This window comes from Antrihabitans cavernicola, from assembly GCF_008297975.1.
In the GTDB taxonomy this organism is placed as follows: Bacteria; Actinomycetota; Actinomycetes; order Mycobacteriales; family Mycobacteriaceae; genus Antrihabitans; species Antrihabitans cavernicola.
The window spans coordinates 169,090-225,347 of record NZ_VLNY01000007.1 but is presented as its reverse complement, the minus strand read 5'-3'; the positions used below and the strand labels follow the sequence as shown (position 1 = coordinate 225,347).

Genomic DNA, 56,258 nt, shown 5'->3' with positions numbered 1-56,258 from the left:
CACCGTCGATCCGCTGCGCAATTCGGCTTCGGTCGCGATCACGGTTGCGGCGAATTTCGGGTCCGCCGGATCGATCAGCCCGCTCAGACCGATGTGCAGGGTCGCCGCATCGAGGTCGGTGCCGTCGTAGGCAGCGGTGAACGACTGCACCTCGTCGTTCCAACCCTTGTTCAAGACCTCGTCGGAGATGGTGTCGCGCAACGATGCCCACTCCGCGTCGGGAGTTCGGCCGAACCTCTCGGCGAGGGTGAGAGCGCGATCGACCGTCATCCAGCCCATCACCTTCGAATACACGTGATGGCGCGGGTTGCCGCGAATCTCCCAGATGCCGTGATCGGGTTCCATCCAGCGGCGCTGCACGGCGGAAACCATGGCGCACACCAGGTCCCAGTCCAGATCGGGAAGCACCTCGGTCGGTTCGACGATGCCCTTCTTCTCCCGCGCGTGCGCGAGTGATGCGATCAAGTCCACGATCGGACCGAACACGTCCAGCTGCACCTGCATGTTCGCGGCGTTGCCGACGCGAACCGGCCGCGAGCCCGCATAGCCTGGCAGCGAATCGATTACGGCCTCTGGTGGGAGTCCGGTGCCGTAGAGCGTGTAGAGCGGGTGCAGACGTTCCGGGCCTGGCAGCGTCTCCAACACCTGATGCACCCAGGCGAGATACTCCTCGGCTTCCTGCAGCGAACCGAGCGACACCAGCGCCGACGCCGTCAGTGCCGCGTCACGCAGCCAGCAATAGCGGTAATCCCAGTTGCGCACGCCGCCGATCTCTTCGGGCAACGACGTGGTTGCCGCGGCCATGATCGAGCCCGACGGCGCGTGCACCAATCCGCGCAGTGTGAGGGCCGAACGCTTCATCAGACCGGTCTTGCGTTGCGGCAGTTGGAGTTTCTCGGCCCACTCCGTCCAATACAGCTCGGCGGTCGCGCGCCGATCCGCCTCGTCTGCGGTGGACGGACCCAGATCCCATGATCCGCAACGCAATTCCAGCACGATCGGACCGGACGACGGATCGACGACGGCGCGAGCACTCTGGTGCATGCCGTCGCTGATCACGTCCCAGGACACACCGGGCGAGCGCAGAACTAGTGGGTCGTTGGTGCCGTACACCCGCAGACCGAACTCCTCCTGCTCCAACTGCACCTGCACCTGGCCGAACTCGGGCCGCGGCGCAAAGGTGACGACAGCCTTCGCGTCCCCGGTGATCACACGGGTCAGATCGGTGCGGTCCAAGGCGACGTCGTGCGGCAGGTAGTCGGTGACTTGCAGACTGGCCCAGGTGGTTTCGACGGTCATCGTGCCGTCGATGTAGCGCTGGGACAGCGGCAGCGCCGCCCGCTCGGGCGCGACCGTGAAGTGGCCGGCACCTGGCCCACCGAGCAGATGCGCGAACACGGCAGCGGAGTCCGGCTCGGGATGGCACAACCATGTCAGCGTCGCGTCCGGGGTCACCAGTGCGACCGATCGTGGGCTGGCGAGCATCGACAGGCGCTGGATGGGTGGAGCGCTGGAGCCGGACAACCACGTGCGCCGCTCCTCCAGGAGGTACGCCAACACCGTCGACACCTCTTCGGTGGAGCTCACCCGATATTCGGCCAGGCTGTCGCCGTCGCCGACCTTGATACCGATGTCCGGGCCGTGCAGACGGCGGAACGCCTTCTCGTCGGTCACGTCGTCGCCGATGAACACCGCCGCCGACGCCGCTTCCTGGTGCCGCAGGATGTCGAGGGCCGCGCCCTTGTCCGTGGCGATCACGGCCAGTTCGATGACCGCTTTGCCCTCGGTGACCTGAACGCCGACCCAGCTGGCCGCGCCCTGGCGTACGCGCTTCAACGCACGGTGCGCGATCTCGGGGGTTGCGTTGCGAACGTGCAGCGCGACGCTGGCCGGCTTGTGCTCGACGGTGACACCCTCGTTGGCGGCGGCAACCGCGTGCAACTCCGCAACCAGCTCGTCGAGCAGCTGTTTGGCGTCGTTGTCGATGGCATGGACGAAGCCGACGTCGAACTCGGATCCGTGGCTGCCCACCAACTGCACCTCGATGGGCAGGCGTGACAGCGTCGCCAGATCACGCAGCGCGCGACCCGAGATCACGGCCGCGGTTGTCGCCGAAAGCCCGGACAGCGCCCGCAGCGCGCGCACCGATTCGGCATGTGGGAAGGCCTTTTCGGGATCCGAGACGATCGGCGCGACAGTGCCGTCGTAGTCGGATGCGACGAGAAGGCGGGGCGTGCGCGCGATGGTGGCCAGCGCGCGGCGCAGCTCGAGAGATAGGTCCTGAGCACTCACCAGACAAACCTATGCGATCTGCCCCGTCGAGACGCGACCGGCGGGGCTTCCGCCGACTCAGATCACAATGTTTTTGCGATCCCCGAGCAAAAGGTCGACGGTGAGTTCGAGTCGCGCGGTCACGTCGGTAGCGGACGAGCGTCGCGTCAGCCATGCGACCAGATTGGACAGCCAGACGTCGCTGATCACGCGGGCGATGGCCAACTGCTCGTCGGTGGGTTCGCCGTCGCTCATCGCGCGGGCGAACAGCTTGTCCATCACCTTGCCGACGCGATCGACCTCCGACGCCGCAGACGCGTCCGCGAACATGAACGCACGGGTCATGGCCTCGGTGAGCAGCGGATCGCGCTGCATGGCCTTGGTGATCTGGCCGAGCACGAGTTGCATGCGCTCCTGCGCGGTCTGGCCGGGTGGAATCTTGCGCTTGCCTTCGATGCGCTCGAACTCGCGGGCCAGCGCGGATACCAGAAGATGCACCTTCGATGGGAAGTAGCGATACAGGGTGCCGACCGCGACATCCGCCTTCTCGGCGACCGAACGCATTTGCACGGCCTCGTAGCCGCCTTTGGATGCCAATGCCAACGTTGCGTCGAGGATGCGCTTGCGGCGCTCGCGCTGCGCGTTGGAACTCAAGTCGTCATCGCTGAGCGTGGTGACAGCTCCGTTGCTCGCGGTGCGCGAGCGGGCGGGGGAGTTCATTCGGCAGGTTCCTCGTGTCGGGATCGGGTGGTCGGTCTGGGCCTCGTCACGCTGGTCGGACAGCTCAGCAACCCGCGTGCCGTGACTCTCTGGTAGGAATCACATTAGAACACGTTCTACACGTTGGTGTCATTCGTGAAAGGCGGCAGCCGCTGTGACCATTGCCACCACTGACGAGCAGAAAGCCGTCCAACAGTCCATTCGGGCGTGGGCTCGCAGTGCCACTCCGATTGCAACAATGCGCACCGACGGTCCCGAGTTCTGGCGGTCGCAGTGGCGCGGCGTCGCCGACCTCGGGTTGTTCTCGGTGGCGTTGCCGGAGGAACTCGGGGGAGCGGGCGGATCGGTCGTCGATCTGGCCGTCATGCTGGAGCAGAGTGCGTCGCATCTGGTCGGCGGACCCGTGCTGTCGACCGCGCTCGCCGCCCTGGTCGTCGCGCGTGGCGACGCGGCTGTCGCGAAGCGGTGGGCACCCGAGATTGCCGACGGCGCGTTGCCCTGTGCGGTGGCGCTGGACAGTTCGGTGACCGGCGTCGAATCCGACGGGGGCGTGACCGTCACCGGTGAAGCGGCGATCGCGATCGGTGGTGCCACGGACGTTGCCGTGTTGCTGCCGGTTCAACTGGTCGATCGCGAGGTCTGGTGCTTGGCGGACAACGCGGCGATCGAGCAGCTCGACGCCGTGGATCGCACCACCCCACTCTCTCGGGTTCGGTTCGACGGGCAACACATCGACGCCGATCGGATCGTCGGGACGTTGCGGCCAGGCCTTGTCGACGATCTCGCGGCGACTCTGGTGGCCGCCGAAGCCGCCGGTATCGCGTCGTGGTGTCTGGATACTGCGGTCGAGTACGCCAAGATCCGCGAGCAGTTCGGCCGCAAGATCGGGTCGTTCCAGGCGGTCAAGCACCTCTGCGCGGAAATGCTGTGCCGGGTCGAGCGGACTCGCGCCGTCGCGTGGGATGCGGCCAATGCTGCAGGCGACGGCGCCGAGTTGCCGATCGCTGCGGCGGTCGCGGCCTCGGTTGCTCTCGATGCGGCAGTCGAAACGGCCAAGGACTGCATCCAGGTGTTGGGCGGCATCGGATTCACCTGGGAGCACGACGCACACTTCTATCTCCGACGTGCGACGGCGTTGCGACAGTTGTTCGGCGGGTCGTCCGTGTGGCGCAGGCGCGTCACCGAACTGACGCGGTCCGGTGCGCGCCGTGGAACTAGCATCGACCTCAGTGATCTCGATGCCGAGCGCGCCGAGATTCGGAAGGAAGTGGCGGCCGTCGCCGCGCTCCCTGAGGGCGAACGGCGGGCGGCACTTGCGGACGCCGGACTGATCGCGTCGCACTGGCCGGTGCCGTTCGGTCGCGCGGCCGACGCAGCGCAGCAGCTGGTGATCGATCAGGAACTTGCGAGCGCAGGCATCGCGACGCCGGACCTGGTCATCGGCGCCTGGGCGGTGCCGACGATTCTCGAACACGGTTCGCAGGAACAGATCGAGCGCCTGGTGCGGCCGACCCTGCGAGGCGAGGTTGCGTGGTGCCAGTTGTTCAGCGAACCAGGTGCGGGCTCGGATCTGGCATCGCTGCGGATGACGGCAACACAGGTGGACGGCGGCTGGTCGCTACAAGGACAGAAGGTGTGGACTTCCATTGCGCAGAAAGCGGATTGGGGTATCTGCCTTGCGCGCACGGACAAGGATGCGCCGAAGCATCGCGGCATCACCTACTTCCTGATCGACATGCGCAGCAAGGGCATCCGGATTGCGCCGCTGCGCGAAATCACCGGCGAGGAACGCTTTAACGAGGTGTACCTGGACGACGTGTTCGTCCCCGACGATTGCGTTGTCGGCGCTGTGAACGGTGGTTGGCGATTGGCCCACACGACGCTGGCGAACGAGCGGGTGGCGATCGGCGGCGGATCATTGCTCGGCGCCACGATGGAGGAGCTCCTCGAGTCGGCTCCTGTCGACGATCCGGTGTTGACCGACAGGCTCGGCGGGCTGATCGGCGACGCGATGGTGGGCTCGCTGCTCGAGTTGCGAACCGCAATTCGGCAGCTCGAAGGTCAGGACCCCGGACCCGAGTCGAGCGTGCGCAAACTGGTCGGTGTTCGGTACCGCCAGGGTGTCGCCGAATTCGCGTTGGAGGCGTCGGGCGTCGCGGGCGCGGTGGAAGGCGTACCCGCGCACGATTTCTTCGTGACGCGGTGCCTGTCCATCGCGGGTGGAACCACTCAGATCCTGCTCACGGTGGCGGGTGAACGGATTCTCGGCCTGCCGCGGGAGTGACCTTTCGCGGCCATTCGATCGGTGATACAACTAGAACGTGTTCTAAATCGCTCCTGGACGGGACAGCGCGTGGACTTTACGAGAGATCAGACGCAGGATGCGGTGGCGGAGGCCGCCGCAGGACTGCTCGAGAAAGCTGCCGAACAATCGGCCGAGCAAGCGTGGTCGGCCGTGTCGAGCCTCAGCGAACTTGCACTTCCCGAGCGCCTCGGCGGTGACGGGGTCGGCCTCACCGGTGTCGCAACGTTGCTCACCGAGATCGGCCGCACTGCGACGCAGGTGCCTGCCTTGGCGACCCTCGGATTCGGCGTGCTGCCACTGCTCGCACTCGCGGACGAGTCGGTCCAGGACGAGATCCTTCCTCAGGTTGCAGACGGTGCCGTGCTGACGGCCGGTCTCGGCGAACCCGGCAAGCCCTTCGTCGCAGACCCGGCGACAACGGCCATCGTCGACGGCGATTCGATCGTCGTCACCGGGACCAAGATCGCGGTTCCCTATGCGCAGCAAGCGCTCCGCATCCTGGTACCGACCGACACGGGCGTCGTCCTGGTCGCACCGGATGCGGACGGGGTACGGCTTACGCAGACGCCGTCGTCGTCGGGTGCGCCGGAGTTCGCTGTTCGGCTCGACGGTGTGCGGGTGCCGCGAGCAGCGTTGCTGCCCGGGGATCCCGCTGTGCTGCTGCGGATTGCGTTGGCGAGCATCGGCGCTAGTGCCGACGGGTTGGTGTCCGGCGCCGCCGCCTTGACCGCTGAGCACCTGCGCACTCGCCATCAGTTCGGCAAGCCGCTCGCCACCTTCCAGGCTGTCGCGCAACAGATCGCCGATGTCTACGTCACGTCACGCACACTGCACGTATCCGCACTTGCGTCTGCGTGGCGACTGTCCGAAAGCCTCGATGCCGACAGCGATCTGGACGTCCTGGCCTACTGGATCGCCAGCGAGGTGCCCGCGGCGATGCAGGTGTGTCATCACCTGCACGGCGGTCTCGGCGTCGACATCACGTATCCGATGCATCGCTACTACTCGCAGACCAAAGACCTGGCGCGGCTGGTCGGCGGCGCGGCATACCGACTCGACTTGTTGGGGGCGCGGTGTTCATCGATCTGACCGACGAGCAGTTGGCGCTGCAAAAGGAACTGCGCGAATACTTTTCGGACCTGATCAGCGCGGACGAGTCGGCGTTGATGATGACCGAACGCCACGGCGCGACCTACCGCGAGGTAATCAAGCGGATGGGCAAGGACGGCTGGTTGGGCGTCGGCTGGCCGAAGGAGTTCGGCGGCCGCGGCTTCGGCGAGGTGGAGCAGCAGATCTTCGCCAACGAGGCCATCCGTGCCGACGTTCCGCTCCCAGCCGTCACGCTGCAGACAGTCGGTCCGACCTTGCAGACCTACGGCACGGAAGAACAGAAGCGAAAGTTCTTGCCCGCCATCCTGGCAGGCGACGTGCATTTCGCGATCGGCTACACCGAACCGGAGGCAGGCACCGACCTCGCGTCGTTGCGCACGACGGCGGTGCGCGATGCCGACGGCGATTTCGTGGTCAACGGGCAGAAGATATTCACCACCGGTGGACACGATGCCGACTACCTGTGGCTGGCAGTTCGGACCGGACCGCCGGATTCCAGGCACCGCGGTATCTCGATCCTGATCATGGACACCTCCGATCCGGGCTACTCGTGGACTCCGATCATCACCTGTGACGGCGCGCACCATGTCAACGCGACCTACTACTCGGATGTGCACGTTCCCGCGGACATGCTTGTGGGAGAAGAGAACGCGGGTTGGAAGCTGATCACGACGCAGCTCAATCATGAGCGTGTCATGCTCGGGCCCGCCGGCCGGGTCGGCGGACTCTACGACCGCGTCAAAGCATGGGCCGCCGATCACGACCTGCTGGGTGAGCCTGACGTGCAACGGGCTCTCGGCGAGATCTTCGCGACGTATCGAATCAACGAACTGCTGAACTGGCAGGTTGCGTCGAGCGAAGCGGACGCGATCGACATCGCCGATGCCTCGGCAACCAAAGTGTTTGCCACCGAACGCATTCAACGCATCGGCCGGTTGGTCGAAGAAGTGATCGGGCGTCACGGCGACCCCAGCGATCCCGATACCGCCGCGCTGATGGACTGGCTGGACAAGCAGATCAAGCGCAACCTGGTTATCACCTTCGGCGGTGGTGTCAACGAGGTGATGCGCGAACTGATCGCGACTACCGGCCTGAAACTTCCACGCGTACCGAGATAGAGGGGACTCCACGTGAGTGAGTCGATAACCGCTGCTGCGCAGCGCATTGCGGCGGCGGGGGAGAGCAGGCACGGGCCTGGTCGCGACCCGGTCAATGCGCCGATGATCAACAACTGGGTCGAGGCGATCGGCGACAGGAATCCCGTCTACGTCGACGTGGACGCGGCGAAAGCGGCGGGGTTCGACGGGGTTGTCGCTCCACCCGCGATGGCCCAGGTCTGGACGATGCCGGGTCTGCACGGCAGCCGCGACGCCGACGATCCGATCTCGCAGATCTTCGGTGTGCTCGACGACGCGGGCTACACCTCCATCGTTGCCACCAACTGCGACCAGACCTATCACCGCTACCTACAGCTCGGTGAAGAAGTCACCGGCACAACGGCATTGGAAGGTGTGGTCGGGCCGAAGCGGACCGCTCTGGGTGAGGGCTGGTTCGTCACCACCCGCTACTTCTGGTACGTCGGTGACGAGTTGGTGGCCGAGATGCTGTTCCGGATGCTGAAGTTCGCGCCAGGAACCGCGGCGGCCGCGGCACCCGCTGCTGTCGACCCGGCGACAGCGATCAGGCCGGTCGTCTCGCACGACACTGAATTCTTCTGGGCGGGAACCAAGGCCGGCGAGCTGCGAATCCAGCGTGTGCAGGACGGGTCGCTGCGGCATCCGCCGATTCCTGCGATCTGGCAGGACAAATCGGAGCCGACCGACTATGCGGTCGCCAAAGGCACCGGCACGGTGTTCAGCTACGTGGTGCACCACGCGCCGAAGGTGCCGGGGCGAACCACGCCGTTTGTCGTTGCGCTGGTGGAACTTCAAGAGGGCGTGCGCATGTTGGGCGAACTACGCGGAATTGCTCCCGACGACGTCACAGTCGGCCTGCCCGTCGAGGTCGAGTTCCTCCACGTCGACGACGACCTGACCATCCCGGCCTGGCGCCCCGTCCAACCTGTTGCGGAGACCAAGTGACACAAACGCTGCAACCAGCCGTCGGCGATGTTCTGCCCGAGCTGGTCATCACCGCGGATCCGACCTTCGTCATCAGTACTGCGTTGGCGACCAGAGACTTTCAAGATGTGCACCACGACCGCGACAAGGCGATAGAGCGCGGGTCCAAGGACATTTTCGTCAACATCCTGACCGATACCGGGCTTGTCCAGCGGTTCGTGACGGACTGGTCGGGTCCGGGCGCGGTCGTCAAATCGATCACCCTGCGACTGGGTGTGCCGTGGTACGCCTACGACACGCTCACCCTCACCGGAACCGTCAGTGCTGTAACCGATTCCGAAGTGACAGTCGACGTGGTCGGCAAGGACTCGCTGGGCGATCACATCGTCGCGAAGGTCACGATCGACGCTGGAGGGAACGCATGAACGGCATTTCCCGGGAAGCCGCAATCGTCGGCATCGGCGCCACCGACTACTCGAAGAATTCGGGTCGCACCGAATTACGACTTGCCGCAGAGGCGGTGACGACCGCCCTGGCCGACGCGGGACTGACGCCTGCCGACGTCGACGGCCTGACGACGTTCACGATGGACTCGAATACCGAAGCGGCAGTTGCCCGTGCGGTCGGAATCCCGAGTCTCAAGTTCTTCAGCCAGGTCAACTTCGGCGGTGGAGCCGCGTGCGCGACGGTGCAGCATGCGGCGATGGCCGTCGCATCCGGAATTGCCGACGTGGTCGTCGCCTACCGCGCGTTCAACGAACGCTCGGCCACCCGATTCGGCCAGTTCTCCACCGGCCTTGCCGCGGCGCCGACGTCGTCGGGCGTCGATGCCGGCTGGTCGTACCCTCATGGACTGGGGACGCCGGCAGCGCAGGTTGCAATGGTCGCCCGCCGCTACATGCACGTATACGGTGCAACCAGTGCGGATTTCGGCGCCGTCGCCGTCGCCGATCGCAAGCATGCTGCGGTCAATCCGGCCGCGTTCTTCTACGGCAAGCCGATCACGCTGGAGGACCACCAGAACTCGCGGTGGATCGCCGAACCGCTGCACCTGCTCGATTGCTGTCAGGAGTCCGACGGCGGTATCGCGATCGTGGTGACATCCGCCGAGCGCGCGAAGGATCTGAAACAGAAGCCCGCCGTCATCGCGGCGGCTGCGCAAGGCGCCGGATCCGACCAGTACGTGATGACCAGCTACTACCGCGACGGCATGACCGGTCTGCCAGAGATGGGCTTGGTCGGCGAGCAGTTGTGGGCGCAATCGGGCCTCACCCCCGCCGAGATGCAGATGGCTGTGCTCTACGACCACTTCACGCCCTTCGTGTTGATGCAGCTCGAGGAACTAGGTTTCTGTGGTCGCGGAGAGGCCAAGGATTTCATCGCCGGCGGTGCGATCGAGCACGGTGGGCGGCTGCCGTTGAACACGCACGGCGGCCAGTTGGGCGAGGCCTATATCCACGGCATGAACGGAATTGCGGAGGGAGTCCGGCAGATTCGCGGTACTTCGGTCAATCAAGTGGACCGCGTGGAGAACGTGCTGGTCACCGCGGGCACCGGAGTTCCGACGTCGGGATTGGTGCTCACGGCGTAGCTTTAGCACCATGTCGCAGGGCTATTATCCACCGCCGTACGGTCCGCCTGCGAAACCGCCGATGATCGTGTGGGACGTCACGTTGAGCTGCATCCTGCTCGGCGTGACGGTGTTGATCGGTGGTTGCGCTGCGATCATGGGCATGTTTTCACTGATGTTCCTCGACGACTGCCCGCCCGAAACCTGCAGTGCCGGTGGTGCATTCAGTGCGGTATCCATTGCGCTGGTGATCGCGGGCGTGGTCGGAGCGGTCGGGTTGATCGTCGCAATTGTGCGGATGAACAAGCGCCGAGTTTCCTGGCCGATCTCGCTGGGCACCCTTGTGGCGTGCAGCGTGATCATCGTGGTCGGCGGCTACGGTTGGGCGAGCGCCGTGGGCGCGTAGCGCGAATCGGAAACCTCGAAACCCAGGAGTGAAACATGCGCGCGGTCACGTACTCGAAATACGCACCCGACAACTCGACCCTGCACCTCGGTGAGCATCCCGACGCCAAGGTCGGACCAGGGCAGGTGTTGATCGAGGTCAAGGCGGCAGGCGTCAACCCGGTGGACTGGAAGGTCCTCGCCGGCGGACTGGACGCCATGATGGACGCCGTGTTCCCGGCGATTCCGGGCTGGGATGTTGCCGGCGTCGTCACTGCCATCGGCCCGGACACCCCGGAATTTGCCGTCGGCGACGAGGTCGTCGCTTACGCACGCAAAGAGGTCGTTCGCGATGGGACATTCGCCGAGCGAGTCGCGGTGTCTGCGGAAGCGGTTGCGAGCAAGCCGGCGTCGTTGAGCTGGGAGCAGGCAGGCGGGCTCCCGCTGGCAGGACTGACTGCATTGAAGACATTGCGGCACATCGGAATCGAGCCGTCCGGCGCAGGAAAGACGGTACTCATCCACGCTGCGGCGGGCGGTGTCGGCAGCCTCGGCGTGCAGATCGCGGTCGCCGCGGGCGCACGAGTGATCGGCACCGCGTCCGAGCGAAACCACGACTACCTGCGCAGCCTCGGTGCCGAGCCGGTCACCTATGGCGACGGTCTCGCCGATCGGGTTCGCGAGCTTGCACCCGACGGCGTGGATGCGGTGGCCGACTTTGTCGGCGGCGTGCTCGACGTGACGTTGGCCGTGCTCGCCGACGGTGGGCAGCACGCGTCGATCGCGGATCCGGGTGCGGCGGGCAACGGTGGCAGCTGGCTGTGGGTGCGTCCCAACGGTCCCGATCTGGTCCGCCTCGGCGAGCTGATCGACGCGGGGAAGCTGACGATCGAGGTGGCACAGACCTTTTCGCTCGATCAGGTCGGCGATGCGTTCGATGCGAGCCGATCGGGCACTACGCGCGGCAAGTTGGTGATCGTGCCTTAGGGTGCGTCGAACTCGAGCGTCACGCGCGGTTCAGCCGCAACTCCACGACCGGCACCAGCTCTTCCCATGAGCTTCGCCGCGCCAGCGGCTCTGCCCATTCACGCATGACCTCTTCGAGTTTGGCGAAGGCGGTTGGATGCTCGACGCGGTAGCGGGCGATGGCTCTGGCGCCGTCGTCCGGCGTGAGGACGCGGGCCTTGGCAGGTTTCTCGCGTCGCGTTCCCACCGAGATTCGCACGTCTGGATTCGCCTGGATATTGCGGAACCATTGCGATCCGGGGCCCAATCCCGCGACAACGACGAACGCATCCGGCTCGGGGCGTTCGGCGACCTCCAGCACGACGAAGCGCGGATTGCCGGTCTTGCGTCCTCGATGTTCGAGCAGAAGCATCCGCGTGCCGAAGATCCAGCCCAGCCGCAGGCGGAAGAGCGCAATCGGCGCACGCACCAACCAACGTGTTCGCAGCAATCGTGAAGCCAAACTCATACGTCTTGCTTACCACCTCGTGAGGGCACCGCGCAGGTAGGTATCGAGTGCATGCGCGAGCTGGTCGATGCTCGCGTCCGTGCCTGCCCGCAGGCCGTCGAGCGACCGCGCGCCGACCACACGATCGAAGATCAGGCCTTCGCACAGACTGACGAAGTCGGCCGCCGCCGTTTCGGGATCGTCGGTGCCGAGAGCGCGGAACAGAGCTACCGCGTTCGGGCGAGAAAACACGCTCGTCGCCAACGCCGCGTGCAATGGCGAGTCCGACGGCAATTCGATCGACAACGCAGTCCGTGCAATCAGTTGCTGGGTGCGGTGCGCGAGCGTGCCATCGAGGGACAGTGCGATGTCCCTGGCGAGATTCTCATGGTCTCGACCTGCGGAAACCGTCAACCCCGACGCCTCGAAGTCCGAGCGCGACGTGGCCACGATGTGGTGGGCAATCGCGTCGATCAAGGCATGTCGGGTTCTGAAGTAGTACGACGTGGAACCCGTCGGCAGCTCGAGCAAGGCGTCGACCGCCCTGTGCGTCATTGCTTTGATCCCGTGCGACGCGATGATTTCGATCGCCGCATCGACTATGTTCGTGCGCCTGTCGGTTCCGCTTGTCCGCTCCATCACGCTCCCTTGCCGCCAAGCACTCTACATTCGTAGAGTCGAGTTGTGACCCTCATCGAGCAGATCGAACAGCGGGCTCGCGACGACGGATTCGAGTTGGACGATGTTCAGCGCCGAGCGGCCGCCGGCCTCGCGGCGCTTAACCGTGATCGACGGCCGCACCGCGGTCTCTATCTCTGGGGCCCGGTCGGCCGCGGCAAGACGTGGCTGCTCGACGCCTTCGTCGCGTTCACCCCGATTCGCGAGACGCGGCGCATGCATTGGCACAGCTTCCTGGTGGACCTGCATCGCGTGACGCATGCTCTCGGCTCGATCGATGCTGCTGTCGATGCGCTGCTGCGTGACTGCCAGATGCTGAGTTTCGACGAGTTCCATGTGCACAACATCGGTGACGCCAAACTCGTCGAACGCTTCCTGAACGCGGTGTTCGCGCGCGGAATCGTCTTCGTTGTCACGTCCAACTACCCGCCCGCCGGATTGATGCCGAATCCGTTGACCCACCACGCCTTTCTCTCGGCCATCGCGCTGATCGAGTCCCGGATGAAGGTGCTCGCCGTCGCTGGACCCGTCGACTACCGCACTGTGAGTACCGCTGCCAGGCAGGGGTTTTCGGACGGCAACTATTTTGTGGGCGCCATGCTCGACGACGGTCCAACGATCGAGCTCCAGGTAGGCACTCGCTTTGTTTGCGCGCGTCAGGTCGACGGCGACAGCGTGCGTTTCGACTTCCGGGACCTGTGCGAGCGACCGACCGCCACAGCGGATTACCTGATTCTCGTCGAGCGGTATCGGCGCTGGACTATCAGCGCTGTCCCGCCACTCGTCACCGCTACCAAGGAGGCAGTCGCGCGGTTTTGCAATGTTGTCGACGTGCTCTGTGATGCGGGTGTCGAGCTGACGGTGGTTTCCGATGTCCCACTCGATCGCCTTGTCGACGGCGACATCTCGGCGCGAGATCTCGCGCGCACGGTCAGTCGACTCTCGATGTTGCACCAGGAAATGGCGACGAATCCTCAGCCCGGGCCGTCGGGATGGATGAGGTCGTAGGCGAGCGAAAGCTTCTTGGGGACGACCATGCGCCAGGCGTCGACGACGAACTCGCGGGCCTCCGCGGAATCCAGCTCGGCGAGTTCGGCATGGACCCAGTTGAAACGCATGTCCGATACCGATGGCAATTGGAACTTGTGCGGTTCGCTCGCGACGAGCGCCTCTCGCTCGTCTTTCGGGAACGCGAAGCCCATCACCGTCTCGTCCAGCGAGAACCCGACGTAGACGATCTGTTTGACGCGAAACTTCAGTCTGCCGTGTACGTACACCGGATACGAACGCTCCAATGTGGTGCCCAATGGCCGAACATCGTCGATCACCGCCATTACTGGATCACCGCCATTCTCTGATTCTCGCCGATCGATTTCGTCGTGGGAACCAGCGTGCAATCATGAACTCAGTCGGGAGGTGCGCCGATGAAGTCCGTGCAGGAGCGGAAGCAGATCGGTCGGGTGGCCGCGCTGATTGTGCTGGTCGCGCTCGCCGCCCTGTCGTTGCGCGGCTACCTCCCGGATGTCGATCGAACAGCGCGGCGCCCGGCAGCGGACAGTCGCGGCACGGTGGTTGCGGTGTGTCTGTTGCTCGCGGCGTCGGTCGCGATCCTCGTGTTCGCGTTCGTCGCTACTGTTCGTGGCAAGCATTCGACGCGACCTCCTGTCGTGCAGGTTCCGGAACGAGGCCGGATCGGTTCTGTCGATCGGCGATGGGTGCTCGCGGTTCTCGTCGCGTTCACGGTAGCCGTGATCGTGGTGCTCGCCTTGGGCCCGCTCCGCGTCGGCACCGATACGCAGTCGCCAGGTACTGCCGCACCGTCGACAACTCAGGACAACCAGTCGGGATCGGCGCAACCCGCGCCCCAGCCTGCGACACCGACGTCCAACACGGATCTTTTACCGATCTTCACTGCCACGACGGCTGTGATGATCGGCATCTTCATCGCCGGCGTCGTCGTCGTTGCGCGCCGAAGTCGGTCGCTGGAACCGGCGCCCACCAATACGATTGTCGGTCAAAGCGATTCACCATCCGACACGTTGGCGCGAGTGGCAGCCCTCGGCCTCGCCGAGGTAGCCGAGCCCGGCCGCGAACCCCGCGCTGCAATCATCGCGTGTTACCTGGCTATGGAGCGCGGCCTCGCCGAAGCGCCCGATGCGGCGCCGCTCGAGTCGGATACACCGTCGGAGGTGCTGGCACGCGCAGTCGATCACGGGGTGCTGCATTCGGACGCTGCGTCGCATTTGGTCTCGTTGTTCACCGAAGCGCGGTTCAGTCCGCACGAAATGACCGAGGTGCAAAGGCAATCCGCCGAATCTTTGCTTCGGCAGGTTCTCGACGACATCGGGAGCCCCGCATGGTCCGGCTGACTCTCGGCGGCGTTGCGCTGGTCGTACTTGCTGAGATCGTGGTGCTGGCAACAGGTTTGCGTGACATCGTGCCACTGGTCGGCGGCGCCGCAGTTGCGGTGGTGCTGTGGGCATTCGCCACTCGGCTGATCGGATCTGTGTCCCCCGCGCCGGCGGCGCCCTGGGAGCTGTCTCCTGACGAAGCATTGGCCAGGTGGCGTTCGCGAACCGATGTGATGGTCGGTCGCGCGGACGGCACGCGCGGAGATTGGGATCGTCATCTCCGGCCGTTGCTGGCGCGTGAGTTCCAGATGACGACGGGCCATCGATTGAACAAAGACCCCAAGGCGATGGAGGCAACCGGACTCATGGTGTTCGGAGATCGGCTGTGGCCGTGGGTGAGTCCAACCGCGGCGTCGTTCGACGACCGCGAACAACCCGGTCCGGGTACCGCAGCACTCGACGAGATACTGACGAAATTGGAGCGCTTGTGACTGTATCCGCGCAGACGACGACAGCACGAGCGGACGCCGTGCTCACCGAAATCGAACGCGTCGTCGTCGGCAAGCGAGACGCGTTGTCGCTGATCATGCTCGCGGTGCTGGCCGGTGGCCACGTCCTGATCGAAGACCTACCCGGACTTGGCAAGACTTTGATAGCCCGATCCTTTGCGGCCGCATTGGGTCTGGACTTCACCAGAGTGCAGTTCACCCCTGACCTGCTGCCGGCCGATCTCCTCGGTTCGACGATCTACGACATGCAATCGGGTCATTTCGAGTTTCGTTCGGGACCGATCTTCACCAACTTGCTGATGGCCGACGAGATCAACCGAACACCGCCCAAAACACAAGCGGCCCTGCTCGAGGCGATGGCAGAGGGCCAGGTGAGCATCGACGGTAGAACCCACCGGCTGCCTGCGCCCTTCATTGTTCTTGCGACGGACAATCCGATCGAGTACGAGGGCACGTATCCGCTGCCCGAGGCCCAACTCGACAGGTTCGCGATTCGGCTGCGACTGGGCTACCTCGCCGAACCGGACGAGCTGGAGATGTTGCGCCGCCGCCTCGGTCGCGGTTCCGCGGTACCGACGACGGCACAGGTGGTCGATGTGGCGGAGTTGATCGCGATGCGGGAATCGGTGGAGCAGGTGTCGGTGCACCCCGATGTCCTGAATTACGTGGTGGCACTCGCCACCGCGACGCGAAACCATCCGCAGGTCGAAGTCGGTGCGAGCCCCCGCAGTGAGCTGGATTTGGTGCAGTTGGCGAGGGCGCGCGCATTGCTGGCGGGCCGGGATTACGTGATCCCCGAGGACGTGAAGGCGCTCGCGGTGGCGTCTATGGCCCATCGCATCAGCCTGCGACCAGAAATGTGGGTTCGGCGCATTCATGCCGAGGATGTGGTCGAGGATCTCTTGCGTCGTATTCCGGTGCCCAAGCGAGCTCCAGGGTGAGCGATGCGCACGAGTTGCGCTGGGTGCCTTCGCGACTCGCATTCGGTATCGCCCTGTGCGCGGCCGTTGCCTCGGTGACCGCACTGATCGGGCTGCGACCCGAACTCCTGGTGTTCGCGGCACCGTTCATCGGTGTCCTGGCGTCGATGACCTTGCAGCGGCCCGCCACTACCGTTCGGGTGCGATCCGATCCCGCCGTGTTTCGGTGCTTCGAAACCGAATCGGCAAATCTGAACGTGACGGTGGAATCTGTCGGTGAGGCAGCCGGTTTGGCACTGTCGTCGGAGCCGGTAGTCGGAATGACCGTCGAAACCACGGCGGTTCATTCGGCGCACGTGGCCCTCGGGCTCACCGCCCAGCGGTGGGGCCGCTACCTGGTTCCGGTTCGGGTCACGGCATCGCCGCTGTCGGGATTGTTCACCGGCACAGCGACTGTGCGCGCAGCAGAGGTGCACGTGTATCCACTGGCGTCACCACAGCCGACGTCGTTGCCGCGGACCGAACTGCCGGATCGCCTGGGAACCCACCTCACCCGGCACCATGGCCCGGGAGTCGAATACGCCGATATCCGGCCGTATGTCCCGGGTGATCAGCTGCGCACCGTCAACTGGGCGGTCAGTGCGCGTCGTGGCCGACTCCACATCACCGAACGGCTCACCGATCGTGCAGCCGACGTGGTGGTGCTCATCGACACGTATCCGCAGGCGTCCGGACCCGCGACCGAGGCGATGGAGCGATCGGTTCGCGGTGCGACGCAGGTGGTCCAGTCGGCGTTGCAGCGGGGGGACAGGGCAGGCGTGATCGGGCTGGGGCGGTCACCGCGCTGGCTCGGCGCCGATATCGGCCGCAGGCAGTTCTATCGCATTCTCGACACCGTGCTCTCGGTGGGAGACGAGTTCCGTTCCACGACAGGAACTCTGGCGCCGCGGGCCGCGATGCCGACGGGTGCGGTGGTCGTCGCGTTCTCCACGCTGCTGGATACCGAGTTCGCGTTGGCCGTCATCGACCTGCGCAAGCGGCGACACCGCGTGGTCGTGGTCGATGTGTTGCATGGATCACCGTTCGCTGACGAACTCGATCCGATGTCCGCGCGGATGTGGCGGCTGGAACGCGCGGCGATGTATCGAGACATGGGCACCGTCGGTGTCGACGTGGTGTCCTGGCGGGAGGAGACCACGCTGGATCAGGTGATGAATCTGGTTCCCGACCGCTCCGGGATGCGTGGGCGATGACTTTCGCCGAGCGCGCCTATCGGACAGCTGCGGGGCTGCTGATGGTTGCAGCGGCACTGCCTGCTGCACCGACCAGTGCCCTGCCCGCCGCGGCCGCGGGTTGCATCCTGGTGATGGTCAGTCTGCGGTACCGAATCGCGGCTGTGCCAGCTGTTTTCGCGACGATTGCGACGCTCGTCATAGGCTACCCGCCGCCGCCGCTTGCGGCCCTGTCCGGCTTGGCGGCGGCAATCTACCTACTGACTCTGACCGGTCTCACCACGCTTACCCGCCCTACGCTGATCTGTTCGCTTGCCTGCACCGCCGCTGCGTTGGCGATGGCATCGATACCGATCACCATCGCCTGGTTGCCGGTTGTCGCGCCCATCGTGGCTGTGCTGATCTTCGCCGGGCTCGCGCGGCCCTTCCAATCCCGTTGATCACGGACTTTCCGCGCACGCCGTCCTGGGCCGATGCTTACGGAACTCCGTGATCAGGCAACGGTGAGCACTACGTCGGCCAGTGCGGGGGCGTCGTCGCGCTCGACCACGCCGGCAGCGATCAGCAACCGACCGTCTTCGCGCCAGATGCGGGTCCGCAGTGTTTCGCCGGGGAAGACCACGCCTGCGAACCTGGCCTTGAATCCGGCGACCCGGGTCGCGTCGCCGTCCAGAGCTGCATCGACGGCGGCCTTGCACACGATGCCGTAGGTGCACAGCCCGTGCAGGATCGGTGCGGGAAAGCCTGCGGCCGTGGCGAAATCAGGATCGGAGTGCAGCGGATTGCGGTCGCCGCACATGCGGTAGAGCAGCGCTTGCTGGGGGAGCGTGGGCGTTGTGACATCGAAATCGGGCGCCCGGTCGGGAAGGGGTATCGACTCCGACGGCCCGCGCTCGCCTCCGAAGCCACCCTCACCGCGCGCGAAGATCGACGACCGCGACGTCCACAGCGGGGTACCGTCCTCGCCGAGGGTAGTGGTTTCGGAGACGACGACGGCTGCCTTGCCCTTGTCCCAGATATCCGAGATCCGCGTCGTCGACGTTGCTTTTCCCGCGGCGGGGAGCGGGCGATGCACCGTCACTTCTTGGCTGCCGTGCACCACCTTGGCGAGGTCGATCTCCACGCCGGGATAGGACACCTTCGGTGCTTCGGTGGCGTGGAACGTCGCGGCCACGGTGGCGAACGTCGGCAACACCTGAGGCTCACGATCGTGCAAGTACTTCAACTCGGCCTTGTCCGTAGGCTTCGCTCCTGCGCCTAGTGCAAGCTGGTATAGCTGCACATCCGAAGTCTCCCAGGCGAACTGCTGCGAGGGGAGCTCGGCGCCGATAGCGACGGCGGGATCGATGGGCATGAAATCCTCTCAGTTCGCGACGGCGTCGGTCGCAGATTGCTGCGCCTTCGCTCGTTCGGCGATGTCGAGCACGGCAAGGTAGGCGAACGTCATCGCGGGTCCGATGGTCGCGCCGGGGCCCGCGTAGGTATGGCCCATGACGGGTGCGCTGCTGTTGCCGACGGCGTAAAGACCGTCGATCACCGAATCGTCCTCTCGCAGCACGTGTGCGGCCGTGTCGGTGCGCAGGCCACCTTTGGTGCCGAGATCGCCGGGCACCAACTTGGCGGCGTGGAACGGTCCCTTCGCCAGCGGGGCCAGATTGGGATTCGGCTTGTTGCGCGGATCCCCGTAGTAGTGGTTGTAGCCGCTTTCGCCACGGCCGAAGTCGTCGTCCTTGCCCTGGCGGGCAAAGGAGTTGAACCGTTCGATCGTGTCCGCGAGACCTTCGGCAGGCACGCCCATCTTCTCGGCCAGTTCGGCAATCGAGTCGGCACTCACCACCACGCCGGCGTCGAGCCAGCGCTTCGGGAACCGTTGTCCCGGTTGCAGTCCGGCGAAGATGTAGCGATCGCGGTATTGCTGATCCATGACCAACCATGCGGGAACGTTCTCGCCGGGGCCCTCACCCTCGCCGTTGGTGCCGCCGTACATCCGGTGCACTGCTTCGACATACGGGGCGGCCTCGTTGAGGAACCGCTTACCGCGCATGTTCACCATGATGGATCCGGGAAGCGAGCGCTCGGCGAGGCAGAACCACGGCCCGCCGGTCAGTGGAATGGTCGGGCCCCACCAGGCATCGCCCATGAGATCGGTTGCAGCGCCCAGCTTCTGGCCCAATTCGATCGCGTCGCCCGTGTTGGCCCTCGCGCCCACCGTCCACTCTGTGCCGATCGGCGCGCGCTGATATTGCTTGCGCATGGCGTCGTTGTGCTCGAAGCCGCCCGCGGCGAGAATCACGCCGTAGCGCGCGCGAATCAACTCGGGGTTGCCGTCGATCAGCACGCTGACTCCCCTGACGGCCCCAGCTTCGACGTGCAGGTCGGTGAGCGGAGTGTTCAGCAGGACGGGAACGTTGGCGTTCAGCAGCCCGATCCGCATCGGTGCGATCAAGGCTCGACCCATGCCGAGCAGGTGCTTGCGGGTGGCGCGCGCCCACATCAAACGGGCGCCGACACGCAGGACGCGCAGCGGCCCACGCGGATGACGTTTCTGGAGGTTGAGCCACTTGAAGTCGGCCTGCGTCACCACCATGTTCAGTGGCGCCTTAGCGTAGGGCGGCTCCAGATTGGCCAGCTCGGCTCCAAGCTTCTTGCCGTCGAACGGCTTCGGCTCCACGGAACGACCGCCGACGCGCCCTCCGGGTGCCTCGGGGTAGTAGTCGGAATAGCCCGGGACCCAGCCGAGCTTCAGCGGAGTCTTGGCGAGCACGAAGGACAGCATCTCCGGCCCACGATCGATGAAGGTGTCGATGAGCTCGCCGGATACGTCGTCGCCGATGATGTTGTGGAGGTATTTGCGTGCTTCCTCGGGAGTGTCCTTGACTCCGTCGGCGACCAGCGCCGAGTTGTTCGGAATCCAGACGCCACCGCCGGATCGGGCCGTGGAGCCGCCGTAATGGGCGGCCTTCTCGACCACGACGACGCTGAGTCCCTGATGTGCCGCCGTCAGGGCTGCGGTCATACCGCCCGCGCCGCTGCCGACCACGACGATGTCGTATTCCTGCTTGCTCATGTAGAACACGTTATAGAATGATGGCCCCGGTGGTCCATTCTTTCTGCCAGGAAGTATCGGAGATTTTCGCGATCGGAACCGAAACACGTTGCAGTCCGTTCTGGAGGTTGACGCAGTGACCTGGGATCTTTCCGCCGACGTGGTGATCGTGGGCTTCGGAGCGGCAGGCGTCGCAGCGTCGTTGGAGGCTGTGGCGTCGGGAGCGACGGTGCTCGCGGTCGACCGCTACAGCGGCGGCGGGGCCGCCGCTATCTCCGGCGGGATCGTCTACGGCGGCGGCGGAACGGAATTCCAACGCGCCGCAGGCGTCGAGGACACCGCCGACGACATGTTCGATTACCTCAGCCACGAGGTCGGCACCGCGGTGACTCGCGGGACGCTGCGCAAGTTCTGTGACGAAAGCGTGCACATGATCGAGTGGCTCACCGACCACGGTGTCCCGTTCGAAGGTTCGCTGTGCCCGTACAAGACGTCGTATCCCAACAACCGCTACTACCTGTACTACTCGGGCAGCGAGGCTGCAGGCGAGTCGCGCAAGGTCGCCCGGCCCGCGCAGCGCGGGCATCGCGCGAAGGGGAAGGGCGCGTCGGGCAAGAAGATCTACACCCCGTTGGCTGCGGCTGCGAAAGCCAAAGGCGTCCAGCTGCTTCGGCAGACAACGGCGTCGGCCCTGATCACAGACGGCGAGGGTGCGGTCGTCGGGATCGAGTGCTCGACCATGCGGGATGCCCCCGAGCCGATCCGCCGCTTGCACGCGACGCTGGGAGCGTTGTCGTCGAAGCCGGGGGTCTACGAGCCACGGTTACGGCTCGTGCTGGAGAAGCGCATTGCGCGAATCGAACGCAAGTACGCGCGGTCGGTCCGTATCCAGGCGCGCTCCGGCGTCGTACTGAGCGCGGGCGGGTTCGTTGCCAATCGCGAGATGATGAGGGAACACGCACCCGACTACGTCGGTGGAATCGCGCTCGGTACCGCAGGCGACGACGGTAGCGGCATCAAGTTGGGGCAGTCCGTCGGTGGCGCAACCGATCGGCTCGGCAACGTCTCCGCCTGGCGATTCATCTCGCCACCCAGTGCGTTTCTCGGCTCGATTCTCGTCGATTCGACGGGTAGCAGGCTGGTCGACGAGTCGCGCTACGGCGCCGCGATCGGCGACGCGATGATCAAGAATTCCAACGGGGAAGGCTGGTTGCTCGCCGACGCCGAGCTGATCGCAGAGGCGAAAAAGCAGATCGGTGACCAGTCGATCTGGTTCCAACGAGTGCAGAATCAAGGCATGGTCCGAACCGGCGTGCGCGGTGACAGCATCGCCGACGTCGCGCGCAAGGTGGGCATCGATCCCGAGGGTTTGCAGCAGTCGGTCGATGCGTACAACGACGCGGCAGGCAAGGGTGATCCGGACCCGATGGGTAAGTTCGCCGATTTCGTCCGACCGATTCGCACAGCGCCGTTCACGTTGTTCGACGTGTCGATCAAGCCGAGCATGATGAACCCGTGCCCGATGCTGACCCTCGGTGGCCTGGTGGTAGACGAAACCACCGGCAGCGTCGAATCGACAACGGGGGAGGCGATTTCCGGGTTGTATGCGGCCGGCCGCACCGCTGTCGGTATCTGCTCCGATTCTTACGTCAGCGGCCTGTCGCTCGCTGACTGCATCTTCTCCGGTCGCCGTGCGGGTCTGCACGCGGCACAACGTCTGAAGGAACTCGCCACCCATGTTGTCGACTGACATTCGCACCGGCCTCGCCGATCGCCTCGACGAGGCCGAGCGCACACGAGTACCGATCGGGCCGCTGACGTCGGCGCACCCCGATATCGACGTCGTCGATGCCTACGAGATTCAGCTGATCAACATTCGGCGACGCGTGCAGGGCGGCGCTCGCGTCGTCGGTCACAAGGTCGGCCTGTCGTCGTTGGCGATGCAACAGATGATGGGTGTCGACGAACCCGATTACGGCCATCTGCTGGCCGAAATGGAGGTTTTCGAAGACGAACCGGTAGCCGCCGCGCGATACTGCTATCCACGGGTTGAGGTCGAGGTCGGATTCGTGCTGGGGGCGGATCTGCCCGGGGCCGACTGCACCGAGCAGGACGTGCTGGACGCAACCGTTGCGTTCGCGCCGTCGATCGAACTGATCGACAGCCGGATCCTGGACTGGAAGATCGGTTTGTCGGACACCATCGCCGACAACGCGTCCTCCGCTGGCTTCATCCTGGGCAAGGAGCGGGTCGAGCCCGCCGACATCGATATCAAGGGCATCGATGCTGTGTTGACCTGCAACGGCGAGCAGATCGCGGCGGGCCGCAGCGACGCGGTGCTCGGCAACCCTGTGACCGCCGTGGCGTGGCTTGCGCAGAAGGTCGACAGTTTCGGCGTGCGCTTGAAAGCGGGCGACATCGTGTTGCCCGGATCGTGCACCCGCGCCATCGACGTCCATCCGGGTGACCATTTCCGCGCCGATTTCACCGGACTCGGCTCCGTATCTTTGACGTTCACGTAGGAGAGATTGGTATGTCGAAAGCAAGCGTCGCGATCGTCGGATCGGGAAACATCAGCACCGATCTGCTCTACAAGCTGCAGCGCTCGGATTGGCTGGAGCCGCGGTGGATGGTCGGAATCGACCCGGAGAGTGAGGGTTTGGCGCGCGCTCGCAAGTTCGGGTTGGAGACCTCGGCCGACGGCGTCGATTGGTTGCTCGCCCAGTCCGAGAAGCCCGACCTGGTGTTCGAGGCGACATCGGCCTACGTCCATCGTGCTGCGGCGCCGCGCTACGCCGAAGCCGGGATTCGCGCTATCGACCTGACACCGGCAGCGGTCGGGCCCGCGGTGGTGCCACCCGCGAACCTGCGCGAGCACCTGGATGCGCCGAACGTCAACATGATCACCTGCGGTGGACAAGCGACGATTCCGATCGTCTATGCCGTGTCGCGGGTGGTTGCCGTGCCGTACGCGGAGATCGTCGCGTCCGTCGCATCGGTATCCGCCGGACCTGGTACGCGGGCCAACATCGACGAGTTCACCAAGACCACCAGCCGCGGCATCGAGACCATCGGCGGTGCGCAGCGCGGCAAGGCCATCATCATTCTCAATCCGGCGGATCCGCCGATGATTATGCGCGACACCATCTTCTGCGCGATTCCGGACGACGCGGACAAGGCGGCGATCACCGAATCGATTCATCAGGTGGTCGCGGACATCCAGCAGTACGTGCCCGGCTACCGACTGCTCAACGAGCCACAGTTCGACGCGCCCTCGGTGAACTCGGGTGGGCAGGCGCTGGTCACCACGTTCGTCGAGGTCGAAGGTGCAGGCGACTTCCTGCCGCCGTACGCGGGCAACCTCGACATCATGACGGCGGCCGCAACCAAGGTGGGCGAGGAGATCGCCCAACAGCTTCTCACTGTGAAGGCGTGAACCACCATGACTGACAACGCGATTCATTTCGACGCAGCCTGGGACATTCGCGTCACCGATACGTCCCTGCGTGACGGGTCCCATCACAAGCGGCATCAGTTCACCGGCGAAGAGGTGCGTGCGATCGTCGAAGCGATCGACGCCGCGGGCGTGCCGGTGATCGAGGTGACGCATGGCGACGGACTCGGTGGGTCGTCGTTCAACTACGGCTTCTCCAAGACGCCGGAGCAGGAGCTGATCAAGATCGCCGTGGCGACGGCCAAGACCGCAAAGATCGCGTTCCTGATGCTGCCCGGTCTCGGCACCAAGGACGACATCGTCGTCGCGCAGGACAACGGCGCATCCATCTGCCGCATCGCGACGCACTGCACCGAGGCCGACGTGTCCATCCAGCACTTCGGCCTCGCCCGTGAGCGTGGCCTGGAAACCGTCGGGTTCCTCATGATGGCCCATTCGACACCACCGGAGAAGTTGGCAAAGCAGGCCCGGATCATGGCCGACGCCGGCTGCCAATGCGTGTACGTGGTCGATTCGGCCGGTGCCCTGGTGCTGGAGCAGGTCTCCGACCGGGTGGAGGCGCTGGTGCAGGAACTCGGCAGCGATGCCCAGGTTGGTTTCCACGGTCACGAGAACTTGGGTCTGGGTGTCGCGAACTCGGTAGCGGCCGTCCGTGCCGGCGCCAAGCAGATCGACGGCAGCACACGCCGCTTCGGTGCCGGTGCCGGAAACGCGCCGGTAGAAGCGCTGGTGGGGGTGTTCGACAAGATCGGCGTCAAGACGGGCGTCGACTTCTTTGCCATCGCCGACGCCGCCGAAGACGTGGTACGGCCCGCTATGCCTGCGGAGTGCCTGCTCGATCGCCAGGCCTTGATGATGGGTTACGCAGGCGTCTACTCCAGCTTCCTCAAGCATGCCGAGCGACAGGCGGAGCGTTACGGCGTCTCATCGGCCGAACTGCTGGTGCGGGCGGGTAAACGCAAGCTCGTAGGTGGGCAAGAAGACCAATTGATCGACATTGCTCTGGAGCTGCAAAAGGAAGCCGCCGTCGGCTGAATTAGACCGTGAATCAGGGGTTCTCGCACGTATATAGACGTGGTCAGGGGCCCCTTATTCATGCATTGGATGGCCTGTAAACACTAAATATTTGTGACCCACGCCGCAATATACCTATGATCCAAGTTACATGCGAGGGCAAATTTCAATGTCCAATTCAGCTCAATAAATGCATCTCTAGCTGCGGATATGCAATGAATATTTGAGCCTACGACGACTGGTAGACGAATTCGTCGGGTCCTGGTCGGTATGCATTCGTTACGCTACCGTTATCGGCAGTTCGGAAGTGCAACCGCTAATCCGAATGCGAAATAGTTTGTTCGGCCGAATGCACGAACAGTTCGCCGAACAAATGCGAGTAGCGATCACCACAACGGAAGACGCTTCAGCGCGGAAGTTTGCGCTGACCTCGCCAAACAATGTGGAAAGGCTTATCACCATGAACTTCAGCATCAAGCGCACAGTCACCATCGCCGCAGCAGCAGGCGCCGTCGCAGTTGCCCCGCTCGCGCTGGGCCTGGGTTCGGGTACCGCTTCTGCAGCCAGCGAGTCGCAGTGGGATTCCGTCGCACAGTGTGAGTCGGGCGGCGACTGGTCGATCGACACCGGCAACGGCTACTACGGTGGCCTGCAGTTCTCGCAGAGCACCTGGGAAGCCAATGGCGGCCAGGGTTCGGCGTCGAACGCGTCGAAGTCCGAGCAGATCGCAGTTGCCGAGAACGTCTTGGCGAGCCAGGGCTCGGGTGCATGGCCCGTCTGTGGTTCTTCGCTCTGATAGTTAGAGCCTGAAAAAGCCTCGTCCGATTCGGACGGGGCTTTTTCGTGTGCTGAGTCAGTCGTGGTTCCGAGTGAAGAACTCGACTAGGCCGTGCGGTGTGCGTTCTCCGAGAACGAGGTCGAGGATCTCGATCGCACCCGCGGCGGACGACTCGCTGCGCGGGAACATCGCCGCTTCGTATTCGGCGATCGCAGCTTCGATGTCGTCGGGGTTGGCGGCGATCGCTTTGCCGAGTTCGGCGCCGTCGAACATGGCCAGGTTCGCGCCCTCGCCTGCCGGTGGCGCCAGGTGCGCGGCATCGCCGATCAGTGTCACGCCGGGTACGCGGTTCCATCGGTGGTCGGCGGGCAGAGTGTGGATCGTGCGTGCAACAGGCGGGGTGTCGCCGTCGCTGATCAGCGCGGTGAGCTCCGGCGCCCAGCCGTCGAATTCGGCCGCAACCAACTTCCTCGCTGTCGTCGCATCGGTGAAGTCGATGCCCTCGAGCCACTCGATGGGACGGCACAGCTGCGCGTACGTGTGGACTACGTTTCCTGCCTCGCGGTGCGTAGAGATACCCATTCCCGGCGCGAGTGCGAACATTCCGCCGCTGCCTGCGGCTTCGGATGCCGCAGGGTGCCGCGAATCTGAGTCGTACAGATAGGTCTCGATGAACACCACGCCGACGTAGTCGGGCTTTGCGTTCGAGAGCAGTGGCCGGACCTTCGACCAGGTGCCGTCAGCTCCGACCAGCACGGTGGTTGTCACGGTCGAACCGTCGTCGAAGGTCAGCTCGTGGCGCCCGTCGCCGAGCGACGCGACATCGGTGACTTTGTGTCCCCACTGGATCGCATCGGCAGGTAGAGAGTCGCGCAAGATCCGCCGCAGATCGCCGCGGAGCACTTCGGGGCGTCCGCCCGTGCCGTCGTCGGGCTCGTCGAGCAGCACGGTGCCGTTCTTGTCGAGGATGCGAGTCGCTTCGCCGCCTTCGTGGATGAGCGCCCGAAATTCGTCCGTCAGACCGGCCGCTTCGAGCGCTGCCTGCCCATCGTGTTCGTGGATGTCGAGCTGGCCGCCCTGTGTTCGGGCTTCGGGTGACGGTTCCGCCTCGTAGATCGTCGAGGAAATGCCGTGAACGTGGAGGACGCGGGCGAGGGTGAGGCCGCCGAGGCCCGCTCCGATGATCGTGACATGTGAAGTCATGGTGTTCTCCCTTCTCGAGCTTTTCTGGAACGCTGTTCCAGGGACCATCTTGGAACAGCGTTCCAACTATGTCAAGATGGTGCGCATGGCCAACTCGTCACGTGCTGAACGTCGGACAGATGCGCTGTCGAAGGAGCGGATCGTCGAGGCAGCGCAGGAGATCCTCGACGTTGGCGGCGAGAAAGCCCTGACATTTCGCGCACTGGCGTCCCGTCTCGCAACCGGGGCCGGTGCGATCTACTGGCACGTCGCGGACAAGAACGAGCTGCTCACGACGGCCACCGATGCCGTCATCGCCCATGTGTTGACCGACGTGCCCGAGGGGGCAGAACCGCGGGATGCGATCAGGTCGATCGCGCTCGGTCTGTTCGACGCGATCGATGTTCATCCGTGGGTCGGCGATCAGCTCGCCCCGCCTGCGCCGCCCGCGATGTTGCGAATTTTCGAAGGCATCGGCGAGCAAGTCATGGCACTCGGAGTACCGAAACGGGCGCAGCTCGACTGCGCCTCTGCGTTGGTGAACTACATACTCGGCGTCGCCGGACAGAACGCCGCGAACGCCCGCCTGGCCGTTCCGGGGATGGATCGCTCGGCCTACCTCGACACCGTCGCCGCGCAATGGGCGCAACTGGATCCGGCAGAGTTTCCGTTCCTGCATCGAGTGACGCAGCAGTTGCGCGATCACGACGACCGTGAGCAATTTCTCGCCGGAATCGACCTCATTCTTGCCGGCATTGCAGCTGTCCGATAGCCCCACGCAAATGGGTGAATGTACCGTTCGTTGCGCTCGATCGAACGAACGTACCGTTCACCCAGTTCACGGGATGGGACAGGGAGCGGGATGGCGCCTGTCAGTCGCGATCGCGAACTTCGAGGATGCCTTCCATGACGGCGTGCTCGATGCTGCTGCGCAGTCGAGGGCAGGTTTCGCGCAGCGAACGGGGCTGCGTCTCGTCCTTGGCGTATTCCGTACACGACGTTGCAGGATCTGCAGTCCACTGAATGCTGGTTTGGTTGAAGCTGTTCTTGCGCGCCAGCACGGTAGTTCCGCAGGCCCGACATTCGACGGGTTGCATGCCGGATTCCAGGTAGTTCTGCTTGTCCGCGACGGTCTGGGTGCGGACAGCCTCGACACGTTCGGGACTGCCCGTGAAGTCGGGAGCCTTGGCCCATGTCGAGGCGTCCACCGCTACACCCCTGCTGTCGTGCCGCTGTCCGCTTCGGCGGCTGCTTCGTCCTCGTCGCGTTGCCGAGCCAGGTTGTCCTGGACTTCGCGCTCCCACGCTTCGACTGCCTTGGATGTGTCGACCTCGAACTCGAACCGCTGCGTCATCTTGTCCGTGACATCGGCGGCGTCGACGTAGAACTGGTCGTACCAGCGGCGCAGCTGGTACACCGGCCCGTCCTCGTCGCAGAGCAACGGATTGTCGATCTTGGTCTTGTGCTGCCAGATCGCGACGTCCTGCTCGAAGCCCAGCGCCACACCTTCGGTGAACTTGCGCGCCAACTTCTCGCTGGTCTTGTCGTCGAGACCCTGTGGCTTCTGTACGGAAACGCCGTACTGCAGCAGAAACGAATCGTGGCTGATCGGGTAGTGGCAGTTGATCAGCACACTCTCGACCTTGTAGCCGTTGTAGTCGTTGTGCAACCAGTTGATCATGTAGGACGGGCCGAAGTACGACGCCTCCGAATCGAGCACCGACTCCCCGTACTGCGTGCCCATGTTCTTCACGTCCGGTCGACCGTGGTTCTGCAGGTACTGCGTGGCGACGTGCCCCTCGAAGACGTTCTTGAAGTACTTCGGAAAGCCGAAGTGCACGTAGAAGAAGTGCGCCATATCGACCACGTTGTCGATGATCTCGCGGCAGTTGGAACCCTCCACGAGCAGCGTATTCCAGTTCCAGTCGGTCCATTCGTCGGTGAACACCTGGTCCAGGCGCGGAATCGTGACTTCGTCGGGAGGCGGATTGCCTTCCGGGTCGTTCCACACGAAGAGCTGCTTGTTCTCCTGCATCGTGATCCACGACCGGGTCTTGGCGAGTGGCGGTACCCGCCGGGCGTAGGGGATGGCGGTGCACTTGCCGTTGCCGCCCCAGCGCCAGTCGTGGAACGGGCACGCGACGGAATCGCCCTTGACCGTGCCCTCGCTCAGATCGCCGCCCATGTGTCGGCAGTACGCGTCGAGAACGTGCAGCTTGTTCTGGCTGTCGGCGAACACCACCAGCTTGGTGCCGAATGCCTGGATGGCGTGCGGTTTGCCGTCCAAGAAGTCCCGCTCGAGGCCGAGGCAGTGCCAGCCGCGCGCGAACCGTGTCGGATTGCTACCGACGTCGATCTCCCGAACCCGAGCCATCTGTCCCTCACATTCTCGATGTCTTTCTACACTAGAACACGTTATAGAAGCGGTGGATATTGCGCTACCTTAACGGCGGATTACGTCGGGTCTGGGCTGTGTGCCGCGGTCGAGCGGCCGAGCCTCGACACGAATGGGAACGTGTTCTAGTCTCAGTGATGTTCATGATGCTTACAGACGGGAGCCAGCCGTGAGTGACCACGACAGCCACGAGGTGATGCAGCGGGTCGAGGCGCTCTTGCCGTCGCTGCGTGAGCGGGCGCAAGAGGCCGAGGATCTTCGGCGGATTCCCGACGACACCATCAAGGGGCTGCAGGAAACCGGCTTCTTCCGCTTGCTCCAGCCCGAGCAGTGGGGCGGATACCAAAGCGATCCGGTGCTGTTCTACGACGCGGTCCGCAAGTTGGCCAGCGCGTGCGGCTCGACGGGGTGGGTCTCCGGGATCATCGGCGTGCACAACTGGCACCTCGCCCTCTTCGAGCAGCAGGCACAGGAAGATGTGTGGGGCATCGATACCGACACGCGCATCTCGTCGTCGTACGCGCCGATGGGTGCAGGCCAGGTGGTCGAGGACGGCTACACCGTGCGGGGATCGTGGGCCTGGTCGTCGGGTTGTGACCATGCGTCCTGGGTTGTGCTCGGTGGTCCGGTCATCAAGGACGGGCGGCCGGTCGATTTCGGCAGCTTCCTGATTCCGCGTGAGGACTACCGGATCGACGACGTGTGGAACGTGGTCGGCTTGCGTGGCACGGGCAGTAACACAGTCGTGGTCGAAGACGTCTTCGTTCCTCGTCACCGCTTCCTGAGCTTCAAGGCGATGAGCACGCTGACGGCCCCCGGGCTGGAGCGCAACACCGCCCCGGTCTACAAGATGCCCTGGGGCACAATCCATCCGACGACGATCTCGACGCCCATCGTCGGCATGGCCTACGGCGCATACGACGCGCACGTCGAGCATCAGGGCAAGCGTGTCCGTGCGGCATTCGCAGGCGAGAAGGCGAAGGAAGACCCGTTCGCAAAGGTCCGCGTCGCCGAAGCCTCAAGCGACATCGACGCCGCGTGGCGCCAACTTTCCGGCAACGTCGCCGAAGAGTACGCGCATCTCGTTGCGGGCGAAGAGGTTCCGTTCGACCTTCGGCTGCGTGCCCGACGTGATCAGGTGCGCGCCACGGGCCGCGCCGTCGCATCCATCGACAAGCTGTTCGAGAGCTCGGGCGCAACTGCTCTGGCCAATGGCACACCACTGCAACGCTTCTGGCGTGACGCACATGCCGGCCGCGTACATGCGGCGAACGATCCGGAAAGGGCGTACCAGATGTTCGGCTCGGGGGAGTTCGGGTTGCCGATCGCGGACACGATGGTTTAGGAGGCGTGGTCGAGTGAGCATCGAAGCGAGGAACGAGCGAGGCGCGGAGCGAGATCAGCGCCGACTCATGACGGGCGTGAGGCGTGGTCGAGTGAGCATCGAAGCGAGGAACGAGCGAGGCGCGGAGCGAGATCAGCGCCGACTAATGGCAGGGGCCTCATGACCGCAGTGCAAGAACTAACCTACGAGTCGACGTCCAAGTTCGCGGAGGCGAAACCTGGTCTGACGCTGCACTATCACGAAGCAGGCATCGGCAACGGACCTACGATCGTGCTGCTGCACGGCGGCGGTCCCGGTGCATCCTCGTGGTCGAACTTCTCGCGCAACATTCCCGTTCTCGCCGAGCAGTTCCACGTAATTGCGGTCGACCAGCCCGGCTACGGCAAGTCCGACAAGCCGACCGAACATCCGCAGTACTTCGTGCATAGTTCGTCGGCCTTGGCGGGTCTGCTGGACACGCTGGGGATCACCGATCGTGTTCACTTGCTGGGCAATTCGCTCGGTGGCGGCACGTCCGTCCGGTTCGCGCTCGACTATCCCGATCGTGCGGGCCGGCTGATCCTTATGGGCCCAGGCGGGCTCAGCGTCAACCTGTTCGCACCCGATCCCACCGAGGGCGTCAAGAACCTCGGCAAGTTTGCCTATCAGCCGACCCGCGAAAACATCGAGGCGTTTCTGCGGATCATGGTCTTCGACCAGTCGTTGATCACACCTGAACTGGTCGACGAGCGGTTCGCCGCTGCCAGTACGCCGGAGTCGTTGGCTGCGGCAAAGGCGATGGGAAAGTCGTTCTCCAGTGCAGATTTCGAGAAGGGCATGCTCTGGCGCGACGCGTACAAATTGCGGCAGCGGGTGCTTTTGATCTGGGGTCGCGAAGATCGAGTCAATCCGCTCGACGGCGCGCTGGTCGCGTTGAAGCTGATTCCACGCGCGCAATTGCACGTGTTCGGCGGCTGCGGTCATTGGGCGCAGTTGGAGAAGTTCGACGAGTTCAACAAACTCGCTGCGGATTTTCTCGTCTCAGCGGAGGGTAAGTGATGGGTATTCGTTCGCTCGCGTACTTGCGCATCGAGGCAACCGACATGGCGGCCTGGCGCGAATACGGCCTCAAGGTCCTCGGCATGATCGAGGGCAAGGGTGTCGACCCCAATGCCCTCTACCTGCGCATGGACGACTTTCCGGCGCGCCTGGTGATCGTCCCGAGCGATCGCGACCACCTCGGTGCGTCCGGCTGGGAAACCGCGAATGCCGCTGAGCTGCAGGAGATTCGCGATCGGCTCGATGCCGCTGGCGTGCCGCACGAGGAAGGTACCGCCGAGCAGGTCAAAGATCGTCGCGTCGACGAGCTGATCATTTTCGAAGACCCGGCAGGCAACGTGCTCGAGGCGTTCCACGGTGCGGCATTGGAACATCGACGCATCGTCAGTCCGTACGGGCACAAGTTCGTCACCGGTGAGCAGGGGCTCGGACACGTCGTTCTCTCCACCGACGACGACGCCGCGTCGTTGACCTTCTACCGCGACGTTCTCGGTTTCCGCCTGCGGGATTCGATGCGGATGCCCCCACAACTGCTCGGCAGGCCGGCAGACGGTCCGCCGATCTGGCTGCGATTCTTCGGGTGCAATCCGCGCCACCACTCGCTGGCGTTCATGCCGATGCCCACATCGAGCGGGATCGTGCACCTGATGGTCGAGGTGGAGAACTCCGACGACGTCGGCCTGTGCCTGGATCGAGCGACGCGTCGCAAGGTACCGATGTCCGCGACCCTCGGCCGCCACGTCAACGACCTGATGCTGTCCTTCTACATGAAGACCCCCGGCGGATTCGACGTCGAATTCGGTTGCGAGGGTAGGCAGGTCGACGACAACGACTGGATCGCACGCGAAAGCACCGCCATCAGCCTGTGGGGACACGATTTCGCGGCAGGCAGGTAGCGCGGTGACCACCGCGGAGATCGATCCGCGCGTTTTCCGCACTGTGCTCGGCCAGTTCTGCACAGGCGTCACGATCATCACCACCACCGACGACGACGACAAGCCGATCGGGTTTGCATGCCAGTCGTTCGCAGCGCTGTCGTTGGAACCGCCGCTGGTGCTGTTCTGCCCGACCAAGGTGTCACGCTCGTGGGCGGCGATCGAGGCGTCCGGCAGGTTCTGCGTCAACGTCCTCGCCGAGGAGCAGCAGTCGACGTGCGCGCGATTCGGCTCGCGAGAGCCTGACAAGTTCGCCGGAATCGATTGGCATCCATCACCGTTGGGTTCGCCGATTCTGAACGGCTCACTCGCGCACATCGACTGCACGGTCGAAACCGTGCACGACGGCGGCGATCACTTCCTCGTCATCGGCCGCGTGTCGTCGTTGAGTGAAGTGCAGAGCGAGCGACCGCTGCTGTTCTACCGCGGCCAGTACACGGGCATCGAGCCGGACAAGACCGTTCCGGCTCCGTGGCGCGACGATCTCGAGGCCTTCCTGACGACGACGTCGATGGATACCTGGCTGTAAACCCGGACATGCGGCGAAGTCGCAACCTAGAGTCGAAGAGGTGACGAGCACCGAGATGAAGCCTCGATTCGACTTTCTCGACGGGCGTTTCTATGCGGGGGAACTCGGCGATCCACGCGCAGCCTACGCGTGGATGCGGGCGAACCAGCCTGTCTGCCGTGACGAGCGCAACGGCTGTGCAGGCGTCGCCACCTACGACGCGCTGATGGCAGCCGAGCGCGATCCCGAATTGTTTTCCAACGCAGGCGGAATCCGACCGGAGACGCCGGCACTGCCGCACATGATCGACATGGACGAGCCTCAACACATCGCACGCCGGAAACTGGTGAACTCCGGCTTCACCCGCAAGCGGGTCGAAGGGCAGATCGACCACATCGGCACCATCGTCGACCAACTGATCGATGCGGTGTGCGAGAGAGGCGAATGCGATCTGGTCGAAGAGTTGGCGGCCCCGCTGCCGATGGCCGTGATCGGGGACATGCTCGGCGTCCGGCCGACCGACCGCGACATGTTCCTCACCTGGTCCGACGACCTGGTGAAAGCGTTGGGCAGCAACGTCAGTCAAGAGCAGTTGATCGCGAGTGCGCAGGCATACGGCGGCTTTCACGCCTTCATGACACGCACGATTGCCGAGCGCCGCGAGAACCCGACCGACGACCTGACCAGCGTTCTCGTTCACGCCGAGATCGACGGTCAGCGCTTGACCGACGAAGAGGTGCTCGCCGAATCGCTGCTCATCCTCATCGGCGGCGACGAAACGACGCGGCACGTGTTGAGCGGCGGCATGGAGCAGTTGCTGCTCAACCCCGATCAGCGAGATCTGCTGATCGGACAACCCGCCGCGATCAAGGTTGCCGTCGAAGAGGCGCTGCGGTGGGTATCGCCGATCAAGAACATGGCGCGCACCGTCACCCGCGATTCGACGTTCTTCGGAACCGATCTGGTCGAGGGCGAAAAGGTGTTGCTCCTGTTCGAATCGGCTAACTTCGACGAAACGCATTTCGATCGGCCGGAAAACTTCGATGCGTCTCGTGAACCCAACCAGCACTTGGCGTTCGGGTTCGGCACGCACTTCTGCCTCGGCAATCAGCTGGCCAGGATCGAAGCCCGGCTGATGTTCGATCGGCTACTCCAGCGGCTCCCGGACATGACGTTGGCGAATACGGAGCCGCTGCCGCGTCGGGCGGCGAACTTCATCTCCGGCTTCGAATCGATGCCGGTGCGATTCACGCCAACTGCGCGAATCGCCTGATGTAGGTTTCTGGGGATCCGAACAGCTGCGCCGATCCGTGCGCACGTTTGAAGTACAACTGGGCGTCGTGCTCCCAGGTGATGGCTATTCCGCCGTGCAGCTGAATCGACTCTGCCGCAACCTGACTGAAGGCCTCGGAGCAGTAGACCTTCGCCACCGCGGCGTCGTCTGCCGCCAGCGAGTTCGTTGCCGCGTACGACGCCGACCTGGCCGTCTCGACCAACGCGAACATGTCGGCCATCCGATGCTTGAGTGCCTGGAAGCTGCCGATCGGCCGACCGAACTGCACCCGCGACTTGGTGTATTCGACGGTCATCGCGAGGCATCGATCGGCCGCGCCGACCTGCTCGGCCGCCAGCGCCGCGCAGGCGATGGTGCGGACCCGATTCAGTACTGCCGCAGCGTCTTCGGTGGGCAGGCGTCGGCCTGTGACCGCGTCGAACTCGACGACGGCGAATCGACGGGTGGGATCCATCGTCCGGACTTCACGGCGAGTCACCGTGGCCGGGTCGATCTCGAAGAACGCGACGTCGTTGCCGTGGTGTGCAACAACGATCAAGACGTCTGCGGCTGATCCGTCGAGCACGTAATGTGCTGCACCGGTGAGGGTGTCACCGTCGAAAGAGACACCGATCTCGTCCCAACCGCTGGCGCCAGCCCAACAGAGAGCGGCAATCGAGGTGCCGTCGGCGATGCCGGGCAACAACCGAGAATTGGTGTCGGTGTCGCCGATCGCCAACAGTGCTTGTGCCGCCAGCACCACCGAGCCGAGCATCGGCGTCGGCACCAGCAGCTTGCCGAGTTCTTCGAGGACCACATGCGACTCGACGGCCCCGGCGCCGATACCATCGAACTCTTCCGGAATCGCCAGTGCCGCTATGCCGATCTGATCGCACAGCCGCCGCCACAGATCGGCGTCGTAGCCGCTGTCGGACACCATGGCTCGACGAACGTTCGCGTGCTTGGCGAGCAGGGCGCGCACCGACGACGCCAAGTCCCGCTGCTCGGCGGACAGAATCACGATGTCGCTCGCAGCGATTCGGCAATGCGTGCTCGATGCACCGTTGGTGTACCCCAGGCGGTGACCAGAGCGCGAATCTTGGTCAACCACAACGACAGATCGTATTCGGCGGTGTAGCCGATGGCGCCGTGCACCTGCAAGGCCTTCCGTGAGGCCAGGTAGGTGGCATCGCCGCATGCAACCTTCGCAGCCGAGATGGCGCGCGACGCGGTCGGCGAGTCCGCCGCCACCGCGACGGCGGCCCCGTGCAGTAGGGGAGCCGCCATGTCAAGGTGCACCTTGGCGTCGGCCAAATGGTGCTTGATCGCTTGGAATTGCCCGATCGGGCGACCGAACTGCACCCGGTTCCTCACGTACTCGGTGGACAGGTCGAGCACTGCTTGGCCCGCGCCGTGCAGCTGTGCCGCGCAGGCGAGCGCACCGTGATCGAATGCGCTGTCCGCGGCGGCACCGATGTCCTCGGTGAGTACGTCGCTTGGCTGCGTCTCGAACAGCCGTCGCGCCGCGTCCACCGAAGCGACCTGCGTCGTCGCGTCGCCGGTACGCAAGGCGTCGCCGTCGACGTGGAAGATCACGTCCGCGATATCGCCATCGAGGGCGCGCGGAACCGAAGGGGACAGCACGAGCGACGCCAGAGTGGTGCCCTCGGCGATGCCGGGCAACCATTTCTGCGCCAACGAGCTGTCGGGAAGCGCCTGCAGCAGAGCGGGTATCGCCGCAGCCGACTCGACAAGCGGCCCTGGCACGCCCGCGCGTCCGATCTCGACGAAGGCGACGACGGTATCGACAGGATGCGCACCGAGGCCGCCGAACTCCTCGGCGATACCCAAGCCCATGACGCCGGCGTCGGCGAGCCGACCCAGCAGAGCGCGGCCCGCGTCGAGTTCGCCTGCGCCCCATGCGCGAATGGTGTCGGGTGTCTTCGCGTCGGCCAGCATCGTGCGCAGGCTCGCGGCGAAATCCACCTGCTCGGTGGACAGTGTGAATCTCATCGATCCGCCTTGGGCAGGCCGAGCAACCGCTCGGCGACAATGTTGCGCTGAATCTCGTTGGTACCGGCGTAGATCGGCCCGGACAATGAGAACAAGTAGCCGTCCAACCACCCGCCGGCCAGCTCCGCGTCGACACCCAGCACATCGAGTGCGGTTTCGTGCAAGGCGACATCGAGCTCGGACCAGAAGATCTTGTTGATCGAGGACTCGGCACCGAGCGCGCCACCGTCGCTAAGTCGGGTGACCGTTCCGAATGTGTGCAGTCGGTATGCCTCGGCTGCGATCCATGCGTCGACCACACGATCCCGAAGTGCGGTGTCGGTCGAATCTGCCTGTGCTGTCCAGAGTTCCACCAGCCGGTCGACGGCGGAGGTGAATCGTCCCGGACTCCGCAGCGACAGCCCGCGCTCGTTGCTCGACGTGCTCATCGCGACTCGCCAGCCGTCGTCGACGCCACCGATCACGTCGGCATCCGGGACGAACGCGTTCTCGAAGAAGATCTCGGCGAAACCCGCCTCGCCGTCGAGCTGGGGAATCGGTCGCACCGTGATCCCATCCGCGGTGAGTGGAAACATGAAGTAGGTCAAGCCTTTGTGTCGCTCAGCGCGAGGATCGCTGCGGAACAGCCCGAAGCCCCAGTCGGCGAAACTGGCACGCGAGCTCCACGTCTTCTGCCCGTTCAGTACCCAGCCGCCGTCGACGCGCGTCGCCATCGAACGAATGCCCGCGAGGTCGCTGCCCGCCTCGGGTTCCGACCAGATCTGCGCCCAGATGTCGTCGGCGCGCGCCATCCGCGGCATGATCCGAGCCAACTGCTCGGGCGTTCCGTGCTCGAAAAGCGTTGGTGCCAGGAGAAAGATGCCATTCTGGCTGACTCGCCCCGGTGCGCCGGCTTCGTAGTACTCCTGCTCGAACAGCACCCATTCGAGAAGCGATGCGTCGCGGCCGCCGAGGTCCGCGGGCCAGGAGACCACGGAGAATCGCGCGTCGGCAAGGGTGTGTTCCCACGCGCGGTGCGCCTCGAAGCCTGCCGCGGTATCCATCGAGGGCAGCGGGTGCGTTGGCATGTTGGCGGCGAGAAAGTCGCGCACCTCGTGCTGGAACGCGACAGCTGACTCGTCGAGATCGAGATCCATCAGGAATGCTCCTGCCGTAGTTCACGTTTGAGGACTTTGCCGCCTGCATTGCGCGGTAGGACGTCCAAGAAGACAACGGAGCGTGGCACTTTGAAGTTGGCCACCTTCTCCTTGGCGTACGCGATCACTTGGTCCTCGGTGAGTGTGTGGCCCGGCCGGGTCACGACGAAGGCGCGGCCGACCTCACCGAGACGGTCGTCGGGTATGCCGATCACCGCCGAGTCGGCGACACCGTCGAGCCGGGCGAGCGCTTGCTCCACCTCGGCGGGATAGACGTTGAAGCCGCCCGCGATATACATGTCCTTGAGGCGATCGGTGATGGTGAGGTTGCCCCGATCGTCGAGCGAGCCGACGTCGCCCGTGTGCAGCCAGCCGTCGGGATCGATTGCCTTGGCGGTGTTTTCCGGGTCGTCGAGGTATCCGAGCATCACGTTCGGGCCGCGCAGCAGCACCTCGCCACAAATTTCCCCCGTCGCTTCGCTCGCCTCGGCCGAATCGATACGCACCTCGAAATCGGCAATTGCTCGACCACAGGTGGTGGCGACGGTGACGGCGTCGTCGTCGGGACGACACATCGTGCCGAATCCGGCTCCCTCGGACAGCCCGTACGCGGTGAGCACGATGTCGAAGTCCAGTTCGGACTGCATACGCTCGATCATCGCCACCGGGACCACGGCGGCACCGGTGACGGCAAAGCGCAAGGAGCTGAGGTCATAGTCGGCGCGCGTGGGACTGTCGAGGATCGACTGAAAGATCGTGGGCGGGCCGGGGAGCACGGTGATCCGGTGATCGGCCACGTTGCGCATGGCGGTATCGACGTCGAAGACCAGCTGCGGCACCATCGTCGCACCGGTCTGGACGCACGCGAGGATGCCTGCCTTGTAACCGAAACTGTGGAAGAACGGGTTGATGATCAGGTAGCGATCGTTGCTGTCGAGCAGTCCGCACTCGGCCCATGCTCGCGATGTCGCGAGGGATTGCCGATGGGCGCACATCGCGCCTTTGCTGCGGCCGGTGGTGCCGGATGTGAACAGAATGTCGGACAGGTCGTCGGGTCTGACTGCCACGGCGCGTTCGTCGGCCTCGGTGGGCGAGACGGCTCTGGCGAATTCGGCGAGGTCGGTCCACGCGAGGTCGGTGTCATTTGTTACGCCGGGCTCGCCGACAGGAACGACGACGATCGTGTCCGGCAGCGTCAGGGCGGGCAGCGCGCGCAGCTGAGCGAGGCGGTCGTTGCCGAGGAAGGGGCCGGAGACGAACAGCGCGGTTGCATGGGTGCGCGTGATCAGGTCGGCGGCCTCGTCAGCGGTGTAACGGGTATTGATCGGTATGACTGTTCCGCCGACGTAATGCGTTGCGAGAGCGGCAATCACCCAGTGGTAGGTGTTGGGCGCCCAGATCGCGACGCGGTCGCCGTGCTCCACGCCGCGCGCGATCAGCGCTCGGGCGGCGGTCTGCACCTCGTCGAGAAGTTGTGTCCACGTGAGGCGGAGCGCTCCGTCGACGATCGCCTCGGCGTCGTCGAACGTCTTCGCCGCGAACTGCAGCGCCGCGGGCGTGGTCTGCACGGGTCCATCGGTCACAGGCTGTTCCTCACCGCCGGGTACAAAGCAAGTGCTTGGTAGGTTATCCTACCGGTGTGGATATCAGCCAGGGTGCGGTGAGCGACGACGAGTTCGCGCGCTCGATTCGCACCTGGCTTGCCGAGAACCTGACCGGCGAGTTCGCCAAGTTGAGAGGACTGGGCGGGCCCGGCCGGGAGCACGAGGCGCACGACGAACGGCTCGCCTGGGATCGACACCTTGCCGCCGCAGGCTGGACCTGTCTGGGCTGGCCGAAGCAGTACGGCGGCCGCGAAGCGTCGCTGAATCAGCAGGTGATCTTTCATCAGGAGTACGCCAGGGCGAACGCGCCCGCACGCGTTTCGCACGTCGGCGAAGAGCTGCTGGGACCCACGCTGATCGCGTTCGGCACCGAAGAGCAGAAACAGCGCTTCCTGCCGGGTATCAAATCGGTCTCCGAACTGTGGTGCCAGGGCTATTCCGAGCCCGGCGCGGGTTCGGATCTTGCTGCGGTGTCGACCTCGGCGAAGCTCGACGGCGACGAATGGTCGGTCAACGGGCAAAAGGTGTGGACGTCGCTGGCGCACGTCGCGGACTGGTGCTTCGTGGTCTGTCGCACGGAGCCGGGTTCGACGCGGCACAAGGGCTTGTCGTATCTGTTGGTTCCGATGGATCAGCCGGGTGTCACGGTGCGGCCGATCGTGCAGCTGACGGCGACGTCGGAGTTCAACGAGGTGTTCTTCGACAACGCCCGCTCGGACGCAGATCTGGTGGTCGGCGAGGTCGGCGATGGTTGGCGGATTGCCATGGGCACGTTGACCTTCGAACGCGGCGTATCGACGTTGGGCCAGCAGATCGGGTTCGCGCGCGAGTTGGCAGGTATTGCCGACCTCGCGAAGCGAACCGGAGCCGCCGACGATCCGATCATCGCCGACAAACTCACCCGTGCGGCGATCGGGCTGAAGGTGATGCGCGCTCACGCGATGCGCACGCTCGCTGCCGTCGACGCAGGCACCAGTGGATCCGAAGCGTCCGTCGCAAAGCTGTTGTGGGCCAACTGGCATCGGAGCCTTGGTGAGTTGGCGATGGATGTCGCGGGTGCCGCAGGACTGATCGCGGACGGCGACCCGGCCGACGGCGGGTTCGACGAACTGCAACGGCTGTATCTGTTCACGCGAGCCGACACGATCTACGGCGGCTCCAACGAGGTGCAGCGCAACATCATCGCCGAGCGTGTGCTCGGCTTGCCGAGAGAGGCACGCCCATGACCACAGACCTGTCGATAGCACCGGACGAGATAGCGGGCCACGGCCTGCTGACGGATCGGGTGGCAGTGGTGACCGCTGCTGCAGGCACCGGTATCGGATCGGCGACCGCACGCAGAATGCTCGCCGAGGGTGCCGACGTGGTCGTATCCGATTGGCACGAAAGGCGACTGGAAGCCACCCGCGCCGACCTAGCGGAGCAGTACCCGGAGCGTCGTGTCGCAGCCATCGTCTGTGATGTCAGCAATTCGGGTCAGGTTGCCGACCTGTTCACGGGTGCTGCCGAGGCGCTGGGCCGGATCGACATCGTCGTCAACAACGCCGGGCTCGGGGGCGAGACGCCCGTCGTCGATCTGACGGACGAGCAATGGGACAAGGTCATCGACATCACGTTGAACGGCACGTTCCGCTGCACGCGTGAGGCTTTGAAGTACTTTCGGGGCGTCGAGCACGGCGGCGTTATCGTCAACAACGCGAGCGTGCTCGGTTGGCGGGCGCAGCACGGGCAGGCACACTATGCGGCCGCAAAGGCGGGGGTGATGGCATTGACGAGGTGCAGCGCGGTCGAGGCGGCGGAGTTCGGCGTCCGGATCAATGCGGTATCGCCGAGTATCGCGAAGCACGCGTTCCTGGCGAGGGTGACGTCCGAGGAACTGCTCGACAAGTTGTCGTCGGACGAAGCCTTCGGTCGCGCGGCGGAACCGTGGGAGGTAGCGGCAACCATCGCGATGCTGGCCAGCGACTACACGTCGTACCTGACCGGCGAAGTGGTGTCCGTCAGCAGTCAGCGTGCCTGACGGCAGGTGAGCGGTTTGTGGGTGTCAGGACCAACTAAACGCTCACCTGCGGCGAAGCCGCACCTCAGTGGAAGGATCGGTCGGTGACCAATCAGACAGGTCGACGCGACGAGTTGCTCACGCTCGCCGCAACCCTGTTCGCGCAGCGCGGGCTGCGTGCGACCACCGTGCGCGATATCGCCGATGCCGCCGGAATCCTTTCGGGCAGTCTGTACCACCACTTCGACTCCAAAGAGTCGATGGTCGACGAGATTCTTCGCGGCTTTCTCGACGACCTGTTCGGACGTTACAACGAGATCGTCGAGTCCGGCCTCAGCAGCCGAGACACCCTCGAGGCGTTGGTGGTTGCGTCGTTCGAGGCCATCGACGCATCGCACTCCGCGGTCGCGATCTACCAGGACGAAGCGAAGCATCTACGCACCAGCGAACGATTCGCGTACATCGACGCGCGCAACCTCGAGTTCCGAGCGTTGTGGATCGGTGTCCTGCAGGCCGGCGCGGCCGATGGTAGCTTCCGCCCCGACATCGACGTCGAGTTGGTGTACCGCTTCCTCCGCGACACCGTGTGGGTCGCGGTTCGCTGGTATCAGCCGGGCGGGCCGATGACCGCAGACTCGGTCGCAAAGCATTACCTCGCAATCGTTTTGGACGGACTGTCCAAGAAGTCCACGAACTAGGAGCATCACCGTGCCAGAGGCTTACATCGTCGATGCCGTTCGCACTGCAATCGGCAAACGCGGGGGAGCGCTCGCCGAGGAGCACCCTGCCGATCTGGGTGCAACCGTCATCAAGGCGGTTGTCGAGAACAACGAACTCGATCCCGCCGCCGTCGACGACGTGGTGTTCGGCTGCGTCGATGCGATCGGACCGCAGGCGGGCAACATCGCGCGCACAGCGTGGTTGGCTGCCGGCTATCCGGAAGAAGTCCCGGGTGTGACGGTGGATCGGCAGTGCGGTTCCAGTCAGCAGGCCATTCATTTCAGTGCGCAGGCGATCCTCAGTGGCACAGCGGATCTGATCGTTGCCGGTGGCGTCCAGAACATGAGCAAGATCCCGATCTCGGCCGCGATGCTCGCCGGGCAGCAATACGGCTACGACTCGCCGTTCAAGGGTTCGACAGGTTGGGACGCCCGCTACGGCGACCAGGAGATTTCGCAGTTCCACGGTGCCGAACTGATCGCGGACAAGTGGGACATCAGTCGAGAAGACATGGAGCACTGGGCCCTTCGCAGCCACGACCGCGCGCGCACTGCGATCGCGGAGGGTCGATTCGAGCGCGAGATCGTGGCGGTCGGTGACTTCACCGTCGACCAGGGACCACGGGAAACCAGCCTCGAGAAGATGGCGTCGTTGAAGACGCTGGTCGACGGTGGACGCCTCACAGCCGCTGTGGCGAGCCAGATTTCGGACGGCGCATCGGCGACGCTGATCGCGTCCGAGCAAGCTGTCGCAACCCATGGCCTGAAACCCCGCGCCCGGATTCATCACCTGAGCGCGCGTGGCGCAGATCCGATCTTCATGCTCAGTGCGCCGATTCCGGCAACCGCGCACGCGCTCGCGAAGACCGGTCTGACCATCGACGATATGGATGTCATCGAAATCAACGAAGCCTTCGCTCCCGTCGTACTCGCGTGGCTGAAGGAGACTGGTGCCGATCCCGATCGCGTCAACGTCAACGGCGGCGCTATAGCTCTCGGGCATCCGCTGGGCGCCACCGGAACAAAGCTGTTCGCCACGCTGCTCAACGAGTTGGAGCGCACCCGCGGCCGCTACGGATTGCAGACCATCTGCGAAGGCGGCGGCACGGCGAACGTGACGATCATCGAGCGCCTCACCTAGCGAGCCCGGCCTGCCGCCACTAAGTCAGGTGCGACGGCTCAGGCGCAGTTCGAACCCTTCCGGCATCAAGGTCAGGCGTTCCTGAATCTTCAGGCGGTAGTTCGGATCGGCGGCGATGTCGTAGCGCTGCAGAATTGTTCCGAGCACCAGGACGGCTTCGTGGATCGCGAACTGCCTTCCTATGCAGGCACGTTCACCGGTACCGAACGGCTTGTAGATGTGCGCAGGCCGCGACTTGACGTTGGCCGGGGCAAAGCGATCGGGATCGAACTCGTCCACGTTGTCGCCCCAGGCGGGATCGCGGTGCAACATCGGAATCAACACCAGCAGTCCGTCGCCTGCATCGAGGTGATGGCCGCACTCCAACGTTGTTTCCTCGCGGGCTTCCCGGGCGTAGACCGGCGCTGTCGGCCAGAGGCGCAGCCCTTCGTCCAGTACCCGGCGGACGTAGCGTAGCTTCGCGATCTGCTCGAACTCGGGTTCGTCGGTTCCCCATACCGCGTCCACCTCGGCCTGGGCCTTGGCGAAGATCTCGGGATGTTGCGACAGGTAGTAGAGCGCGAACGACAAAGCGCCCGAGGTGGTTTCATGACCTGCGACAAGGAACGTGATGATCTGGTGGCGAATGTTGCGCTCGTCGAGGCGGTTGGGATCGTTGTCGCGGGCCGCCCGCATCATCAGTTCCAACAGGTCGTCCGGACCGTCGTGACCGTTGCGTTTGCGCTCGTCGATGACACCGTCGACCACGCCGTTGAGGTAGTCGAGCCGGGCGTCGTTGCGTAGATCGCGCTTGCGCCAGACGAGGTCGCCGATAACGGGAGGTTTGAAGAACGTGCGAACCTGCGCGTGCCGCAGGGCGCCGACCATCGCATCGACGAACGGGTGCGCCGTGGTACGCCGAAACGAGTCGAAGGGGTGGCTGAAACCGGTGCGGCCGATGGTTTCCAGCGTCAACTTGGTCATATCCGCCGACACATCGACTGGCGTGTCGCCGACGTTGTCCCAGTGCTGCACAAGCTCTTTGGCAACATCGAGCATCGTCCGGTGATACGAGCGCATCGCCGACTGGGTGAATGCGGGCCGCAGCAGATCGTGGCCCTTGCGCCAATTCGGCTCGTCGCTGTAGGCGGTGAACAAACCGTCGCCGCCGAGCGGGCGAAGTCCGACGATCGCCGGCGCCAGATGCTTCCGGAACCGCGTTTCATCGGACAGTTCGGCAACCATGTCGGCGCCGGAGGCGAATACGATTCGCTTGCCGAGGATCTTGCGCTCGTAGATCGGGCCGAGGGTGCGGGCATGGCGCAGCGCGTCTTGCAACGGTGCCCTCGGATGCGTGCCGACGAAATCGCCGAGTAGCGGTAGCCGCCACCGGGGGTGTGGAATCGGTGCTTGCTGTCGCTCGACTGTATCGACGCTCACGGTCGCCCTCCCTTGCTGAACCGATGTCTAGTAAGGAACCTACGCCTTACTGAACCCGTGTCAAGTAGTGTGGGTGGACGATGCCGAAAGATCCGAATTGAGCACACCACGGCGACGCCTGGACCCCGAGCAGCGGCGGGAGCAACTGCTCGATATCGGCGCGCGCCTGTTCGGCGAGCGTCCGTACGAGGAAGTGCTGATCGAGGAGGTCGCGGAGCTCGCCGCGGTGTCGCGGGGCCTGATGTACCACTACTTTCCGAACAAGCGCGACTTCTTCGCCGCGATCGTCCAGCGCTCGGCGGAACAGCTCTTGGCCGCCACCGAGATCGATCCGGATCTCCCGATGGCGGAGCAGATTTCCTCCGGCCTGGATGCGTTCATCGGCCACACCGTGAAGAATCAGTACGGCGTTTTGGCGATCAACCGGGGTGCGCTCTCCGGCGATCCTGCGATCCAGAAGGTGGTCGACTGGGAGCAGGGCATCCTCCGCGATCGGATTCTGGATGCGCTCGGCGTGAGCGGACACTCGCACGACGTTGCGTCCGCAGCGGTGCTGGGCTGGCTCGGCTTCACGAGAGCTGTGTGTACCGATTGGGTGGAGAATCAGGCGATGAGTCGAGAAGAATTGCGTGACCTGTGCGTCCGTGCGCTGGTCGGCGCGCTTGGTTCGGCAACGCGGCTGGACGAGTTGCCGCACTGACGAAGCGTTCAATCGCCGACCTTCTCACGTCCCGATTGCGCGATCGGTAGAGAATTGCTCTGAGGAGAACGGCGCTCGAGCGTGAGTGAAAGGTACCGATTGCGCAGTCGGTACCGATTTCTCGCTAGCCCGACTCCGCCGCCGCCCGAATATCCGAGTTCTCGAGTATCTTCTTCGGAGCGCCATGATTCGCGACGGCGATCATCGCTTCGGCGATCTGATCTGTAGTGCTGATCCTGCCGGGTGCGACGCGGTGCATGGCCCACATCAGCGGTCCCGCGACGCTGTAGGCGGTGCGGTAGAGGCGGGTCTTCGACTTGACCCCACGCAACGGCTGAATCAAGCCGGGACGGAACATGTACGCGTCCAACGGAAGTGCGAGAACAGCGTTCTCTGTTTCACCCTTGACGCGCGCCCACATCAGACGGCCGTGCTCGGTGCTGTCGGTGCCCGCGCCTGAGACGTAGATGAACGTGCTCTCCGGGTTCAACCGTGCCAGCGTCTGCGCGACGGACAGCGTGAAGTCGTAGGTCACTCGGCGATAGTCGGCTTCGCTCATGCCGACTGCGGATGTGCCCAGGCAGAAGAAGCAGGCGTCGTATCCGACAAGCTGACCTTCGATTGCCGTCAGATCCATCAAGTCGCCGTGCACGATCTCGCGCAGCTTGGCGTGCTGCTGCTCGATCGGAGTTCGCCCGATCACCAGTATCTCGTCGACCCCAGGATCACGCAGTGCCACGTGCAGCACACCCTGGCCGAGCATGCCGGTGGCGCCGAACAGGATTACCTTCATGGCGCCTATTGTGCGCCACGCAATGTGGCGAGCGCGTCGATCTGTGCGATGGCCTGCGCCACGATGCCATCGATGAGCTCACGGCAGGTCGGCAGATCGTCGAGCAAGCCGACCACCTGACCCGACGCCAGCACGCCCGCTTGGGTATTGCCCTCCACCAGGCCGGCTTTGAGAAGCATCGGTGTGTTGGCGGCCATGATGATCTGCTGCCACGTCCGATCGCCCGACTTGCGCATGGCCGCGCCGTCTTTCGCCATGGTGGACCATTTCATGCCGGTCATCGACTTGAACTTTGCGGCATTGCGCACCGCCGCAACAAGTCCGCGCGCGTTTCCGGAATGCTCGAGCTTGTTCACCAATTCGGTGTTGAGCACTCGGTGCGGCATGCCGTCGACCTTGCGCGAGACCGTCGTGTCCTGCAGGCCGCGTTGCAGGTACTCCCGCTTGACGGCATCCGGGACGGTGGATTCCTGCGTCAGCAGAAAGCGGGTACCCATCGCGACGCCGGCAGCCCCATAGGCCAGCGCGGCGGCGAGTCCGCGTCCGTCGTAGAACCCGCCCGCCGCAACGACAGGAATATCGACGGCGTCCAATACCGACGGCAGCAACAGTGTGGTCGCGACCGGACCGGTGTGACCGCCGCCTTCGCCGCCCTGCACGATCACCGCGTCCGCGCCCCACGCCGCGACCTTCTTGGCGTGTTTGGCCGCACCGATCGACGGAATCACCACGACCCCTGCGGCTTTGAGCTTCTCGATCAGTTCCTGCTTCGGTGCCAAGGCGAACGATGCGACCCGCACGTTCTCGCGGATGAGTAGTTCGATCCGCTGCAGGGCATCGGTCGCGTCGGCACGGATGTTCACGCCGAACGGTTTGTCGGTGAGCGTCTTGGTTTTCGCGACCGCGACCCCGAGCTCTTCGTAGGTCATCGTTGCCGACGCCAGGATGCCGAGGCCGCCGGCATTGGCGGTGCCCGCCACCAGCCGCGGCCCGGCAACCCAGCCCATCCCGGTCTGCACGATCGGGTGCTCTACGTCCACCAACTCGGTGAACGCCGTGCGCAGCGCTGTCATCCCTGCACCTCGCGATCGCGGGCGCCACGAGGATCGATGACCTCCCGAATCAGGCGCAGCTCTTCGACATTCGGCGTGCGGGTGGTCCCGGCCTCGCCGAGTCCGGCGACCTCGAACGACGTGTTCTCGGCAACTTCCTCGGCGGTCACACCGGGATGCAGCGACAACGCACGGAACGTGTGGTCCGGTCCGCCGAAATCGAATACCCCGAGGTTGGAAACGATGCGGTGCACGTTCAGATATTTGTAGGCCGGGTTGGCCGCATCGACCTTGTCGTAGCCGACGCCGGACACCACGTCGACAGAGTCGCAGAACACTCGCGACGAGTGGCGCGGCACCCAATAGCTGGTGGCATGGTTCATCGTGTTGCCGGGAGCACCACGGACACCGAACATTTGACGAGTCGGGCGCTGCAGCGGCCCGAAGGCGGAGAGATTCTGGTTGCCGTGCCGATCGATCTGGTTGGCGCCCATCACCACATGGCGACGGCCGGATGCAACCACGTCGAACACCTTGCGAAACGGCATCCAGCCCTCGATCGGACCCTTCGCGCCGAGGGCGGGGGTATCGGCGAAGATCAGCGCCTCGCCGTCGGTGATGAGGAGATCGGGCTCGGTGGTGAGCCGCGCCAGCCGTGCCCCGATCGTCGGCAGCGGTGCCATCGGGCTTGCCATGATCTCGCCTGCACCCTCGAAGATTTCCGCGCATGCGATGGCGCAGATTTCGGCCCGGGTGTAGTCCACTGCTGTCGTCATGCCTGCTCCTCGGCGAACGCGCGTACGGCTGCCTGGTAGTCGTCCTCGGTGCCGGACAGGTAGGTGTCGACGAACTGTTGCCAGCCTTCGGGCGTCTTCGCCGCCTCGGCGTAGTGCCGTTGGAACTTGTCGTCGCGGCCGTAGCTGTCACCGGCAAGCGTGAAGTGCGCGCCGTTGGGAGCTTCGACCACTCCGTCGACCATCAGCCTGTTCAACAGCAACGACTGCAGTGGAACCGATTTCACCAACTCTTCGGTCTCGACGATTCGCTCCACGCTCACGTACCGCTTCTCGGCGGCCATGCAGTAGAGATCGTCGAAGTAGGGATCGACACCCGTGTACGCGGCGTTGCCGTGTGCGTCACCGATGTTCATGTGCACCAGTGCCGCATCGAGATTCAGTGCAGGCATCGCGATCAGCGTCTCGGCGGCGCCGGATTCATCCGGGTACGGCGACGTCACCGTTTTCAGTTCGTCGCCCCAGAACGCCTGCACGTCGCTGCCGAGTCCGGCGCGAATCGGCAGGAACGGGAGACGGGCGGCCGCGGCCTCCAGTCCGCATTTCACCATGCCCTCGTCCATTTCGCGGGCCTCGATCGAACCCGAGGTGCGCGCCTTGGCGAACCACGGATCGTAGAACGGTACGGAATCGAGCGAGACGAATCCGTAGTAGGCCTTGCGGACTTTGCCTGCGGAACAAAGCAATCCAAGGTCCGGGCCGCCGTAGGTCACCACCGTCAGATCGGTGACATCGGAGCGCAACAACGCGCGGACCAGAGCCATCGGCTTGCGCCGCGAACCCCAGCCGCCGATGCCGATCGTCATTCCGCTGCGCAGTTCGCCGACCACGTCGTCGAGCGACATTCGCTTGTCCCGCATACGATCAGCCCTTCTTCTGCGCGTCTGCGCGTTGTTTCGCCAAGTCGTCTTCGAACCGGTCGCGGATCTCGTCGGACGCGCCGGACAGGTTCAGCTCGAAGGTGAAGCCCTGTTCGTATCGGTAACTGCGGTGCACGTTCTGCAGGTCGATGCCGTTGAGTGCTTCCTTGGCCGCGCGGAGTACCCGGCCGTCCTTCGCAGCGATGTCGCGCGCCACCTCCAGGGCCGCATCGTCCAACTCGTCGCGAGGCACCACGCGATACACCGATCCGTGGTGATGCAACTGCTGTGCCGTGATCGTCGACGCGGTGAAGAACAGTGCTCGCATGAGGTGCTGTGGGACGAGGCGGGCCAGGTGTGTCGCGGCTCCGAGGGCCCCGCGGTCGACCTCGGGTAGCCCGAACGTTGCGTCGTCGGACGCGATCACGACATCGGAATTGCCTGCGATTCCGATACCTCCGCCTAGGCAGAAACCGTGCACTGCACTGATCACCGGAACCTGACAGTCGTATACCGCCGAGAACACTTCGGCACAGCCGCGGTTGTGGTCGATCAGGTTTTGGTGGCCGGGGTTTCGCTGGATTTCCTTGATGTCCACGCCGGCGCAGAAGCCGCGGTTCTCGGCGCGAACGACCACCGTGCGGTTCGACTGGTCACGGCCCGCCGAGCGGACGGCATCGGCGAGTTCGAACCAGCCCTGCGCAGGGAATGCGTTGACGGGCGGGTAGTCGATCGTCACGACTGCGACGCCCGGACCGTCGGACGAGGAGGTGATTGGCATCGGGGTTCCTAACGGTGGGAGCGCGGCGACGAACGAGACCCGGTCGCCAAACCAAGCGATTGCTTGGTACGTTAGCACGGTGAGCATCGACCTTGCTTTGGACGGCACAGTGGTGCTGGTGACCGGCGGCGTTCGTGGAGTTGGCGCAGGCATCAGCCGAACGTTCCTGCGGGCGGGCGCGACCGTAGTCGCGTGTGCGCGCCGCCCACCCGATCGGCCCGTGGCGCTCGACGGTGCATCGATCGAGTTCGAATCGTGCGATGTGCGTGACCCGGAGGCCGTGCGAGTTCTTGTCGAAACGATCGTCGAGCGGCACGGTCGGCTCGACACTCTGGTCAACAACGCAGGCGGTGCACCGTTTGCCCTGGCCGCGGACGCGAGCGCGAACTTTCACGCGAAGATCGTCGGGTTGAATCTCCTTGCTCCGCTGGCGGTGTCGCAGAGGGCCAACTCAGTCATGCAAACACAGGACACCGGTGGGTCGATCGTGATGATCTCGAGCGTCAGCGGTGGCAGGCCGTCGCCGGGTACCGCCGCCTACGGCGCAGCCAAAGCCGGTATCGACAGTCTTGCGTCGAGTTTGGCTGTGGAATGGGCTCCGAAGGTGCGCGTCAATTCGATCGTCGTCGGGTTGGTCCGCACCGAATCGAGCGATCTACATTACGGCGGAGACGACGGCCTTGCCGCCGTTGCGCACACCGTTCCACTGCAACGGATGGCGACGCCGGAGGACGTCGGCAATTGCGCAGCATTCCTGGCTTCTCCGCTTGCCTCGTACGTCAGCGGGAGCACGCTGACGGTCCACGGTGGCGGTGAGCGGCCCGCCTTTCTCGCCGCGTCGACGGCGCAAGTGTCGAGTACGTAGAACAGTGAAGATGTCGAGGATCGAGGAGCAACCTGTGAGTGGATTGTGTGCTGGACGCGTCGTTGTGATTACCGGTGCGGGAAGGGGAATCGGGCGTGCGCACGCACTCGCATTCGCAGCGGAGGGCGCCAAGGTGGTCGTCAACGATCTGGGTGCAGGTCTCGATGGTGCCGGATCGGCAACCGACCCTGCGCAACTGGTGGTCGACGAGATCGTCGCAGCCGGGGGAGAGGCCGTGATCAACGGCGACGACGTTGCCGACTGGGACGGCGCGCAGCGGCTCATCGCAACAGCGGTCGAGAGCTTCGGTGGCCTCGACGTCTTGGTGAACAACGCAGGCTTTCTTCGTGATCGGATGCTGGCGAACCTGGGTGAAGAGGAATGGGACGCGGTGATCCGCGTGCACCTGAAAGGGCACTTTGCGCCGCTGCGGCACGCGATCGGATTTTGGCGAGCTGAGTCGAAGGCGGGCAGGCCGGTGGACGGACGCATCGTCAACACCAGCTCCGGCGCCGGTCTGCAGGGCAGTATCGGGCAGGGAAATTATGCGGCGGCGAAGGCCGGTATCGCAGCGCTGACGATCAACGCGGCGGCCGAATTCGGTCGCTACGGCGTGACGGTGAACGCCATCGCGCCCGCTGCCCGAACTCGCATGACCGAGGGTGCGTTCGCGGAGTCGATGGCCAAGCCGGACGTGGGTTTCGACGCGATGGCACCCGAGAACGTCTCACCGCTCGTCGTGTGGTTGGGGAGTACGCAGTCGCGTGACGTGACGGGGCGCGTCTTCGAAGTAGAGGGCGGCAAGGTGTCCCTCGCCGACGGTTGGCGACACGGCGATGTGGTCGACAACGGCGCGCGATGGGAGCCGGCCGAACTCGGGTCCGTGATCGAAAAGCTGATTGCGTCATCGGAGCCTCCCGTGCCTGTCTACGGCGCGAGCTGATAACGTACCGTCCAGTTCGCGACAAATCGGCAAACATCTGGTTATCGCGAGGTTTCGCGCCGTAATCGGCCTGTTCGCGGGCATTCGATGGGCTGCGGGATCAGACAGGCGACCGTTCCAGATTCCCTATCCAGTGATCCGGTCGCTATCATCTATTCGGCTGTGGCGTCCGACATATCGGAAGAAGTCGTGGGTTTCGCAGGCGAACGACCGTTGAATTCGTAGGCGGATTGCACCAGGAAGAGGGGCTGGCGATGGGCGATGGCCGCGCGGTACGCATTGCTGCAAGCGTGGGAATCGCAGCCGGGATCACCCTGTTGTCGTCGGGTGCGGCGAGTGCGCTCCCCGGAAGTCCCTACGTCCCCACGATTCCCCAAGCGCCCCTCCCGCAGGGGTTCGGCCTTGATTCGGACGTACCGGGAAATCTCGGCATACCCAGTGTTCCTGGACCGTCCGGCGACCGGACGATCCCGCAGGTCCCGGATTGGCATGACGGCTGGTCACACGACAGTCAGTTGTGGCCGCCGACCATCCCCAGCATTCCTGATCTTCCGCCGCTACCTGCTCCGGTGATCGTGTTGCCGCCGACCCCTCCGGGTGCGCCGCCACCGCCACCGCTACCGCTGCTGCTCGAGACCACGCCGCCGCCCCCTCCGCCGACCACGACCGTGCCGCCACCTCCGCCGGTCTTCGTGCCCGAACCGGTCGTCGAGCCGACGCCGGAACCGCAGCCTGCGTCCGAACCACCCCCGCCCCCGCCACCACCGCCACCACCAGCGCCGCCGCCCCCTCCGCCACCGCCGCCGCCACCGCCACCGGCGGTCAAGCCCGTGAACGCGGTCGCGCCTCTGCCCAACTTGGCAGGGGTGCTCGGCGGAGTGGCCGGGCTCGCGTTGTCCGGCACGATTGCCGCTGTCCTGAGCTTCGTCAGCGCCGCTCTCGTGTTGGCACGGGTCGCCAAATCCAAAGACCAGATATTCGGGCCGAAGTGATGACGCGATGACGGACAGGGAAGCACCTCGGACTACCAGGTCGTATCGACGCGTCGCGGCAGCCGTGGACGTCGTCTGCGGGCTCGCTGCCGACACCGATTCGGTGACGCTCGAGCAAGTCGTCGATGCGGTCGCGCACGAACGTGGACGACCGATCGAAATGGCCGTCGCCGATCTGGGACCCGGTGTCTGCGGGCAGCGCCGCACCTACCCGGACCGAGACATCATCGTCCTGGCCAGTGGCCTGCCGAACCGGGAGCGGACGCTCGCGCACGAATTGGGTCACATCGTCTTCGACCACGACGGTCAGATCGCGCAGGATGTGACGCTGGAAGCGAGCGACGATCTGATCGCCTACATGCTCAGTCAGCGTTCGTATCTCGAGGTGGCCGACGGCGCCGACGAGATCGCGGAATGGGAAGCAGAAACGTTCGCGAGCATGCTGCTGGCTCGGCTGCGTGTGTTCACGAGCCGTGGCGCCGGCGTCTCGGTCCTTCGATACGACGAGGCACTCGGGTGAGTTTTTGGTTGACTGCGCTGGCAGTCTGGATTTCCGCGGGATCTCGCGTCGGCCGCGTGCTGGTGCGTCCCGCGACGACCATTCGGATCGCGATTCTGATCGCCGTCGCGTGCGTGGCATTCGCGTCGACGGTAGCGATTCCCGACGTCGCGGACAGCATCGACCGCATCGTTGCGCACTACCCGCGCGAGCCCGTCGAGTTGGCTGCCACCATCGGTCTCATCCTGTGGCTCTGTTTCACGGCTGCCGCGTCGGTCATCGCGGCCGCTGCGTGGCCGGTCACGTCCCGAAAGAGCCTGCGCGAGACTGCCTACCTCATCTACGGGACCGGCGTCGTCGTCATTCTGCTGTCGCTGCTCTATGCGCCGATCGGCTGGCTCGTTGTGGCGATCGGCTGCACCTTCGTCGTGATCACAGGCGTGCAGAACCTCGATTGGACACCGTTGGGTCGCGGCATCGCAGTCTTCACCGCGGGCACAGCCGCGGTGGCACTGTTCGCGCTGCTGCAGTTCTTTCGCGAGATCACCGACGGCGTCGACTTCGTGCACCGCGCCGCACCGACCTGGGGTTGGTCGCTTGCGAGCATCCTGATCTCGGTGGGTGCGATCTGGATCCTGGTCGAATCGTTCATCAAGGCGCGGTTGCTGCTGCGGCGCGTCGGCACCCTGCACACGGTCATGACCGAACGGTTTCCCGAGGTGCTCGAAGACGACGGCAAATACATGACCAGCGTGCTGCGCTCGTCCGACCAGGTCGCCAACATCATGGATGCGCTGTATCTACAGGCCGGTGGCGGCAGCTATGCGCTGGACCATTCGCTGCAGCTGCCGACGGATAATGCCCAGCGCGCCTCGGCGGTTGCTCGATGGGCGCGCGATCCGCTGAATGCGGTCCCTGTGGACACCCGGTGGATCACGCCGCCCGAAGGGATCTCGACTCGACGGTGGGTAGGCGATATCGCCAAGGCCTACGGAGAAGAGGGCGGCGCGCACTCGACAGCGCGCCGCTGAACCGTCTAGGTGGTGCCGTCCGGGGGAACCTCGGGCAGACCCTCGCTCGCGCGGAGCTTCTCGGCCATCGAGGTGAGCAGGTTCTGGGAGTCCTCGGACAGATCGAACGCACGACTGGACAACCGGCGCAGACCGTAGCCCTGCAACTGCGACAACAACTCGAGATCGTGGTCGATCTTGGCGGCGTAGATGTCGTTGAAGAAGTAGTCGGGCTTGACCTTGAAGAACTTGGCCAATGCGGCGACGGTCTCGTCCGACGGATTGGTCCGCTGTCCCGATCGCAACTGTGAAAGATACGGCTTGGAAATCGGATGCCCAGCGTCGGTGAGAGCGGCAGCCACTTCCGCATTGGTGTGTGGTTTACGCCCCGGAGGATGCACGGTTTCGAACAATTTGTTGAGCCGCGCAGCGAAATCAGCCATCGTTTGCCGTCCACGTCCCTTCGCTGATAGTGCGACTCGGTGTTCTCCGCCGCATATTCGATATTAGCGACTGAGTAACTGAAAACATACGTTTGGGGTGCTATTCGTAGTCTCGGGTATGTTCTTGACCCCTTTGGCAGACGCGGAGTATTTCGGTTTGCGGGATATGGCACCGCTGGACTGGACGGCGGTCCATATCTGTATAGCGCGTTGTCCCAGGTGCAACAGTTTCGATTCTACCGGTTGCTGAAAGGTAGCTAATGGTGTGTACTCGATTGCGTTGGTGTAACAGATGTGTCGAGCGCCACCAAGGAGGATCGAGTGAAAGTAGTGAACAGGCTGCTCCTGTGGCTGCCATCGGTCACAGCGGCGGTGTGCATAGTCGCGACAATGTGGCTCGTGTGCGCGGTGTCGGGATTCTGAGGCGGCAGATCGAGTGATTCAAGAGTTCACCTTTTACAGCCGGACCTTCACATCGATCCCGACCCCTGACGACGTCGTGCCCGAACTACCCGATCCCGTGGTCGCCGCGGCATGGGCGCGAGTGCTCCGACGGGTTCGGCTGGTGCTCGACGAGTGGGAGGGCACCGACGACATCCGCTCGCCTGCCGATCGTCGCTACGCCGCCGAACTCACCTACAGTCCCGGCTGGGTCTGTCTCTCCGTGACGCACCCGACGACTGACGGCCCCACGCAGATCCAAGTGATGCACGAGGTTGCGAAGGTCATCGAAGAAGAAACTCGCGGAATGTGACGCTCAGATGCGCTCGATGATGGTGCCCGTCGACAGCGCACCGCCCGCGCACATGGTGATGAGTGCGGTAGTCCCATCGCGACGCTCCAGCTCGTGCAAGGCCGTGGTGATCAGCCGAGAACCCGTGCTGCCCACCGGATGTCCCAAAGCCAAGGCGCCGCCATTGACGTTGACCCTGTCCATGTCCGGCTTGTGCACCGACGCCCATGACAGCATCACGGACGCGAACGCCTCGTTGACCTCGAACAGGTCGAGATCGCCGATCGACATGCCGCTGCGTTCCAACAGTCGGGCCGTTGCCTGCACCGGCCCGTCGAGGTGAAACTCGGGTTCACCGCCAACCAGGCATTGACTGACGATTCGCGCTCGGGGTCGCAATCCGAGTGCATTGGCCTTGTCCTCGTCCATCAGCAGCACCGCGGCAGCGCCGTCCGAAATCTGCGATGACGTTCCGGCGGTGTGGATTCCACCTTCGAGCACCGGCTTCAGTTTCGCCAGCGACTCTCGGGTGGTGTCACGCAAGCCTTGGTCGCGAGTGACCTCCGACTTCTCGCCAGTCGGGTGGCCCTCCTTGTCGACCACCGGTGCGACGACAGGGAGAACTTCGCGATCGAAGCGGCCCTCGTCCCACGCCTGCTTGGCCAGTGCCTGCGAACGAACGCCGAGGGCGTCGACGTCGTCACGGGTGATTCCGCGACGACGCGCGATCCGTTCGGCCGCCTCGAACTGATTCGGCATGTCGATGTCCCACGAGTCCGGCCGCGGGCGGCCGACGTTCTGACCGATGTTGGCGCCGAGGCCCACCCGGCTCATCGCTTCGATACCGCATGCGATTCCGATGTCGATTGCGCCGGTGGCGATCAGGCCTGCCACCAGATGGTTCGCCTGCTGCGACGATCCGCATTGGCAATCGATCGTGGTGCACCCCGTCTGCCACGGCAGTCCGGCATGCAGCCACGCGCCGCGGGTGATGCTGTTGGACTGTTCGCCGGCCTGGGTGACGCAGCCGCCGATCACCTGCTCGACGAGCGTCGGGTCGATGCCCGCCCGCTCGACGATCCCGCGTTGTGCGGCACCGAGGATTTCGGCGGCGTGCAGACCGGCGAGCCAGCCTCCGCGCTTGCCGATCGGTGTGCGCACGGCCTCGACAATGACAGGATTGCCCACGGGGGCTCCTTTCCTCGCTTTTACACAAAAGTAGAACACGTTC

Annotated in this window: 58 protein-coding genes (1 of these 58 running past the window's edge); 36 read left to right on the top strand and 22 right to left on the bottom strand. The window is 64.5% G+C overall.

Translation table 11 applies throughout. The features are described 5' to 3' along the window. Together otsB and kstR are read right to left on the bottom strand one after the other, a co-directional pair. Positions 1-2,292, bottom strand: partial view of a trehalose-phosphatase gene (otsB, locus tag FOY51_RS16665; protein WP_149431373.1) — the 5' portion only. Its footprint begins 270 nt before the window's first position; 2,292 of the gene's 2,562 nt are visible here — the first part of the coding sequence; it begins with the start codon at positions 2,290-2,292; the stop codon falls past the left edge of the window. Positions 2,293-2,349: 57 nt separating this feature from the next. Continuing rightward, on the bottom strand, positions 2,350-2,991 hold the full coding sequence (gene kstR / locus FOY51_RS16660) for a cholesterol catabolism transcriptional regulator KstR (protein WP_149431372.1): 642 nt from the start codon (positions 2,989-2,991) through the stop codon (positions 2,350-2,352). A 154-nt stretch (positions 2,992-3,145) separates the two neighbouring features. On the opposite strand from kstR, the gene FOY51_RS16655 reads away from it, so the two are divergent. From FOY51_RS16655 to FOY51_RS16620, 8 genes are all read left to right on the top strand, one after another. Next, a complete protein-coding gene (locus tag FOY51_RS16655) occupies positions 3,146-5,275 on the top strand; it encodes an acyl-CoA dehydrogenase family protein (protein WP_149431371.1) in 2,130 nt (709 codons plus the stop codon). A gap of 69 nt (positions 5,276-5,344) precedes the next feature. Beyond that, entirely contained in the window at positions 5,345-6,385 is a 1,041-nt protein-coding gene (locus FOY51_RS16650) for an acyl-CoA dehydrogenase family protein (RefSeq protein ID WP_149431370.1), read from the top strand. Further along, the gene (locus FOY51_RS16645) at positions 6,370-7,524 is read left to right on the top strand and encodes an acyl-CoA dehydrogenase family protein (protein ID WP_149431369.1); all 1,155 of its coding nucleotides are present in this window, start codon (positions 6,370-6,372) and stop codon (positions 7,522-7,524) included. The genes FOY51_RS16650 and FOY51_RS16645 overlap by 16 nt, the downstream gene beginning before the upstream one ends. 12 nt (positions 7,525-7,536) lie before the next feature. Next, positions 7,537-8,487 carry a bifunctional MaoC family dehydratase N-terminal/OB-fold nucleic acid binding domain-containing protein gene (locus tag FOY51_RS16640; protein ID WP_149431368.1) on the top strand — a complete coding sequence of 317 codons (951 nt, stop codon included), beginning with the start codon at positions 7,537-7,539 and terminating at the stop codon, positions 8,485-8,487. Beyond that, positions 8,484-8,891, top strand: coding sequence for a MaoC family dehydratase (locus FOY51_RS16635; protein ID WP_149431367.1), 408 nt, complete (start codon positions 8,484-8,486; stop codon positions 8,889-8,891). Before FOY51_RS16640 ends, FOY51_RS16635 begins: the two co-directional genes overlap by 4 nt. Continuing rightward, a complete protein-coding gene (locus tag FOY51_RS16630) occupies positions 8,888-10,057 on the top strand; it encodes a lipid-transfer protein (RefSeq protein WP_149431366.1) in 1,170 nt (389 codons plus the stop codon). Before FOY51_RS16635 ends, FOY51_RS16630 begins: the two co-directional genes overlap by 4 nt. A gap of 10 nt (positions 10,058-10,067) precedes the next feature. Continuing rightward, positions 10,068-10,442: a hypothetical protein gene (locus FOY51_RS16625; protein WP_235916408.1), complete on the top strand. Its 375-nt coding sequence runs from the start codon at positions 10,068-10,070 to the stop codon at positions 10,440-10,442. A 35-nt stretch (positions 10,443-10,477) separates the two neighbouring features. Then, on the top strand, positions 10,478-11,407 hold the full coding sequence (locus tag FOY51_RS16620; RefSeq protein ID WP_149431365.1) for an NADP-dependent oxidoreductase: 930 nt from the start codon (positions 10,478-10,480) through the stop codon (positions 11,405-11,407). Positions 11,408-11,426: 19 nt separating this feature from the next. On the opposite strand, the gene FOY51_RS16615 is transcribed toward FOY51_RS16620, so the two are convergent. Next, positions 11,427-11,894, bottom strand: a complete 468-nt coding sequence (locus FOY51_RS16615; protein ID WP_149431364.1) for a nitroreductase family deazaflavin-dependent oxidoreductase — start codon at positions 11,892-11,894, stop codon at positions 11,427-11,429. A 9-nt stretch (positions 11,895-11,903) separates the two neighbouring features. Then, positions 11,904-12,428: a TetR/AcrR family transcriptional regulator gene (locus FOY51_RS16610; protein ID WP_235916407.1), complete on the bottom strand. Its 525-nt coding sequence runs from the start codon at positions 12,426-12,428 to the stop codon at positions 11,904-11,906. Positions 12,429-12,557: 129 nt separating this feature from the next. Between FOY51_RS16610 and zapE the strand changes: the two genes are divergently transcribed. Continuing rightward, positions 12,558-13,559, top strand: a complete 1,002-nt coding sequence (gene zapE, locus FOY51_RS16605) for a cell division protein ZapE (protein WP_149431362.1) — start codon at positions 12,558-12,560, stop codon at positions 13,557-13,559. Here the strand turns inward: zapE and FOY51_RS16600 are convergent. Beyond that, on the bottom strand, positions 13,526-13,885 hold the full coding sequence (locus FOY51_RS16600) for an MmcQ/YjbR family DNA-binding protein (protein ID WP_149431361.1): 360 nt from the start codon (positions 13,883-13,885) through the stop codon (positions 13,526-13,528). The two genes, zapE and FOY51_RS16600, sit on opposite strands and share 34 nt — an antisense overlap. Before the next feature lie 90 nt (positions 13,886-13,975). Between FOY51_RS16600 and FOY51_RS16595 the strand changes: the two genes are divergently transcribed. Genes FOY51_RS16595 through FOY51_RS16575 form a run of 5 tightly spaced genes read left to right on the top strand, consistent with a single transcriptional unit; the run spans position 13,976 to position 18,003 of the window. Next, complete coding sequence (locus FOY51_RS16595; protein ID WP_149431360.1) at positions 13,976-14,920, top strand: DUF4129 domain-containing protein; 945 nt, start codon at positions 13,976-13,978, stop codon at positions 14,918-14,920. Then, positions 14,908-15,393 carry a hypothetical protein gene (locus tag FOY51_RS16590; protein WP_149431359.1) on the top strand — a complete coding sequence of 162 codons (486 nt, stop codon included), beginning with the start codon at positions 14,908-14,910 and terminating at the stop codon, positions 15,391-15,393. The genes FOY51_RS16595 and FOY51_RS16590 overlap by 13 nt, the downstream gene beginning before the upstream one ends. Next, on the top strand, positions 15,390-16,352 hold the full coding sequence (locus tag FOY51_RS16585) for an AAA family ATPase (RefSeq protein ID WP_149431358.1): 963 nt from the start codon (positions 15,390-15,392) through the stop codon (positions 16,350-16,352). Before FOY51_RS16590 ends, FOY51_RS16585 begins: the two co-directional genes overlap by 4 nt. Beyond that, positions 16,349-17,584 (top strand): DUF58 domain-containing protein, encoded by a 1,236-nt coding sequence (locus FOY51_RS16580; protein ID WP_149431357.1) that lies wholly within the window; start codon positions 16,349-16,351, stop codon positions 17,582-17,584. Before FOY51_RS16585 ends, FOY51_RS16580 begins: the two co-directional genes overlap by 4 nt. Beyond that, positions 17,581-18,003 (top strand): hypothetical protein, encoded by a 423-nt coding sequence (locus tag FOY51_RS16575; RefSeq protein ID WP_149431356.1) that lies wholly within the window; start codon positions 17,581-17,583, stop codon positions 18,001-18,003. The genes FOY51_RS16580 and FOY51_RS16575 overlap by 4 nt, the downstream gene beginning before the upstream one ends. A 53-nt stretch (positions 18,004-18,056) precedes the next feature. Here FOY51_RS16575 and chsH3 read toward each other — a convergent pair whose 3' ends face one another. After that, positions 18,057-18,917 carry an enoyl-CoA hydratase ChsH3 gene (gene chsH3 / locus FOY51_RS16570; RefSeq protein WP_149431355.1) on the bottom strand — a complete coding sequence of 287 codons (861 nt, stop codon included), beginning with the start codon at positions 18,915-18,917 and terminating at the stop codon, positions 18,057-18,059. Between the two features lie 9 nt (positions 18,918-18,926). Further along, on the bottom strand, positions 18,927-20,630 hold the full coding sequence (kstD, locus tag FOY51_RS16565) for a 3-oxosteroid 1-dehydrogenase (protein ID WP_149431354.1): 1,704 nt from the start codon (positions 20,628-20,630) through the stop codon (positions 18,927-18,929). A gap of 100 nt (positions 20,631-20,730) precedes the next feature. Here kstD and FOY51_RS16560 point away from each other — a divergent pair, with 100 nt between their 5' ends. The 5 genes from FOY51_RS16560 to FOY51_RS16540 all read left to right on the top strand — a co-directional run bounded on the left by FOY51_RS16560 (position 20,731) and on the right by FOY51_RS16540 (position 25,873). Then, positions 20,731-22,359 (top strand): FAD-binding protein, encoded by a 1,629-nt coding sequence (locus FOY51_RS16560; RefSeq protein ID WP_290367900.1) that lies wholly within the window; start codon positions 20,731-20,733, stop codon positions 22,357-22,359. Then, on the top strand, positions 22,346-23,131 hold the full coding sequence (locus FOY51_RS16555) for a 2-keto-4-pentenoate hydratase (RefSeq protein WP_149431352.1): 786 nt from the start codon (positions 22,346-22,348) through the stop codon (positions 23,129-23,131). The genes FOY51_RS16560 and FOY51_RS16555 overlap by 14 nt, the downstream gene beginning before the upstream one ends. An 11-nt stretch (positions 23,132-23,142) precedes the next feature. After that, positions 23,143-24,045: an acetaldehyde dehydrogenase (acetylating) gene (locus tag FOY51_RS16550; RefSeq protein ID WP_149431351.1), complete on the top strand. Its 903-nt coding sequence runs from the start codon at positions 23,143-23,145 to the stop codon at positions 24,043-24,045. Positions 24,046-24,051: 6 nt separating this feature from the next. Continuing rightward, a complete protein-coding gene (dmpG, locus tag FOY51_RS16545; protein ID WP_149431350.1) occupies positions 24,052-25,098 on the top strand; it encodes a 4-hydroxy-2-oxovalerate aldolase in 1,047 nt (348 codons plus the stop codon). A 439-nt stretch (positions 25,099-25,537) separates the two neighbouring features. Then, positions 25,538-25,873, top strand: a complete 336-nt coding sequence (locus FOY51_RS16540) for a transglycosylase family protein (protein ID WP_149431349.1) — start codon at positions 25,538-25,540, stop codon at positions 25,871-25,873. Positions 25,874-25,930: 57 nt separating this feature from the next. Here the strand turns inward: FOY51_RS16540 and FOY51_RS16535 are convergent, their stop codons facing one another. Continuing rightward, positions 25,931-27,058, bottom strand: a complete 1,128-nt coding sequence (locus tag FOY51_RS16535) for an FAD-dependent oxidoreductase (protein WP_149431348.1) — start codon at positions 27,056-27,058, stop codon at positions 25,931-25,933. Between FOY51_RS16535 and FOY51_RS16530 the strand changes: the two genes are divergently transcribed. Continuing rightward, entirely contained in the window at positions 27,057-27,809 is a 753-nt protein-coding gene (locus tag FOY51_RS16530; RefSeq protein WP_235916406.1) for a TetR/AcrR family transcriptional regulator, read from the top strand. The genes FOY51_RS16535 and FOY51_RS16530 overlap by 2 nt on opposite strands. A gap of 100 nt (positions 27,810-27,909) precedes the next feature. On the opposite strand, the gene FOY51_RS16525 is transcribed toward FOY51_RS16530, so the two are convergent. Further along, positions 27,910-28,245 (bottom strand): hypothetical protein, encoded by a 336-nt coding sequence (locus tag FOY51_RS16525; protein ID WP_149431347.1) that lies wholly within the window; start codon positions 28,243-28,245, stop codon positions 27,910-27,912. Between the two features lie 2 nt (positions 28,246-28,247). Further along, complete coding sequence (locus FOY51_RS16520) at positions 28,248-29,411, bottom strand: 3-ketosteroid-9-alpha-monooxygenase, oxygenase component (protein WP_149431346.1); 1,164 nt, start codon at positions 29,409-29,411, stop codon at positions 28,248-28,250. A gap of 190 nt (positions 29,412-29,601) precedes the next feature. Here FOY51_RS16520 and hsaA point away from each other — a divergent pair, with 190 nt between their 5' ends. The 5 genes from hsaA (at position 29,602) to FOY51_RS16495 (ending at position 34,531) form a co-directional block, all read left to right on the top strand. Next, entirely contained in the window at positions 29,602-30,777 is a 1,176-nt protein-coding gene (gene hsaA, locus FOY51_RS16515; protein WP_149431345.1) for a 3-hydroxy-9,10-secoandrosta-1,3,5(10)-triene-9,17-dione monooxygenase oxygenase subunit, read from the top strand. 159 nt (positions 30,778-30,936) lie between these two features. Next, positions 30,937-31,815, top strand: coding sequence for a 4,5:9,10-diseco-3-hydroxy-5,9,17-trioxoandrosta-1(10),2-diene-4-oate hydrolase (hsaD, locus tag FOY51_RS16510; RefSeq protein ID WP_149431344.1), 879 nt, complete (start codon positions 30,937-30,939; stop codon positions 31,813-31,815). Next, positions 31,815-32,711 (top strand): iron-dependent extradiol dioxygenase HsaC, encoded by an 897-nt coding sequence (gene hsaC / locus FOY51_RS16505; RefSeq protein ID WP_149431343.1) that lies wholly within the window; start codon positions 31,815-31,817, stop codon positions 32,709-32,711. Before hsaD ends, hsaC begins: the two co-directional genes overlap by 1 nt. Before the next feature lie 4 nt (positions 32,712-32,715). After that, positions 32,716-33,279, top strand: coding sequence for a 3-hydroxy-9,10-secoandrosta-1,3,5(10)-triene-9,17-dione monooxygenase reductase subunit (gene hsaB, locus FOY51_RS16500; protein WP_149431342.1), 564 nt, complete (start codon positions 32,716-32,718; stop codon positions 33,277-33,279). Between the two features lie 55 nt (positions 33,280-33,334). Next, on the top strand, positions 33,335-34,531 hold the full coding sequence (locus tag FOY51_RS16495; RefSeq protein WP_149431456.1) for a cytochrome P450: 1,197 nt from the start codon (positions 33,335-33,337) through the stop codon (positions 34,529-34,531). Here FOY51_RS16495 and FOY51_RS16490 read toward each other — a convergent pair. The 4 genes from FOY51_RS16490 to FOY51_RS16475 are packed head-to-tail and all read right to left on the bottom strand — an operon-like array spanning position 34,506 to position 39,263. Then, positions 34,506-35,555, bottom strand: a complete 1,050-nt coding sequence (locus tag FOY51_RS16490; protein ID WP_235916422.1) for an acyl-CoA dehydrogenase family protein — start codon at positions 35,553-35,555, stop codon at positions 34,506-34,508. The two genes, FOY51_RS16495 and FOY51_RS16490, sit on opposite strands and share 26 nt — an antisense overlap. After that, positions 35,549-36,544: an acyl-CoA dehydrogenase family protein gene (locus FOY51_RS27630; protein WP_149431340.1), complete on the bottom strand. Its 996-nt coding sequence runs from the start codon at positions 36,542-36,544 to the stop codon at positions 35,549-35,551. The genes FOY51_RS16490 and FOY51_RS27630 overlap by 7 nt, the downstream gene beginning before the upstream one ends. Beyond that, the gene (locus FOY51_RS16480) at positions 36,541-37,680 is read right to left on the bottom strand and encodes an acyl-CoA dehydrogenase family protein (protein WP_149431339.1); all 1,140 of its coding nucleotides are present in this window, start codon (positions 37,678-37,680) and stop codon (positions 36,541-36,543) included. Before FOY51_RS16480 ends, FOY51_RS27630 begins: the two co-directional genes overlap by 4 nt. Continuing rightward, a complete protein-coding gene (locus FOY51_RS16475; protein WP_149431338.1) occupies positions 37,680-39,263 on the bottom strand; it encodes a FadD3 family acyl-CoA ligase in 1,584 nt (527 codons plus the stop codon). Before FOY51_RS16475 ends, FOY51_RS16480 begins: the two co-directional genes overlap by 1 nt. Positions 39,264-39,319: 56 nt before the next feature. Here FOY51_RS16475 and FOY51_RS16470 point away from each other — a divergent pair, with 56 nt between their 5' ends. The 4 genes from FOY51_RS16470 to FOY51_RS16455 all read left to right on the top strand — a co-directional run bounded on the left by FOY51_RS16470 (position 39,320) and on the right by FOY51_RS16455 (position 43,143). Then, complete coding sequence (locus FOY51_RS16470) at positions 39,320-40,510, top strand: acyl-CoA dehydrogenase family protein (protein ID WP_149431337.1); 1,191 nt, start codon at positions 39,320-39,322, stop codon at positions 40,508-40,510. Next, entirely contained in the window at positions 40,507-41,304 is a 798-nt protein-coding gene (locus FOY51_RS16465; protein ID WP_149431336.1) for an SDR family oxidoreductase, read from the top strand. The genes FOY51_RS16470 and FOY51_RS16465 overlap by 4 nt, the downstream gene beginning before the upstream one ends. An 83-nt stretch (positions 41,305-41,387) precedes the next feature. Next, on the top strand, positions 41,388-41,981 hold the full coding sequence (locus tag FOY51_RS16460) for a TetR/AcrR family transcriptional regulator (protein WP_149431335.1): 594 nt from the start codon (positions 41,388-41,390) through the stop codon (positions 41,979-41,981). A gap of 10 nt (positions 41,982-41,991) precedes the next feature. Then, complete coding sequence (locus tag FOY51_RS16455) at positions 41,992-43,143, top strand: acetyl-CoA C-acetyltransferase (protein ID WP_149431334.1); 1,152 nt, start codon at positions 41,992-41,994, stop codon at positions 43,141-43,143. Between the two features lie 24 nt (positions 43,144-43,167). On the opposite strand, the gene FOY51_RS16450 is transcribed toward FOY51_RS16455, so the two are convergent. Further along, on the bottom strand, positions 43,168-44,562 hold the full coding sequence (locus FOY51_RS16450; RefSeq protein WP_149431333.1) for a cytochrome P450: 1,395 nt from the start codon (positions 44,560-44,562) through the stop codon (positions 43,168-43,170). A 97-nt stretch (positions 44,563-44,659) separates the two neighbouring features. On the opposite strand from FOY51_RS16450, the gene FOY51_RS16445 reads away from it, so the two are divergent. Beyond that, positions 44,660-45,262: a TetR/AcrR family transcriptional regulator gene (locus FOY51_RS16445; protein ID WP_149431332.1), complete on the top strand. Its 603-nt coding sequence runs from the start codon at positions 44,660-44,662 to the stop codon at positions 45,260-45,262. Positions 45,263-45,386: 124 nt separating this feature from the next. Here the strand turns inward: FOY51_RS16445 and FOY51_RS16440 are convergent, their stop codons facing one another. Genes FOY51_RS16440 through FOY51_RS16420 form a run of 5 tightly spaced genes read right to left on the bottom strand, consistent with a single transcriptional unit; the run spans position 45,387 to position 49,542 of the window. After that, positions 45,387-46,055, bottom strand: coding sequence for an NAD(P)H-binding protein (locus FOY51_RS16440; RefSeq protein ID WP_149431331.1), 669 nt, complete (start codon positions 46,053-46,055; stop codon positions 45,387-45,389). 5 nt (positions 46,056-46,060) lie between these two features. Continuing rightward, positions 46,061-47,128: a (3aS,4S,5R,7aS)-5-hydroxy-7a-methyl-1-oxo-octahydro-1H-indene-4-carboxyl-CoA dehydrogenase gene (gene ipdC, locus FOY51_RS16435; protein ID WP_149431330.1), complete on the bottom strand. Its 1,068-nt coding sequence runs from the start codon at positions 47,126-47,128 to the stop codon at positions 46,061-46,063. Further along, complete coding sequence (locus FOY51_RS16430) at positions 47,125-47,883, bottom strand: CoA-transferase subunit beta (RefSeq protein ID WP_149431329.1); 759 nt, start codon at positions 47,881-47,883, stop codon at positions 47,125-47,127. Before FOY51_RS16430 ends, ipdC begins: the two co-directional genes overlap by 4 nt. Continuing rightward, positions 47,880-48,761 (bottom strand): cholesterol ring-cleaving hydrolase subunit IpdA, encoded by an 882-nt coding sequence (gene ipdA, locus FOY51_RS16425; RefSeq protein WP_149431328.1) that lies wholly within the window; start codon positions 48,759-48,761, stop codon positions 47,880-47,882. The genes FOY51_RS16430 and ipdA overlap by 4 nt, the downstream gene beginning before the upstream one ends. A gap of 4 nt (positions 48,762-48,765) precedes the next feature. Next, positions 48,766-49,542: an enoyl-CoA hydratase family protein gene (locus FOY51_RS16420; protein ID WP_149431327.1), complete on the bottom strand. Its 777-nt coding sequence runs from the start codon at positions 49,540-49,542 to the stop codon at positions 48,766-48,768. Between the two features lie 85 nt (positions 49,543-49,627). Here FOY51_RS16420 and FOY51_RS16415 point away from each other — a divergent pair, with 85 nt between their 5' ends. The 5 genes from FOY51_RS16415 to FOY51_RS16395 all read left to right on the top strand — a co-directional run bounded on the left by FOY51_RS16415 (position 49,628) and on the right by FOY51_RS16395 (position 53,872). Beyond that, the gene (locus FOY51_RS16415; protein ID WP_149431455.1) at positions 49,628-50,407 is read left to right on the top strand and encodes an SDR family oxidoreductase; all 780 of its coding nucleotides are present in this window, start codon (positions 49,628-49,630) and stop codon (positions 50,405-50,407) included. A gap of 34 nt (positions 50,408-50,441) precedes the next feature. After that, positions 50,442-51,350, top strand: a complete 909-nt coding sequence (locus tag FOY51_RS16410) for an SDR family oxidoreductase (RefSeq protein ID WP_149431326.1) — start codon at positions 50,442-50,444, stop codon at positions 51,348-51,350. A gap of 254 nt (positions 51,351-51,604) precedes the next feature. Then, entirely contained in the window at positions 51,605-52,342 is a 738-nt protein-coding gene (locus FOY51_RS27255; protein WP_187776357.1) for a hypothetical protein, read from the top strand. Between the two features lie 7 nt (positions 52,343-52,349). Beyond that, positions 52,350-52,862 (top strand): ImmA/IrrE family metallo-endopeptidase, encoded by a 513-nt coding sequence (locus FOY51_RS16400; protein WP_149431325.1) that lies wholly within the window; start codon positions 52,350-52,352, stop codon positions 52,860-52,862. Then, positions 52,859-53,872: a hypothetical protein gene (locus tag FOY51_RS16395; RefSeq protein WP_149431324.1), complete on the top strand. Its 1,014-nt coding sequence runs from the start codon at positions 52,859-52,861 to the stop codon at positions 53,870-53,872. Before FOY51_RS16400 ends, FOY51_RS16395 begins: the two co-directional genes overlap by 4 nt. 5 nt (positions 53,873-53,877) lie before the next feature. Here FOY51_RS16395 and FOY51_RS16390 read toward each other — a convergent pair whose 3' ends face one another. Continuing rightward, complete coding sequence (locus tag FOY51_RS16390; protein ID WP_149431323.1) at positions 53,878-54,294, bottom strand: helix-turn-helix domain-containing protein; 417 nt, start codon at positions 54,292-54,294, stop codon at positions 53,878-53,880. A 436-nt stretch (positions 54,295-54,730) separates the two neighbouring features. Here FOY51_RS16390 and FOY51_RS16385 point away from each other — a divergent pair, with 436 nt between their 5' ends. Continuing rightward, positions 54,731-55,048 (top strand): hypothetical protein, encoded by a 318-nt coding sequence (locus FOY51_RS16385; protein ID WP_149431322.1) that lies wholly within the window; start codon positions 54,731-54,733, stop codon positions 55,046-55,048. A gap of 3 nt (positions 55,049-55,051) precedes the next feature. Here the strand turns inward: FOY51_RS16385 and FOY51_RS16380 are convergent, their stop codons facing one another. Beyond that, positions 55,052-56,215: a steroid 3-ketoacyl-CoA thiolase gene (locus FOY51_RS16380; protein ID WP_149431321.1), complete on the bottom strand. Its 1,164-nt coding sequence runs from the start codon at positions 56,213-56,215 to the stop codon at positions 55,052-55,054. Positions 56,216-56,258: the final 43 nt, after the last annotated feature.

Coding starts and splice junctions, on each gene's coding strand:
- FOY51_RS16430 (WP_149431329.1), bottom strand. CDS start 47,883: ATGACGACAGCAGTGGACTACACCCGGGCCGAAATCTGCGCCATCGCA.
- FOY51_RS16620 (WP_149431365.1), top strand. CDS start 10,478: ATGCGCGCGGTCACGTACTCGAAATACGCACCCGACAACTCGACCCTG.
- FOY51_RS16440 (WP_149431331.1), bottom strand. CDS start 46,055: ATGAAGGTAATCCTGTTCGGCGCCACCGGCATGCTCGGCCAGGGTGTG.
- FOY51_RS16540 (WP_149431349.1), top strand. CDS start 25,538: ATGAACTTCAGCATCAAGCGCACAGTCACCATCGCCGCAGCAGCAGGC.
- FOY51_RS16535 (WP_149431348.1), bottom strand. CDS start 27,058: ATGACTTCACATGTCACGATCATCGGAGCGGGCCTCGGCGGCCTCACC.
- FOY51_RS16630 (WP_149431366.1), top strand. CDS start 8,888: ATGAACGGCATTTCCCGGGAAGCCGCAATCGTCGGCATCGGCGCCACC.
- dmpG (WP_149431350.1), top strand. CDS start 24,052: ATGACTGACAACGCGATTCATTTCGACGCAGCCTGGGACATTCGCGTC.
- FOY51_RS16465 (WP_149431336.1), top strand. CDS start 40,507: ATGACCACAGACCTGTCGATAGCACCGGACGAGATAGCGGGCCACGGC.
- FOY51_RS16590 (WP_149431359.1), top strand. CDS start 14,908: ATGGTCCGGCTGACTCTCGGCGGCGTTGCGCTGGTCGTACTTGCTGAG.
- FOY51_RS16575 (WP_149431356.1), top strand. CDS start 17,581: ATGACTTTCGCCGAGCGCGCCTATCGGACAGCTGCGGGGCTGCTGATG.
- chsH3 (WP_149431355.1), bottom strand. CDS start 18,917: ATGCCCATCGATCCCGCCGTCGCTATCGGCGCCGAGCTCCCCTCGCAG.
- FOY51_RS16550 (WP_149431351.1), top strand. CDS start 23,143: ATGTCGAAAGCAAGCGTCGCGATCGTCGGATCGGGAAACATCAGCACC.
- hsaC (WP_149431343.1), top strand. CDS start 31,815: ATGGGTATTCGTTCGCTCGCGTACTTGCGCATCGAGGCAACCGACATG.
- FOY51_RS16495 (WP_149431456.1), top strand. CDS start 33,335: ATGAAGCCTCGATTCGACTTTCTCGACGGGCGTTTCTATGCGGGGGAA.
- FOY51_RS16610 (WP_235916407.1), bottom strand. CDS start 12,428: ATGACGCACAGGGCGGTCGACGCCTTGCTCGAGCTGCCGACGGGTTCC.
- kstD (WP_149431354.1), bottom strand. CDS start 20,630: ATGAGCAAGCAGGAATACGACATCGTCGTGGTCGGCAGCGGCGCGGGC.
- kstR (WP_149431372.1), bottom strand. CDS start 2,991: ATGAACTCCCCCGCCCGCTCGCGCACCGCGAGCAACGGAGCTGTCACC.
- FOY51_RS16480 (WP_149431339.1), bottom strand. CDS start 37,680: ATGGATCTCGATCTCGACGAGTCAGCTGTCGCGTTCCAGCACGAGGTG.
- FOY51_RS16420 (WP_149431327.1), bottom strand. CDS start 49,542: ATGCCAATCACCTCCTCGTCCGACGGTCCGGGCGTCGCAGTCGTGACG.
- FOY51_RS16555 (WP_149431352.1), top strand. CDS start 22,346: ATGTTGTCGACTGACATTCGCACCGGCCTCGCCGATCGCCTCGACGAG.
- ipdC (WP_149431330.1), bottom strand. CDS start 47,128: ATGACAGCGCTGCGCACGGCGTTCACCGAGTTGGTGGACGTAGAGCAC.
- FOY51_RS16615 (WP_149431364.1), bottom strand. CDS start 11,894: ATGAGTTTGGCTTCACGATTGCTGCGAACACGTTGGTTGGTGCGTGCG.
- FOY51_RS16600 (WP_149431361.1), bottom strand. CDS start 13,885: ATGGCGGTGATCGACGATGTTCGGCCATTGGGCACCACATTGGAGCGT.
- FOY51_RS16595 (WP_149431360.1), top strand. CDS start 13,976: ATGAAGTCCGTGCAGGAGCGGAAGCAGATCGGTCGGGTGGCCGCGCTG.
- FOY51_RS16390 (WP_149431323.1), bottom strand. CDS start 54,294: ATGGCTGATTTCGCTGCGCGGCTCAACAAATTGTTCGAAACCGTGCAT.
- FOY51_RS16530 (WP_235916406.1), top strand. CDS start 27,057: ATGGTGTTCTCCCTTCTCGAGCTTTTCTGGAACGCTGTTCCAGGGACC.
- FOY51_RS16625 (WP_235916408.1), top strand. CDS start 10,068: ATGTCGCAGGGCTATTATCCACCGCCGTACGGTCCGCCTGCGAAACCG.
- FOY51_RS16520 (WP_149431346.1), bottom strand. CDS start 29,411: ATGGCTCGGGTTCGGGAGATCGACGTCGGTAGCAATCCGACACGGTTC.
- FOY51_RS16400 (WP_149431325.1), top strand. CDS start 52,350: ATGACGGACAGGGAAGCACCTCGGACTACCAGGTCGTATCGACGCGTC.
- hsaD (WP_149431344.1), top strand. CDS start 30,937: ATGACCGCAGTGCAAGAACTAACCTACGAGTCGACGTCCAAGTTCGCG.
- ipdA (WP_149431328.1), bottom strand. CDS start 48,761: ATGCGGGACAAGCGAATGTCGCTCGACGACGTGGTCGGCGAACTGCGC.
- FOY51_RS27630 (WP_149431340.1), bottom strand. CDS start 36,544: ATGAGATTCACACTGTCCACCGAGCAGGTGGATTTCGCCGCGAGCCTG.
- FOY51_RS27255 (WP_187776357.1), top strand. CDS start 51,605: ATGGGCGATGGCCGCGCGGTACGCATTGCTGCAAGCGTGGGAATCGCA.